Below are 57,390 nucleotides of genomic sequence, written 5' to 3'. Positions count from 1 at the left end.
AGCAGTTCGCCTATCTTTTCAAGCGCTTGATCGCCGGCCTTGTGGCCGAAAGTGTCGTTAAGTGCTTTGAATCCGTCAATGTCGACAAACAGCAGTGCGACGGTCTCTCCATTTCTCCTGGCATTGGCGATCATGGAGGAGCTTAGCTTTTTGAACAGCCTCATATTGGCGAGCCCTGTCAGCTCGTCATAAATGGACTCTTCATAGAAGATATCTTTTTGCTCATGCACCAACCCAATGAGCACTGTAGCGATGATCGACATGGCGAAGATCAACTGAACTTCCAGCATCCCGTAATAGGAGTAGCCAAATAAAACATAAAAGGAAAGCGTGAACAGGTTGCCGATAAACGCATACATCAACCCAATACCTAGCCCCCACTTTACGGAGGTCCAGATGATGGGGACCAGGATCAGGTAATAGTAGCTTGAGTAGTTTTCACTGTACTTGCCCAGAAACACTACGAAGAAAGAAAGCGAGATAATGATAAGAAACGCAGTTAGTTTGTCAGGCTTCAGAATCACATCGGTAATGGTCAGTTTTAAGCGCTTCCAGCCGTTGGATTTAACGTATAGGTAGAAGGTGAAAATCGGAAGTGCGGTCAAGGCGCCAGTCAGATTGCCGACAAAAAACAAAGGGACTTGATCCCGCCAGCGTGTACTCAAGGTGCTGTCTGTGTCAATTGCGACCATGACAAAAACCGCAGACGCTAGAAGTGCCGTTGCGATGATTATTAACATTAGGGTGTAGTAAAAGGTAGCGCTCAGTTTTTTCTTTTCGGGATTCAGCTTTGCCAGAATCAACCCCGCTGTGCCGTAAATGAAAAACATTCTCACGTCAGGGATCAGCATTTCGAGGTTGTAGTTGAAAACATCACGCTGTGGCAGGCCGCCAACGAGTATGGCAAAAAAGAATACGGGCAGGTACTTGGCTCCAAAAAGATAAATCAAAAGCATTGCAAACCCGGAGGGCGGGTAAAAGATGCTAACACCTTCGGCTACCTCAAAGAGATAGACTACCTGATTCAGAAGCCAAAACGACAGTACAAAAAATAGCGCATTCCGGAGGAACTGCCTTTGCCCTGTCATCCTGCTGGTAAGGTCTGTTCTCTCCGATGAAACAAACATGCTAGCTCCGCGTAGCGCTGTGTTCTAAATACTTTCCCTGCTGCGTAAGCGCAGCCGAAAAACACGCGAAGACGTGGCTTCAAGTTCTTTGAGAAGCATAAATGAATCCAGAGTCGAACGGTACGCCAAAGACTGATTTTTCATTCCGCCCTTCTTGATGAATGTGGTGGGAGTTCACCCAATGTGGCTCAGGGATGGGTGGAATGGTACCCAGTTTTCAAGGCGCTTAAGTGCAGTAGTTTTGCGGGCGTCTGTTTTGTATGTGTTTCTTTTAAATGGCCCACTATTTGCTATCTTCAATAAGTTATCGCAGCCCTACCGGGCTCCGTCGAGCACCCAACAAACAAAACGAATCAGGGAACAGTCTCTATGAAGAACCAAGCCATTATCGCGGCGGCATTCGCCTCTACTCTTGTTGTTGCCAGTCCCGTTGTTGCCCAGGATCGGGCCGGTTGGCCGGATAACTTTACTGTGGGTACGGCCAGTCAGGGCGGCACCTATTTCGCCTATGGTTCTGGCTGGGCTAACTTTGTTGCAGAAAGTCTGGGCGTTTCCGGTGGCGCCGAAATCACTGGCGGGCCTATGCAGAACATGGCTCTGGTGCACACTGGTGATCTCAAGTTCGGCCTTACTACGATGGGCCCGGCTCGTGAATCCATGGATGGCAACAGCCCGCTGGCGCCCGGCATGAAGATGGACAACGTATGCGCCATGTTCCCCATGTACGAGACGCCTTTTTCGGTAACGGCGCTGAGCAGTTCCGGAATCAAGTCTATTTCTGATATCCCCGACGGTGCCACCATCGGTTTCGGCCCCGCTGGCTCAACCTCCGATACTTATTTCCCGCGCATGATGGAAACCCTGGGGGTGAACTTCAAACGCCGTAATGGCAGTTGGTCGGATCTTGGTGGCCAGCTTCAGGATGGTCTGATTGATGTTGTTGCCTTTGCTGCAGGTATTCCTATTCCGGCTGTTAGTCAGTTGGAGGTTCAAACCAATGTAAACATTATTGGAATGACCGATGCAGAAGCCAAGAAGGTGACGGACAACTTCCCGGTATCTGAATTCATTATTCCGGCAAGCACTTATCAGTCTCTGAATGAGCCCTCGCGTGTGGTTTCCATGTGGAACTTTGCCATGGTGAATTGCGATGTTCCGGAAAGCTTTGTGTATGAAATTACCAAGCTGACCATGGAGCAGAACGAGCGGATGGTTTCTATCCACAAGGCAGCTCGTAATTCGATTCCCGAGAACTACAACAAGAACAACGTATTGCCTTGGCATTCCGGTGCAGCTCGTTGGTTCAACGAGAACGGTTACACCATCGAAGCCAGCGAGATCAAATAACGCTGTTGTTTTGAATGGCTGAATGAAAGGGGGCCGCAAGGCCCCTGAATAATAGCCGGCAGATTGCCGGCTCCGATTTGCCTTCAGGCAGGACACCCGATGACACTTGAACGACACCCCAAAGACTTTTCTGACATAGAGGTGGGCGAAGACCACGTGCTTGCCCATGATGTGGACAAGGAGCCTGTAGAGGCAAATCGCAGGCTGTTTGAAGGCGGCATGCTGAAGTTTGTGACATTGCTCGCGATTGCCTATTCCTCTTTCCATCTCTATTCGCTGAATATTGCGCCTTTGGAAACCTGGTCGTTCCGGATTGTGCATATTGCCGGTGCGCTTGTTATCGGGTTTGTTTTGTTCGCCGGTGCCCGTTTTGTTTCAGCCGAAGAGGGCTCTGCGCGCCACCGTTGGACAACGTGGATCAGCGCGGTAGCGCTAGTCCCTGCATTTTACGTGCTATACCAGACTTATTCGTTCTGGCAGATGGTTCAGAACGGCGCCATGCGAATTCCCGTTGACCTGGAAACCTGGCATTTTGGCTGGCCTTTATTGGCGGTAACGGGCGTAGGTATTGTGCTGAGTTGGTTCCATCAGCGTGAACGTTCGCGCTTTAGTTTGCCGGATCTGGTGCTGTGTGTGTGTTCAATTGCTGTCGCAGCATACTTTCTTGTGGCTTATAACAGCTCCATGCGCATGTCTACGGGCACCTCCTTTGCTCCGGTGGGGATATCCTTTGCCGCTGTGGCAGGCACGGCGTTGATTATGGAGCTGACTCGCCGGGTTGCCGGCCTGGCCCTGGTGATTATCGGGCTGGTGTTTCTTGTATATGTGTTTGCCGGGCCATACCTGCCGGGCTTTTTGGGCTATCCAGGGCTGTCTGTTCAGCGTTTCTTTAGCCAGGTATATACCGATGCCGGTATTCTTGGGCCCACCACCGCTGTGTCGTCTACCTACATTATTCTGTTCATTATTTTTGCCGCGTTTTTGCAGTCGTCCAAAGTGGGTGATTACTTTGTAAACTTTGCGTTTGCAGCCGCCGGGCGCTCGCGGGGTGGTCCTGCCAAGGTGTCTATTTTTGCCTCTGGCCTTATGGGTATGATCAACGGTACCAGTGCAGGTAACGTGGTATCCACAGGATCACTGACGATTCCGTTGATGAAGAAGGTGGGTTACAGCAAAAAATCGGCAGGCGCTGTGGAAGCCGCTGCATCTACCGGTGGCCAGATCATGCCACCGATTATGGGCGCAGGTGCCTTCATCATGGCCGAGATTACCGGTATCCCTTATACCGAAATCGCCATTGCCGCCATTATTCCCGCAATACTCTACTTCGCCTCTGTGTACTTTATGGTGGATTTTGAAGCCGCTAAAACCGGTATGCGTGGTATGCGGGAAGATGAGCTGCCAAAGCTGCGCACTATGGTTAAGCAGTGCTACCTGTTCTTGCCCATTATTATTCTCATAGTGGCCCTGTTTATGGGCTACTCGGTCATTCGTGCCGGTACTCTGGCGATGGTTTCTGCGGCCGTAGTCAGTTGGTTCTCGCCTAACAAAATGGGCATTCGGCAGATATTGCACGCACTGGAAACCGCTTCCTACATGGCCATACAGATCATTGTGGTGTGTGCCGCAGCGGGCGTTATTGTGGGTGTTATTTCCCTGACCGGTGTCGGTGCACGCTTTTCGGTATTGCTGCTCGATGTGGCGGAGGCAAGCCAGTTGCTGGCGCTGATTTTTGCCATGTTTATTTCCATTCTTCTGGGCATGGGAATGCCTACAACAGCGGCTTATGCAGTCGCTGCCTCAGTGGTTGCGCCAGGCCTTGTACAGCTGGGTATTGAGCCGCTGACGGCGCACTTCTTCGTGTTCTACTTTGCGGTGGTTTCGGCCATTACTCCGCCGGTTGCATTGGCGTCTTATGCGGCGGCAGGTATCTCTGGTGCCAATGCAATGGAAACCTCTGTGGCTTCTTTCAGAATTGGTATTGCAGCATTTATCGTGCCCTTCATGTTCTTCTACAACGGCGCGCTGTTGATGGAGGCAGGCTGGTTCGATATTGCACGGGCACTGGTTACAGCACTCTTTGGTGTGTATCTGCTTTCTGGAGGTGTGCTGGGCTGGTTCGGCAATGTCACTGCATCCTGGATCGTCCGTATATTGCTGATCGGTGCCGCCCTGATGATGATTGAAGGGGGATTGGTGTCCGATCTGGTGGGCGTTGCCCTTGCGGCGGCGGCGTTTTTGATGCAGCGCCAGCGCAAAGGTCGTCTCGCTGCTGCCTGAGTTTGACTCATCGCCCGGCCCTTGTTCCTCAGGGGACCGGGCGATACTCTGGCGTCCTCTAACGGTGTGGCGGGAGCCGGAATATGTCCTACCGGATAGGCGCATTTGTTGTATTTGTGATCACCCTTGCTGTGTCCTGGATGTTGGGCGGTTGGGCTGGTTACCAGCAGGTTGAGCGGGATAGCCTGGAAGAGTCGTTCCGCTACCGTCAACTTGTGGGTAATGAGCTTAACCGCTACCTGCCTATTCCGGAGTTGATGGCCGAGCATCCTTTGCTTGCGGCAGCCCTGAGCGCACCAGGCAATCCTGCCGTTGTTCATCAGGCCAATGAAGAAATGCAGCGTATGGCGACCATCGTTGGCAGCTCGGATGTGTACTTGATGGACACAACCGGGCTGACAATTGCTGCCAATAACTACCAGCAGGCCGGCAGTTTTGTTGGTCGCAATTTCAGTTTTCGCCCCTATTTCTATGAAGCTATAACATCCGGCAGGTCTGCCATCTATTTCGCACTGGGTTCCACCTCTCGGGTTCGGGGGCTGTATTTTTCTCATCCGGTGCGTGCTGAGCAAGGCCAGTTACTGGGTGTGGTGGTCGTGAAAGTTTTGGTACATGAGCTGGAATCCCAATGGCACAGGCCGGCTTCTGTGCGTGAGGCCGAAATGGTGGTGCTGGATGAAGCCGGTGTCAGTTTCCTGGCCAGTAAGCCGGAGTGGTTGTATCGCGACTTTACTGGCAGCGCTGAACAAGCACCTGGTGAGGCATCTCGCCAACGCTACCCGGATCGGGATCTCAGGCCTGTATCTCTGCAGTATCTGGGTAAGCCTTTCGGCTTGTCCGGGGCATCCGAGACCTTGCGCATTCGGGAAGATGGCCGTGCCCATGAATACCTGAGCGTTACAACACCGCTGCCGAGGCTGGACTGGACGTTGCGGGTAATGGTCAGTACGCGTTCGGTAGTATGGACCCGTCTCGGGTTCGTGCTGGGTGGCATAGCTATCTATTTTGGTGTTCTGCTGGCATGGCTGTATTTACGTGAGCGCTATCGTCGTGAGGCGGAATTGGCGCTGAGAGGGGAGCAGTTGGAGCTTAGCGTTGCCGAGCGAACGGCCGACCTGGAGCAATCCAATCGCAAACTCATGGACGAAATTCGAGAGCGTGAGCGCACCCAGAGTGAATTACGGGAAACCCAGCAGGAGCTGATTCAGGCCGCCAAGCTGGCGGTGTTGGGCCAGATGTCGGCTGGGCTTAATCACGAAATGAGCCAGCCACTTACTGCAATCCAGACTTACGCCAGAAACAGCCGACGGTTTCTGGAAAAAGGTGCCGCCGATATGGTGGATGAGAACCTTAGTGAAATTGTGCTTCTGTGCGACAAAATGGCCGAGTTGACCCGCCAGTTCAAGGTATTTGCCCGCAAATCTGAAGGGCCACCAACCATTGTGGATTTTCGCTTGTCCGTGGATGCCTCTCTGAAGATTATCGTGGCGCAGAAAAGCAGTGTGGGTATTGATATCCGGTGGAACCGCCCTGAGCAGCCTGTGCTATGTCACGGCGACCTGATCCGGATTGAGCAGGTTATGGTTAACTTGCTCGCCAATGCGGTTCAGGCTGTTGAAAGCCAGGAGCAGCCAGTTATTACAATTGATGTTGAGGAGCAGGGAGAGTGCTGGCGCTGCCTTGTGCGGGATAACGGAACCGGGCTGCCAGCAAATACCGAACAGATTTTTGAACCCTTCTTTACTACCAAGTCTGTTAAACAGGGGCTTGGGCTGGGATTGTCAATATCAAGGCAAATTGCGGATGCTTTGGGTGGCCGGCTTACGGGGCGCAATCGTAGCGACGCGCTGGGAGCGGAGTTTGAATTTACACTGCAAAAACGGGAGGCAACGGAATGACAGAACCCTCGGTAATTTTTGTTGATGATGATCCGCACATACGGAAATCAATTGCCCAAACGCTGACTCTGGAAGACTTGCCTGTACAATGTTTTGAAAGCGCCGAGGCAGGGCTTGAGGCCGTTACGCCGGATTACAGTGGTGTAGTGTTGTGCGATTACAACATGCCGGGAATGGATGGGCTGGAGATGCTAAGCGCCGTCCAGGCACTGGATAAAGCCATTCCGGTGATTATTCTGACCGGTCAGGGTGACATCAGCACGGCAGTTTCCGCCATGCAGCAAGGTGCCTACGATTTTATAGAAAAGCCCTTCAATCACGATGAACTGATTGAGCTTCTTCGGCACGCTCTGGAGAAACGCAATCTTGCGCTGGAAAACCGTCGGCTCAAGGCCCAGTTGCGCCATCTGGCCCGGCCAGGCCCCAGAATCCTTGGTGACACGCCAAGCATGCAAAAAGTGATGGATACCATCACGCCGATTCTCGATATTTCTGCCAACACCCTGCTGTTTGGCGAGACAGGTTCCGGTAAGGATGCCCTGGCTCGCTATATTCACGAGAACAGCCCGCGGGGCGCTCATAACTTTGTCGCGATCAACTGCGGAGCCGTGCCGGAAAACCTCATTGAAAGCGAGTTGTTCGGGCACGAGGCAGGCGCCTTTACCGGCGCAGACAAACGCCGCATAGGTAAGATCGAACACGCACATCGGGGCACTCTGTTTCTGGATGAAGTGGAAAGTATGCCCATGCCACTGCAGATCAAGCTGCTGCGTGTACTTGAAGAACAGAAGGTGGAGCGCTTGGGCAGCAATCAGGTGCAGGAGGTGGATGTGCGCATTATTGCCGCCACCAAAGCGGACCTGAAGGCGCTCAGTGATGAAGGGAGTTTTCGTGCCGACCTATACTATCGGTTGAACGTGGTGAAGGTGGATATTCCGCCCTTGCGGGAGCGCAAAGAAGATATTCCCATGCTGTTTCATCACTTTGTTCTGATTGCCGCAGCCCGTTACGACCGGGAGAGTATTCCTCTGGATGCGAGCCAGGCTGCGCGGCTTATGCATCACAGCTGGCCGGGAAATGTCCGTGAATTGCGTAACCTTGCCGAGCGGTATGTGCTGCTGGGTCCGGCGGCACTTGATGATAGTGAACCAGCGGCCAAGGCGGATGTGAGCGGGCGACGTACCCTGACAGAAATGATGGACAGCTTTGAGCATTCAGTGCTGACCAGTGCCTTGAATGCTTGTCAGGGGAGCATTAAAGACACCATGGTGCAGTTGGGAGTAGCCCGCAAAACCCTCTACGACAAAATGAAGAAGCACGGTCTGGACAAGGCGCAGTTTAAAGATTGAGCCCGGCGGCTGATACGCAGGCGCACGAATATTTACATGGGGGATACAAACTACGCAGTACCCTCAATGATAATTTTGATGGTTATTCTGTAGCATTCTGCCACCTTTAATAACGGGTTGAGTCTTCCGCCCATTCCTCCCAGCAGACACAAGACTTATTAGTTATGAAAAATCTGACCATTCAGACACGGGTGCTTTTATTGGCGCTTGTACCAGTGATTGTGCTCACAGCATTCCTGACGACTTACAATCTTAAACAGGCCCAAGGCATAGGCGATGAAGCGGTTGCGGGCTTTTCCGCGGATATGGAGGCAAGCAAGCGCCAAGAGCTTAAGAACTATATTGAGCTTGCCCGCACCTCGATAGCTCACCTTTATAAGCAGCCTGGCTCTGCCAATGACCCTGAAATTAAGGAGCAAGCCTGGAATATTCTGCGCCAGCTCAGGTTTGATGACTCCGGCAGCCCGGGCTACATGTTTGCCTACGACACCAGCGGTGTAAGTGTCATGCATGGCGTAAAGCCAGCCCTGGAAGGCAAGAACCTATGGGGCTTTAAAGACCCCACCGGAAAATTTCTGATTCGTGAGCTCGTTCAGGTGGCTCGTAACGGAGGAGGCTATGTCCCCTACGAGTGGGAAAACGAGAGCACCGGGCAGGTAGCCCCAAAACTGGGTTACGCCGAAATGATACCTGAGTGGAATATCATGATTGGCACGGGGTTTTGGATAGATGGTCTGGAGGCGCAGGTGGCTGCAATGGACAGCAATGTTGGTAATGCATTGAGCAACGCGGTTGTCGGCTCAATAACAACCTCCGTGATTGCGCTGGCGGTTATCGTTTTGCTGGCATTGATTGTTGTGCGCAGTATTATCCGGCCGCTGAAAACTGCAGTATCTGCAATGAACGACATCGCCAGCGGTGATGGAGATCTGACCCGCAGATTGGATGCAGGCAGCAAGGATGAGTTGGGGCAGTTGGCGACGGCATTCAATAGCTTTGCAGACCAGGTGCATGGTTTGGTTGAGCAGGTTCTCACTTCTACCCGCACCCTGAATGAGGCCTCTACAGAGTTGAGCGAAATAATGGATGAGGCTGAGCAAGGTGTGGAGCGCCAAAAATCCGAGAGTGACCAAGTGGCAACGGCCATGAATGAGATGACCGCGGCAGCTCAGGAAGTGGCGAATAATGCCAGTGAGGCCTCTGATGCAGCAGATCGCGCCAATGTTCAGGTATCTGATGCGCAGGGTTTGGTGCATGAGACCATTGAGGTGATCGGCGGCTTGTCTGAACAGGTTGAACAGGGCGTGAGTGTTATTGAGAAGCTCGGCTCAGACTCCCGCCAGATCGACTCGGTTCTGGAGGTGATCCGGGAGATCGCTGATCAGACTAACCTGCTTGCCCTGAATGCGGCTATCGAGGCTGCCCGGGCCGGGGAAGCGGGTCGAGGATTCGCGGTTGTGGCAGATGAAGTGCGGACGCTAGCGAGCAGGACTCAAAAGAGTACGCAGGAAATCCAGGAAACCATTGAACGGCTGCAATCCGGTGCAGGCAACGCAGTGAAGCTGATCGGCTCGATCAGTGAGCGAAGCGAGGCCACGGTTGCAGAGACGCGTAAGGTGAATGGTGCTCTGCAAAAGATTAATCAGGCAGTCAGTACTATTAATGATATGAACACCCAAATTGCCAGCGCCGCTGAAGAACAGACCAGTGTTTCCGAGACCATTAACCAGAATGTTCATGAGATTGTTGCAATCTCAGAGCAGACCGCTCAGGGGACGCATCGGGCAGGCATGGCTGCTCAGCGGCTAAAGGCTCTGGCCACTGATATGTCTGAACAGGTCAGTCGTTACCGGGTGTAAGTAATGAGGAGCCGACAACCGGGGTCATAAGACTGGCAAAGCGAGTGAGCGCCTCAAGCCCACTAACATCGTCTTCCATTAATGGCAGGCGCTTCTGTGGCAGATTCTTCAGCAAATCGTCGATTTCCTGCAGATGGCGGCTTTGGCGTTCAACACGGGCCTGCCAAAAGGGACTGTTTGCGGTATCCGGCATGATGCGGTTCACGATCACCCCGGCAACCGGGATGTTGGCACTGGCTAGTGCCTCTATGGCTCTGCCAGTTTCAAGAATAGGTAGCTTCTCCGGGGTCATAACGAACACGAATGCTGTGTGGTTGGTATCGTTAAGGCGGCGGCGAGTGCGTTGAAACAGCCGCTGGCGGCGTAGCAAGGTTTCGGTTAATTCCTGGCCTCGCTGGTCCATGCCTTCAACCGGGTTTTCCTCCGGGCTTTTCAGCGGGTTGTCGACACTGCGCCCTGGTGTGAGGTGCGCCAGCGCCTTGCCCAGTTTTTCAGATCGTTTGTTGTGCTTCAGTAGTCCGTCGGTCCAGGCAGCCATGATTTCCGGCAGGGTCAGCAGTCGCAAGGTATGGCCCGTGGGGGCTGTGTCGAAGATCAACAGATCGTAGTTGTTTTCGCTGTCTTCTATCAGCGTGGCCATGCGCTCCAGTATGGCCGCTTCCTGGGCGCCCGGGGATTGTGCCCCCAGCCTCAGTTGTCGCTGCAGTTCATTGATCTGGTCCGGGCCGGCAAACCGCCGCATCTGCTGCATAACCCTGTCGATGTAAGCTTCAGCCTCTGTATCCGGGTCCAGCTCCAGGGCATCCAGGTTGGGCGCCATGCGCGTTACCTGGCCTCCAATGGCCCGGTCAAAAGCATCTGCAAGGCTGTGGGCCGGGTCTGTGGAGATCAATAATACCCGACGCCCCTGATTAGCCGCAGCAACTGCAATAGCGGAGGCCGTGGTGGTTTTGCCTACCCCGCCTTTGCCACCCACCATGATAAGTTTGCGGCTGGTAATAAGTTCCAGAATATTCAGGTTGTGAGCTTGCGGCATTATTTCCTCAACAGCAGCGGAAGTTGTCGAGCGGTGAGCGCTCCATGCCCATACGGGTATGCCAGTCGTGGAACCGCTCGAGCATGAGTGGTTGCAGCTCCATGCAGTACCAGCCTGCGGGATTGGGGATGCCCATCATTTCACTGAACACCAGTAGCATGAAGAGGTCGTCTTCGTCCCGCCGGGCGCGGGCAATGGCCGCTCTGTAGGGTGCGTTGTAGTACTCGGCGCCAGCTTGACTGGCTTTTTGGTAAAGGTATTTCAAACGGGACAGTGTCTTTTTCATCAACGACTCCCGGGATATGAAACTGGCCAGGCCAGGCCTGGCCAGCTATTCACGCAGTGCTCAGTCGCCTGCCGATGACAGGCGCATTTCTGCCTTGGCCCGCTTCAGGGCGGCAATGCACTCCAGGGTGACAAAAATGGCAGCCACAAGAACCACCAGGTCCATGGTGAACAGGAACCAGTCTGCCTTGTCGTAGAAGCCTTTGAGCTGAATCAGCAAGGCAAAGAGCGACATGGCGAGTACAAACACCAATGGTGCCAGGGTGTAGAACGTGGGCGAACCTTTGCGCACCAGCATAACGGTGACAACCAGAAGGGTCAGGCCTGCCAGAAGCTGGTTGGTGGTGCCAAATAGCGGCCATATGAGTAGTCCGCCGGAGCCATCCGCGCCACCAGCGCCGAAAGCCAAAGCCAGGCAAGTACCCACAGACAGCAGTGTGGCCGGTAATGGCTTGGCCATCCACTTGATGTTATAGATCTCACCCCACTCCTGGAAAATATAGCGCTGCAAGCGCAGGCCGGTATCCATGGTGGTGCCTGCAAAGAGGGCAGCCATAACGGTCAGCATGGTGGCAGCAACAGCCATGTCGAGGCCGGTACCGGCGCTCAGGATGGTTGCACCGCCGTTTACAAATGCCAGCACGCCGCCTTGGCCAAAGGAGTGATACATGGCCTGCCAGTCCGCGAGGGAAGCAAAGCCGGCTGTGGCGGCAATAATGGCGGCCAACGCCAGTGCGCCTTCACCGGTTGCACCAAAGTAGCCCACAAAACGGGCGTCGGATTCCTTGGCCAGTTGTTTGGATGTGGTGCCGGAGGCAACCAGGCCGTGAAAGCCGGAAATAGCACCACAGGCAATGGTTACGAACAGTAGCGGAATCATTGAGGGTGTGCCTGCCGGTACATCAACGTTGATCATGGGCGCGACCACAGTGGGGTTTGCGATCAGTACGGCGGCGTAGAGTGCAGCCAGCCCTACGAACAACTGCAGGCCGTTAATGTAATCCCGGGGCTGGAGCAGTACCCACACAGGCAACAGCGATGCGATGGCTGCATACACAAACAGGATAATGATCCAGGCTGCACTGGGTGACAGCCCGGCAACGGATTCGGGGAGTGACACCGGCATGGAAGGGCCAATGTAAATCAGGAAATACAGCGCAATCACGCCAACAATTGAAACCAGTGCCAGGCTCATTTTTGCCCGGTAGATGGCCTGGCCAATCACCAGAGCCACGGCTATGGCGCCCCAAACAGGAACGACTGCGCCAGGGTTGTTGATCAGCAGTTTGGCGATAACAACGCCAAATACCGCGTTCACCATCAGCAGAACCAGGAAAATCACAATGGAGAAGATGGCCCTGGCACGGCCGCCAACCACTTCGCCAGTGAGGGTGCCTACTGACTTGGCCTTGTTTCGTACACTGGCCCAGATGGCGCCAAAATCGTGAACGCCTGCGAAGAAGATGGTGCCCAGGGTGACCCACAAAAAGGCGGGCAGCCAGCCCCAGATAACGGCAATTGCTGGCCCAACAATGGGTGCAGCGCCTGCTACGGATGTGAAGTGGTGGCCCCAGAGAACAAATTTATTGGTGGGGACAAAGTCGATGCCGTCTTCAAATTCTTCAGCCGGGGTTTTAAAGCTGTCGCTCAGTTTGAAAACAACGTGTGCGAGAAATTTCGAGTAAACGAAAAATCCCAGTGCCATGCCCCCAAGCCCGAGTACCATCAATATAATAGAGCTCATCGATGCCTACCTGCCTAATTTGTTTGAGTAGCGGTGTGTTTCGAAGTATAGACCATCGCGGATGGATGCAGTTTGAGTACATCCTGGATGGCGTGAGGGGCAGTGTATCTAATCTGTGCCGAAACGAGGCCATTCCGGCACAGATCTTGGACTAAAGGTGTAGGTAGGGAGGCGCTTACAGGTTGGCTTCTGCAAATTCTGCCAGCAGTGAGCGTGGCACTCCTTGCAAGTGAATGTGCCCACCGTGGCTGAAGGTTTTGAAGCGTTCGGTCATGTAGGTCAGGCCGGAGCTCAAAGCGCTCAGGTATGGTGTGTCAATCTGTGCCAGGTTGCCCAGGCAGATCACTTTGGAGCCATTACCTGCACGGGTAATGATGGTCTTGATCTGATGCGGAGTCAGGTTCTGGGACTCATCAATAATGATCAGGCTGTGCTGGAAACTGCGGCCACGAATGTAGTTCATGGATTTGAAGTGCAGAGGAACCTTGCTGAGAATGTAGTCCACACTGGCGGTCATGTTCTCATCGTCTTCGTGCAGCGCTTCCAGGTTGTCCACAATGGCGCCCAGCCAGGGCTCCATTTTTTCCGCTTCGGTACCGGGCAGGAAGCCAATGTCTTCATCCAGGCCTTGTGTTGAGCGGGTGGCAATAATCCGTTTATAAAGCTTGCTGGCCACCGTCATTTCGATGCAGGCGGCCAGCGCAAGAATGGTTTTACCGGAGCCGGCTGAACCGGTGAGGTTCACCAGGTGGATATCAGGATCGAGCAGCAGGTGCAGCGCCATGGCCTGATAAATATCCCGCGGCACCAGGCCCCAGACTTCTTCGTTCATCAAGTCGTGCTGGTGCAGATCCCGGATCACCACCTGGGTGTCGGTAATGTTGACCACCCGGCCTATAAACCCCTGCTCATCAAGAACGAACTCGTTGATGTTCAGCTTGGCCAGCTCACCTTCCCGCTTGAGGATGTGTTCGGTTAGCCCGTCTCGCTGCAATGTTTCTACTTTGGCAATGGTGTCCCAGAATGAGTTCGGAAACTCCATGTAGCCCTTTGGGAGCAGGTCGATGTCATCAACCAACTGGTCATTCTGGTAGTCCTGGGCTTCAACACCAAAGCCACGGGCCTTCAACCGCATGTTGATGTCTTTGCTGACGAGAATGATATCCCGGGACTTGTGCCGTTGCTGAAGCGCGGCAAGGGTGTTGATAATCTTGTTGTCGTTCAGGTGCTCGGGTAATGAGTGGCCACTGGCATGCTCGGTGCTCATCAGTATGGAGAGGGTGCCCAAGGGTTTAGCCATTTTGGCTCTTACAATGGGCACACCTTTTTCTATCTCTTTCGGGCTGGCATCCCCAAGCAGGCGGTCAATGGTGCGGATTGCCTGGCGACAGTCGGCAGCGACACTTTGTTTGCCGGATTTAAGGCCGTCGAGTTCTTCAAGAACGGTCATCGGGATGATGACATCGTGTTCTTCAAAATTGAGGAGGGCGTTGGGATCGTGGATCAGGACGTTGGTGTCGAGGACGTACATGGTTCTTCGGGCTTGCGGTGCACTTTCCGGTGTTCTGGGCATAGGGGGCGCTACCTCTGTGGTGGTTCAGCTGTTACTGGCACAGCGTTGCGTAAGCTCCTCATTCGAGACGATTTTCAGCATATCATAAGTGGTTACGATGCCGGTTATCCTGGCGTCTTTGGTGACAAAAATCCGGTGTAGATGCTCTTTCATCATGATATTGGCTATGTCGCGCACCGGTGTTGTTTCATCAACCGATAATACAATGGGGGTCATGATATCCCGCACTTCTACCGGCACTTTGCCCATCTCCTCAAAAAGCACCATGCGCAGGCGGCGGGCTTCCTGATGTTCTTCAGCGGTGAGTTTATCACTGGACTCAGACCGCTTGGCGTTCCAGCGAAACTCCGCAATGTCCTTTAAGGTGGCGATGCCAATAATTTCACCGGATTCATCCGTAACAGGGCTGCCCGTGATTTCATTGTCGGTCAGGAATCTGGCCAGGCGATCCATTGTCCAGGATTGTGGCACTGCCTTGATGCTAGGCGTCATTATTTCGTGTGCGAGCACTGTCATTGAGTGATCTCTGCTTTGTGAAGTCCTTTCACCAGAGCTTAGCGTTTCGCGCCCAGCCCGTCACCTTTTCAGTTGCCGCTGGTTTGCCTTACATCAACCAGTTGGCCGCTTTCGTCATAGATCAGGCTAAAGCCCTGATAGCGCTCTTTGCTTGCTACCCGCTCTAGCTCTTCCAGGGAACTTACCGGTATATCAACGAGGAGGGTGTTAACCAGCCAACCAGGCAGGGCGCCCTTTGGATCAGTATGTTGCAGCCAGATCATTCGGGTTTTACCGTTCTCGGGAATCAACCGGTACCGGGTGTTGGATAGATCAACCCTTACGCGATTACTAACCTCTGCACGCATCTCTGGCACAGCGCTCATTTGCATAACGATCTCACCAGAAGCTTTGCTCCCCTGTGTGTGAACGCTAAGGACATAGTCACGATCGGTTACCGGCCAAGGCAGGTCGTTTACTGAGTAGACGTAACGCTCATGAAAGTTACCTTTGCCCACAGCATAGGATTCCGTGCAGTTAAGCAACCACTCCATGCAGGATGCGGGGTTCTGCATCACGGCCATAATGGATTCGATCGGGGCATCAATCAGGGCTTCGGCTTTGAATGCCTGAAAGCTGGAATCGCTCTGGCGCATGGTGTAGATGTGGATGTCGCCGGATTCCTTGCGCAAGCTCCATACGTCGCTGTCTTCTCCCGGTAGCGCCGCGCTAACAGTAGTGGTCGCCATTGCAGAAACCAGCAGGGCAAAGATTGCACCGCTGATGACTGAGGCCCAGTCTTTAAAGCCGTGGGCTTCGGTCTTGTTCATAAGCTACACTTCCTTGAAAAAATTGGGCAGAGTCTATCACGAGGTGGCGGGCAGTATGGGCCCGAAGCAGGGGATTGTGAACCAGGTTACTGCCCGGTGAAGCAGTTCGATAAATTGGCCTGATCTGACGACAATTATGACGACAAAGAAACTGATTGATGCCAAGGGGCGCTTTGCACCCGGCATACTGAGCCAGCCAGTCGAAGAAATAAACTATCTGGATTACGACCTGCGCACGGTAATGGATAAACCTCGCTCCGGGTTCGCCCGGCGCTGGCGGTTTAACCAGTTCCAGTTTGTGAGTGTCACCGGTCCCGGGTGGGTGTTTGGTATGGCTCTGGTGGATTTGAAGCTGATGGGAAGCGGCTTTTTCTATCTCTATGATTTTGCATCCGGGCAGATGCTTGAGCACAGCTTTATGAACCCTCTGGCAGTGGGAACTCGAATTGAACCTTACCCGGAGCATGGCCAAGCCTCGTTCAGAAAAGGGAAGGTTTCCATGCGCATTCTGCCTTTCGCCGGCGGAAGGGCAATCTCCGTGTCGGCTCCTGGTGGCATTCGCGTGGAGTTGACGCTGAAAGAGGATAATGATCCTCTGCGGCTAGTGTGCCCTGCTGGCTACAATGGTTGGGTGTTCACCCGGAAATCGGCGGGTTTGCCGGTTGACGGCGAGATTCGCTGGGGGCATCAAATCTGGCGGTGTGATGACAGCACTCGTGGTGCTGTTGACTGGAGTTGCGGCTTTATGCGCCGTGAAACGGCCTGGAATTGGGCGAGCCTGTCTGGACAACTGCCCGATGGTCGCTCAATCGGGCTTAACCTGGCATCGGGCGTTAATGAAACCGGTATGACAGAGAACGCTCTGTGGCTGGATGGGCAGTGCCAGACTCTTGGGGCAGCCCGGTTTAGCTTCGATCGCTACAGTCCCGGGAATGATTGGCATGTAAACACGGTAGATGGCCGGGTAGATCTGCATTTTGTGCCGGCCACGGCTCGAAAGGAAAAGCTGAATGCACGGCTACTGGCCTCCAACTTCCGGCAGTATGTAGGCACCTTCAATGGAAGCCTTATTGATGAGGGTGGCAGCAGGGTTGAGGTTCAGGGTTTGCAAGGGTTCATGGAGGACCATTTTGCTCGGTGGTAAGGGCAGCGAGCGTTGGCCTGCAGGGCGCGGGCCAACGCTCGTTTGTATCACCGGGCGCTGAGGGGCTCAGCGTTCAGGCAGGGTGACATTCAGCTCCAGAACGGAGCAGCTACCATGCCGGTCTACTTCTACCTGAACCATGTCATCGCTGATCTGGACATATTTGCGAATAACCGCCAGTATTTCCTGCTGCATTTGCGGCAGGTAGTCGGGCTGATCGCGCTGCCCACGCTCGTGAGCCACAATAATCTGCAAACGCTCTTTTGCCACATTGGCGGAGCTTGATTTCTTGCCTCTGAAATAGTCGAGGAAACTCATCCGTTAGCCCCCCTTGAACATCCGTGAAAAGAAACCTTTTTTCTGGCTGGTCATGAAGCGGTGTTCGCGCTCCTCACCCAGAAGGCGTGCAACGGCGTCATCATATGCTTGGCCAGCATCGCTCTCAGTTTCGAGGATAACCGGCAACCCCTGGTTGGAGGAGTTGAGAACAACCTGGCTTTCCGGGATAACACCCAGCAAAGGGATGGCGAGAATTTCCTCAACATCTGCCACGGATAGCATTTCGCCCCGTTCGACCCGCTCCGGGTTGTAACGAGTCAGGAGCAGGTGCTCCTTAACCGGCTCTTCACCCATTTCCGCACGGCGGGATTTGCTTTGCAGAATGCCAAGAATGCGGTCGGAGTCCCGAACTGATGATACTTCCGGGTTGGTAACAACAATGGCCTCATCCGCATAGTACAGCGCCATCTGAGCCCCGTGCTCAATGCCGGCCGGGGAGTCGCAGATAATGTAGTCGAAGGTTTCGGCAAGTTCGTTAATGACCTTTTCAACACCCTCTTTGGTGAGCGCTTCTTTTTCCCGGGTTTGTGAGGTCGGGAGTATGTAGAGGGTATCAACCCGTTTGTCACGGATTAGCGCCTGATTGAGCGTTGCATCGCCTTGTATAACGTTTACAAAGTCATACACCACGCGGCGTTCGCAGTTCATGATCAGATCGAGGTTGCGCAGGCCCACATCAAAATCCACCACCACGGTTTTGTGGCCGCGTTTGGCAAGACCGGTGCTTATGGAGGCGCTGGTGGTGGTTTTACCAACGCCGCCCTTTCCTGAAGTTACGACAATAATTCTAGCCAAGGTTTGTTTCCTGTATCTCGTGGATTCGTCGTGTCAGCCGGTTGTATAGCCCGGTCAAATTATTCTGTTCGATTCCAGTATCAGGCCTTGTCCAGTGGTGCTACCACCAGCAAGTCGTCCCTGAGCTGAATTTGCACAGCGTTTTTCCAGCCGTTGTCCTGAAGATCTTCGGAGATTTTATAGTGTCCGGCGATGGACACAAGCTCTGCCTCAAGGGATTGGCAGAAAATTCTTGCGGACTCCGAGCCATGAATGCCTGCGAGCGCCCGGCCGCGCAGTGGGCCGTAGACATGAATGCTACCCGCAGCCAGCACTTCTGCGCCGGCCTGAACCGGCGCCAGAATAACCAGATCGCCATCGGGAGCGTGAACCTGTTGGCCGGAACGCACTGGCTGGTTGATGATTTTTGTGGGAGCGGCTTCTTTTATTGTCTGCGGCGCGGGCGCTGCAGGAGAATCAGCCGCTTGGGCTGTGGCTTGGTGATCCCTGTCTCTTTGCCCGCCTCCGGGCATCAGGGCCAGAGAGGCTCCGCGCGCCAAGCGGCGTTGATCGTCATTCCCGCCACGAACGCCGATAACATGAATGCTGTTGCGGCGGCAGGCACCAATTATCTTGAAGAAATCCAGCTCGCTGTCGAGGCCTTCGTATTTCTCCAGACTGATGATAAGAGGGATATCCCGAAAGAACCCGGGAGCCTGGCTGATTTTGTTCCTCAGCATCTCTTCAAATTCGTCGTTGTCGAAGTAATACAGCTCCAGTGCAGTCATGGAAACGCTGGCGCTTTTCAGCTGGAATACCTGCTGTACCCCTGATGTGGTGGTGTTGCTCATGAACGGGTGTCTTCCTTGATGGATGGCTCGGCAGGGCGGCGCAGGCGCAGGGGTGCATCTTCAAAGCGAATGCCAGACCAGCCGGTGCCCATGAATTGGCGAATGTTGCTGTGGCTTTCTCCAGCGGGGTCGTCTAGCACCTGCTGATAATGTTGAGCAAACAGTTTTAGCGTGTCTGCTTCATTGAGGGTGCAGTATAGGCCCAGGCCAAATACTCTGCATGAACCTGAGTTGTCACCTGCGGCGTTAAATAAAGGGCCGTTATGAAAGCCTGCCGGGCTGTAGTCGAAGTGCCGCTCTATCAGGGCCAGGGTGTCATCAAAATCGGCATGCCCGCCACCTATTGAAGCCAGATGAATGCGTACAGCCTCATTTACATTCATTACTTGTGATCCTGTTTGGGACCTGTTTGATGCAGGGCTTTCCACTCTTCGTACGGCATGCCGTAAATCTCTTCCCTGGCAGCCGGGTCTGATATCTCAAAACCGCGTTCACTGGCTTCTGCCCGATACCATTTGGAAAGACAGTTGCGGCAGAACCCGGCCAGATTCATGAGATCAATGTTCTGAACCTCGGGATTGTCTCCCAGGTGTTTAACCAGGCGGCGAAAAGCTGCAGCTTCAATTTCAGTACGCTTGGAGTCTGGAATAGAGTTCGACATGGTGCCTCAATATGCGATTTGATGGTTGGCTTGGGGTTCCTGACATTCTCAGCATCTTACTTTAAGATACAAGACTGTATAAATGTACAGAAAATTGACGCGAGCCCAATGATTATGCCTCAACGCAAGATCATCCACGTGGATTGTGACTGCTTTTATGCTGCAGTTGAAATGCGTGATGACCCAACACTGCGTGAAGTGCCGCTGGCGGTAGGCGGCGAAGGCGGTCGTGGTGTAGTAACTACCTGTAATTATAAAGCCCGGGCTTTCGGTGTGCGCTCGGCCATGCCGGGTGGTGAAGCCCGCCGGCTATGCCCGGGGCTGGTTACTGTGCCTCCTGATATGGCCCGTTATCGAGCGGCGTCACAGAAGGTGATGGGTATTCTGCGGGAGCTGACCGATATGGTTGAGCCTTTATCTCTGGATGAGGCTTTTCTGGATGTGTCTGATGTTACCGATCACAAGGGCAGCGCCACACTGATGGCCCGCTATCTGCGGGAACGGGTGGAAAAGGAAGTGGGCATTACTATTTCTGCCGGGGTCGCTCCCAATAAATTTCTTGCCAAAATTGCCAGTGATTGGCAAAAGCCTGATGGGTTGTTTGTGGTGAAGCCTGATGAGGTAGACGGGTTTGTCCGCGAACTTAAGGTTGAGAAACTGTTTGGCGTGGGGCAGGTAACGGCGGCTAAACTGCATGCGCTGGGCGTTAAAACATGTGGCGATTTGCAGGCGTTGGGCGTTGATGTATTGATCGAGCGTTTTGGTAAGCAGGGCTATCGTTTGCATGAAATGGCCCATGGCCGGGATGAGCGGCCAGTGGTGGTTTCCAGAATTGCCAAATCTGTGAGCGTGGAACGTACGTTTTCTCAGGATTTGCCAGATGTGACGGCTTGTGAAACTGTGCTGGCGTCACTGACTGCTGACCTTAATCTCCGCCTTGCCCGTAAGGGCCGGGACAAGCCGATACATAAGCTGTTTATAAAAATACGCTATAGCGATTTTTCTACCCACACCCTGGAGCGCGTGCGGGAGAATATTAAAGAGCCAGAGTTTGAGGACTACCTGCCACTACTTACAGAGCTGGTTTCAAATCGCGAGCGGCCGGTTCGCCTGCTGGGGCTTGGAGTGCGATTTCGCAATGATGATGCACCGGTCACCCAGCTGAGATTGTTTGATTGAGTTTAGCCTGGGCAGTAGTGCCAGGCCCGGGCCAGTAACACGCTCCAGTAAGGGGGTAGCCAAGATCAGTGCGTACCAAAACCACCCATCACCTAGCCGGCTTCCCAGTTGGCAATAGCGCATTTCTGGCCAAAACTCAGCAATTTTGTTTATGTGCTGGCAGAGGGCGTATTCACGCTGACCTGCGAGTTCAAATAAGCGGAATGCCTTGCTGCTTTCTGACACAGGGGGCGAGCCTTTAAGTTTGCGTGCACCCCGGCGTGCCTGAGCGGTTTTCATCATGACGTTCCCCCTGGTTTTTATTACTATGTCTCAACCATGGAGATTGCAGGCGACAAGCCCGCGACACTCTTGTGACATTCTTTTGACGCACCCAACAACCTGAATCGGAGACGCAATGCAAACCCGAAAGCTAGGCCGTACGGACATTGATGTCAGCCTTATATGCCTTGGCACCATGACCTGGGGTGAGCAGAACACGGAGCAGGAAGCTTTTGAGCAGCTGGACTATGCCACCTCTGAAGGTGTGAATTTTATTGATGCCGCAGAGATGTACCCGGTGCCGCCTCGGGCAGAGACCCAGGGCCTGACGGAGACTTATCTGGGCAACTGGCTGGCGCAGCGTGGTCGCCGGGACGATCTGGTGATCGCCTCTAAAGTGGCCGGGCCCGGTAATGGGCTCAGTTACCTGCGAAATGGCCCCCGCCTTACCCGAGATCACATTGTTGAGGCCTGTGAGGCAAGCTTGAAGCGCCTGCAGACAGACTATATTGATCTGTACCAGGTGCACTGGCCGGATCGCAGCACCAATTTTTTCGGCAAACTCGGCTATCAGCCTGACCCGAAGGAAAAGTCCACGCCAATTGAAGAGACCCTCGAAGCGCTCAACGAGTTAGTCAAGGCGGGAAAGGTCCGACACATCGGAATTTCCAACGAAACACCATGGGGTGCCATGGAATATCTCCGCCTGGCTGGAGAGAAAGGTTTGCCGCGAATTGCCAGTATCCAGAACCCTTACAATCTGCTGAACCGCTCTTTTGAGGTGGGACTGGCCGAAATAGCCCATCGGGAACAAACGGGCTTGCTGGCCTATTCGCCGCTGGCCTTCGGCATGCTGTCTGGTAAGTATATGGGTGGTAAGTGGCCGGAAAAGGCTCGACTCACCCTGTATGAGCGGTTCAGCCGCTATACCAGTGAAAGAGGGGTAGATGCGACTCGAGCCTATGCAGAACTCGCGAGACATATAGGTTTGTCTCCGGCCCAGATGGCACTGGCCTATGTAAACAGTCGCAGTTTTGTGACCAGTAACATCATCGGTGCGACCAGCATGGAGCAGCTCCGGGAAAACCTCGGCTCATGCAATGTGAACCTGAGCCAGGATACGTTGGAAGCTCTCGAAACGATTCATCATGAATTTACCTACCCTTGCCCTTAGCAAGAGTCAAAGACTTCCAGTTTCCCCTAAGTTTCTGACGCCAAAAGGAATTGGCAGCTTTGAGCGTGGAAGTCGTTACATTCTGAAATATAGGTGATCATATATTGACAAAATGTGTGCAGAAGCGTGACAAAAAAGAGGCGTGACTGCGCGCGATTTCACATCTTTTTGCCGCTGAGGGGTTAGACTTTAGTCAATGGGGTGAGTAAACTTCTAATCCGTTTAAAAGGTCGCTGTAAGTATCATGATTATCCGCATATTTGTCACATTGCTTGTTCTCAACGTCGCCGCGTTTGTGGTTCGTGCTGAGGCGTCGGAGCGCGCGTTTGAGGCGACTAGCGAAAGCATGACAGTAGAATATGTCTACGAGTTGCCCCAGCGGATGTCCCGCGATTTTGATGAAGACGATGCCGATGCGGTTGCTGTTGCCGAAATAGGCTCTCGTTTGTTAAGCCTTTCTTTGGTGCGCACGAACGATAACGGCAAGCACTACGCCTCCCAGCCGGCTCAGGCTGACCATGGTATCGCGCTGCTTAATGAAGGTGCCTGCCTGAATCTGAAATGGAATTTCTGAATCTGTAGTCTGCAATTCCTGATCACCTCCTTTGCTTAATATCTCTTGCACGCACCCCTGATCCGACCCTTCTTTGTAATATCTTTTTCTCGCAATACATTGGTTTAACGCCAGATTAATGATCTGGTGCATTGTCTGCCTGCATGTCTCATGTGATGATTCCCAGATAGTAGTTATATGTTGAATGATCAATGAGGATCTCTATATGGCGGTAAGCAGCAAACAGCGCTCAAATAACACGGAGCGTTGCGTGGATGACGTAATCCGCCGGGTGGGCAAGAACATTACCTTGGGGTTACCGCTGGGTCTTGGAAAGCCTGTCCGCTTCGTAAATGCGCTCTATCAGAGAGCGAAAGACGATCCTGAAATAAATCTGCATATTTTTACTGCCCTTTCGTTGCTGGCACCTTCCGGCAGCTCGTCGCTGGAAAAGCGCTTTATGGGACCGTTTGCAGAGCGCCTCTATGGCGGCATTCCGGTTCTTCAGTATGCGCAGGATGTTAACAAGAACAATCTGCCCCCCAATGTTCAGGTGTCGGAGTTTTTCTTCAAAGCGGGAAGTTACCTAAATAATCGCAGTCAGCAGCGCCATTACGTGTCGACCAACTATACCCATGCCGTTCGTGACCTTATGGACCTCGGGGTTAATGTGGTGGCGCAAATGGTGGCCCCAGGCGAGCTGCATGGGGCGCCGGGCATGGTAAGCCTGAGTTGCAACCCTGACCTGAGCCTCGACCTACTGCCTCTGCTGAGGGAACGGGAAACGGCTGGAACCCCGGTGGCTATTGTGGGTGAAATTAATCGTCAGATGCCTTGGTTTGGTCGCGACGCGGCTATTGCGGAAGATGAGTTTGACATGGTGTTTGAGCATCAGGCTTCCGAGTACCCGCTGTTCTCTGCGCCTCAGATGGCCATTAGTCCCGCAGACCACATGATCGGCTTTTACGCCAGCACACTGCTTAAAGATGGCGGCACGCTGCAGGTGGGTATTGGTTCTCTCGGGGCGGCGCTTGTGCACAGCACCATATTGCGTCACAAGAATAACGCCGCCTGGCGGGCTGTTTACGACAATTTTAATGTTGCGGAGCGGTTTCCGCTGGCGGAAAAGGAAGGTGGAACCGGCCCCTTTGATAAAGGGCTCTATGGTTGCAGCGAGATGATGGTCGATGGCTTTCTGTACCTTATGGAAGCAGGGGTTTTGCGGCGTGAAGTATATGATCATGCAGACCTGCAAATACTGATCAACAACGGCAACATTGAAGAGCGGGTTTCCCTCGATACCCTCGACGTACTGAGGCGGGAAGGGCTGATTGATTCACCCATGCGGGCCCGGGATGTAACCTGGCTGAAGCGTTACGGCATTCTCCGTGACGCGGTTGAATTTAAAGGTGGCCGGTTGCGGATAGGAGACCATTCACTCAACGCCGATCTGGATGATCCCGAGGCGAGAGAGGCAATGGCGTCTCTGGCGCTTGGTGAAAGGCTTACTGGCGGAGTTGCCATGCACGGAGGGTTCTATGTGGGCCCCCAGCAGTTCTACCAGTCACTGCGAGAGCTCTCCGATGAGGATCGCGATCGCATATGCATGACCAGTGTCAGCTATATCAATCATCTTTATGATCACCGTTTCGGTAATCAGCGTCTCAAGGCAGCTCAGCGCATCCACAGTCGGTTTATCAACACGGCAATGATGTATACCCTGGGCGGTGCAGCGGTTTCCGACGGGCTTGAGGATGGTCGGGTGATCAGCGGTGTGGGTGGCCAGTACAATTTTGTCTCTATGGCGCACGAGCTGCCTGGTGCCCGGTCGATTATTGCCTTGCGCAGCAGCCGAAACGCCAGGGGCAGGGCGGTGTCCAATATTGTGTTCAGTTATGGTCATTGTACGATTCCCCGTCATCTGCGGGATGTGGTGATTACGGAGTATGGTATGGCAGATCTGCGTGGCCAGCCGGATGAGCAGGTTTATCTGCGCCTGATCCGCATTGCAGATTCCCGTTTTCAGCAGGGCCTTCTGGAGCAGGCGCAAAAAGCAGGCAAGGTGGATGCGAAGTTCCGTTTGCCGGCCAGTTGGTTGAACAACACGCCAGATGCCATTGCCAGAACATTTGCTGAGGCTGGCGGTAAAGATTGGTTCCCTCCGTTTCCCTTTGGCCGGGACTTTACTGATCAGGAGTTGGTGCTTGGTAAAGCCCTCAAAAAACTCAAGGCCGAAACTTCGACCCGTCGTGGTAAACTGGCAACCCTCATGCAAGCTGTTCGGGCCAAAGATGAAGAGGGGCGTTATGCAGAATTACTGCAACGCATGGGCCTGCACCAGCCTTCGGGCCTGCGTGAAAAACTGGATCAGCGCCTGGTGATCCACGGCTTGCAGCTCACAGAAAACCCAACGGATACAGGAAAGTCGAAAGCCTGATGGAATCTCCTCAAGAAAAACCTGATGTTTTCACGGTTCACTATGTGCTCAAGAACAAGATTGGCGAGCTGGTTGACACCTCGGAGGGTGGTGAGCCCTTACACTTTCTATATGGCAGCCCGGATGTCATTGAGGGTATCCAGAAAGCGGTAAAAGAGCGCAATGTCGGCGACTGTCTGGAGGTTACGGTTCCCCCTTCAATGGCATACGGCGAACACCGTGATGACCTGGTTCGGAAGGTGCCCCGGTCAATGTTTGAGGGGGTAGAAAAGCTGCAGGTTGGCATGAAGTTTCAAACCAATACCGGTGAAAATGCCCAGATTGTTCAGGTTATGGGGTTTGACGGTAATCTTGTGCGGATTGATGCAAATCATCCGCTTGCGGGTTTCACCCTGTATTTTGATCTGGAAATCATTGGGCGCCGCGAAGCGACTGATGATGAAATCGCTCAGGGCCGGCCGCTGTTTGAGTGAATTAAGTGGTTGCATGCCGAATTTGGTAGAGCTCAATGGGTGTAACCAGGTGTAACCGCATGATCGTTCCATGTATATTTCTGAATAGCATGTATAATTGCTGTTACATCAGGTTGTCTGTATCGTCAGATGCAGACGAAATAATGGACCCGGAAAATAAAATAAGAGATGGACGCCTGTGGAACAGACGAACGAAAGTTGGCGAATTCTTATTGTCGAAGATGATGAGCGACTGGCTGAGCTAACCCGTGAATACCTTGAGAGTAACGGTTTGTCCGTGTCCCTCGAAACTCATGGTAGCCCTGCCGTAGAGCGAATCAGAAATGAGCAGCCGGATCTTGTTGTGTTGGATCTGATGTTGCCCGGGGAAGATGGGCTGTCCATCTGTCGCCGTGTACGGCCATTTTATTCCGGCCCTATCATCATGCTTACCGCACGGACTGACGACCTTGATCAGGTGCTGGGGCTTGAGATGGGAGCAGATGACTACATCAGCAAACCCGTCAAACCTCGTGTGCTTCTTGCAAGAATCCGAGCCTTGCTGCGCCGTGTTACGGAAAGTGCGCAAAACACCGCAGATGAGGCAAGCGCTGAAGAGCCAACGCGCCTGCAGTTCAACAACCTGGTTGTAGATCGCTCCATGCGTGAAGCCTGGCTTAGCGACGAAAGTATTGACCTGACCAGCGCTGAGTTCGATCTGTTGTGGCTACTGGCGAGCAACGCCGGCCGCGTGTTGAGCCGGGAAGAAATCTTCACTGCGTTGCGGGGCATAGAATACGACGGTCAGGACAGGTCAATTGACGTTCGGGTCTCCCGGATTCGCCCGAAAATCGGCGATGACCCTGTTCACCCCCGCAGAATCAAGACCGTTCGAAGCAAAGGCTACCTGTTTGTGAAGGAAGTCTGACGATTCAGTCTTTGGCGTCGGCACGGGTATTCCGGCCGGCGTTTCCCTGCCAGGGTTTGTTGACATGCCCCTGAAGTTTTTCCTGAAACTATATTCCCGCCTTGCCGGCCTCACAGCGCTGGTGATACTGCTCTGTATTGTTTTGTTTGTCGGCATGAATTCTGTGCGCTCACAATTCTGGCATGAACGCTTTTCTGATCCGTTAATGCGCTGGCTGGCGTCCTCGCCTGCTCCCGAGCAGCAGTACCACTGGCTGGCTTCCCGGTACGACTTTCGGGTGGCCAGCGCTGAAGAGCTGTCGGGCTATCCCATCGTTCGCGAGCGCCTGGGTTATGGACAGGTGGTGGCGATCGAAAGCAGTTTGGGTTATCGCTTTCTGGTGAACGGGCTTCATGGTGAACCGCTGCAATTCAGAGCCTCCCAGCCCTATCGTGATATTGCTGTCGCGTCTGCTCAAATTCTGCGGGTTCATCTTGATGCGGTTGGCCCGGAGGAGCGCGAGGCAGCCGTCAGGCAGCTGGCAGACGGCTTGAATCTTGGGGTTCTGAGGATTCAGGGGTCTGCTGCACTACCAGATGAAGAGGTTCTTGAACGGGTAGCCAGCCAGGGCTCGGCATTTTATGACAGCAATGGGCTGGGGCGGGTGCTTGTTCAGCTGTCTGATGGTGAGCTGATTCAGGTTAGTTTTGCCAAGCCTTTCAATCCGTGGGCATGGCCTGTCATTTTGTTGATGGTGGTGATTTCCGGAAGCGTCTTAGCTCTGGCACTATTGTTTGTACTCCGGAATCTGGATAGCAATCTGCGTAAAGTGGAATCTGTGGCTGTGCGCATTGCACGGGGTGAAATGGGTGCCCGTGTAGAGACTGGGGAAGGCACCGTTGTCTCCCGTTTAGCTGCAGCGTTCAACGGTATGGCAGAACACATTCAGCGCCTTGTGAATGTTCAGCGTGAAATGATCCACGCAGTCTCCCACGAATTGAGAACTCCCGTTGCCCGTATCCGTTTTGGTGTGCAGATGATCGAAGACTGCCAAAGCGAGGAGGCCCGGCAAAGGCAGTTGGATGGTATTGATGGTGATATTCAGGAGTTGGATGAGTTAATTGATGAGATTCTCACCTACGCGCGCCTGGAACAGGGTGGGCCTGTTTTTACCCTTGAAGAGGCCTCGGTAACCGATATTGTCAGGCAGGTTGTCGCCGAACAGAGAATTTTACGCCCGGCTCTCAGTATCGAAGGCGAGATTGATGAAGAAACAGAGCTCCTGGCGATGGCCGATGTTGAGCCGCGTTATATCCATCGGGCTGTCCAGAATCTCGTGGGTAATGCAGGGCGCTACGCGGCGGGGAAGGTGCTCGTTCGCTGCCATATTGATGAGGAGCATTGTCGGGTTGATGTAGAAGACGACGGCCCGGGCATTCCAGAAGATGAGTGGGAAAAGGTCTTCACAGCCTTCTCACGGCTTGATGACAGCCGCACTCGCACCTCTGGTGGGTACGGGCTTGGCCTCTCTATCGTGCGACGTATTCTCTACTGGCACAACGGGCAGGCTTTCGTGAGCCGGAGTGACAGTCTGGGCGGCGCGCGCTTCAGCCTGGTTTGGCCCCGAAGAAAGCCATTGGAGCAGAGCGAGTGAAGAGGTTCGAGAGCCCGCCCCGGGGCTCTCACCAGATGTTACAAAGCGACTACACAAGTACTACTGAATGCTCAGCCGGCTGCAGCAATAATTTAAAGCGTAAGGGATGACTTTTGAGGTTGTGGTTCTTACGAACTTTCCTTGTTTCATTCGTCATTTGAGGGTCGGTTTTCCGGCCCTTTTTTTTGCATTTTTTTTGACGAGTTCAGTGCTTTCCTCTGCGGCCCAGTAGGTCAGATTCCACGCTCAAATGCTATCAGGTGGTCGGCTTCTACCCGCACAGGTACAGTTTCGCCCAGGTGGAAATCCAGATGGCTGCGGAACAGCGCCTCAAATTCAGTATCTTCGGAGCAGCGGAAGCGATAAAGCGTGGAGGTGCCTGCGAAAGTTTTCTCTACAACTTTCGGGCGCAGATTGGATTCTGCATCGTAGACTATGTCATCGGGTCGGATAAGCACATCCACCAAAGTGCCGGAAGGCCATTTGTAGGCCCGGTTTCCGTGAATGATGCCAAGCTCGGACTCTATTATGTCTGGTCCCACGGCTTTTCCCGGTATGAACCCGCCTTGTCCCACAAAGCTCGCTACAAAGCGATTCACTGGCTCGTGGTAGAGGTTGTACGGGACATCCCACTGCTGGATTTTTCCGCTTTGCAGCACAGCTACCTGATCGCACATGGCGAAGGCTTCTTGCTGGTCGTGAGTTACCAGAATGGCGCTGATCCCAAGGGTTTTCAGAATCTCACGAACGTCGAGGCTTAGCCTGCGGCGTAGATCTGTGTCCAGGTTGGAGAAAGGCTCATCGAGCAGAATCAGTGTTGGCTCAGGCGCGAGGGCCCGAGCCAGAGCCACCCGCTGTTGCTGGCCGCCTGACAGCTCGTGAGGATAGTTGTCTGCCAGGTCCTGCAGGTGAACCACGTGCAGTAGCTCCATTACTCTGTTCCGCTTCTCGGCTTTATCCAGCCCGCGCAAACCGAAACCTACGTTGTCGGCAATGCTCAAGTGGGGAAACAGGGCGTAATCCTGAAAAACCATGCCAATACGGCGTTTCTCAGGCGCGAGCGTGCGACCAGGAAGGCTGATAGGTTGGGATTGTAACCGTATCTCGCCGCTGGTTAGAGGAAGAAAACCGGCCAGCGCTCGTAAAATTGTGCTTTTCCCGCAACCGCTAGGCCCGAGCAGGCAGCCGATATCGCCATGGCTTAGCGCGAAGCTGACATCTTTTACAACAGCATCTCCCCCATAACCACAGGTCAGATTGTCTACTTCAAGCAACCAGGTGTCAGCAGTCGTTTTCGGCGCGCTCATAAATCTTAGTCCAGACGGTTCAGGATCAGGAATTCCAGCAGGGCTTTCTGAGCGTGGAGCCGGTTTTCGGCTTCGTCCCAGATAACGGAGCCCGGGTGCTCAATCATATCGGCTGCAATTTCCTCGCCGCGATGAGCCGGCAGACAGTGCATTAGGAGCGCGTCTTTCGCGGCTATATCCATTAGTGCCTTGTTGATCTGGTATTTTCTGAAAGCCTTCTCACGGGCTTTCTGCTCGTCTTCCTGACCCATGGATGCCCACACATCGGTGACCAGAAGGTTCGCGTTACGTGCAGCCTCCTCTGGTTCACGCATCAGCGTGATGCGAGAACTGTGGGCCTTCACCAGTTCCGGGTCCGGCTCGTAACCCTCGGGGGTAGCCACGTTCAGGTGAAAGTCGAACTGCGTGGCGGCATTGATGTAAGAGTGGCACATGTTGTTGCCATCCCCGATCCAGGCCACAGTAGCGCCCCGGATGCTACCGCGATGCTCGCGATAGGTTTGCATGTCAGCCAGCAGTTGGCAGGGGTGGAAGTCATCAGTAAGTGCGTTGATGACCGGCGCCCGCGATGCCCGGGCAAACTTTTCAACCGTTTCATGGGCGAATGTGCGGATCATCACCGCGTCAACCATGCTGGAGATAACAATCGCAGAGTCTTCTATGGGCTCGCCGCGACCGAGCTGAGTATCTCGCGGCGATAGAAACATCGCTGATCCACCCAGTTGGGTCATGCCTGCCTCAAACGAAACCCGTGTGCGGGTTGAAGATTTTTCAAAAATCATCGCCAAAACACGGTTTTTGAGTGAGTCCCTGACCTTGCCCTGGCGCCATTCGTTCCGGAGTCTGGTGCCATGATCCACCAGGTTTTCCAGTTCGGTTGTGGACATGTCATTCAGTGTCAGAAAATGCCTTACTGCCATGGGGTGGCCCTTACCTAGATGAAGCCCTGGATGAGTATAAATACTGGTGAAAAAAACGGGGGAACAAGTCTAGCCCTTCACGCGTTTGATGACAACGCTGCGGGTGTCAGGCTTGCTCTGTATCAAATCACACGGTTTGTTGAGTAGCCTGCCCGACGTGTACAATAGGCGCCAGTCAAGGCAGGAGCAATAGCGCAAACCGGCGCGGCAGACTGTTCTGTTTTCAACCAGAGGTGAATGTTCATGGATATTAACGAAACCATTAAAAATCAGCTCGCAGAGAATCCGATCATTCTTTACATGAAAGGGTCTCCCCAGGCTCCGCAGTGTGGCTTTTCTGCTAAAACATCGCAGGCCCTGATGGCGTGTGGCGAGCGTTTTGCATTTGTGAATATTCTTGACAATCAGGAGCTGCGCGAAGGCCTGAAAGTCTACTCCAGCTGGCCTACATACCCCCAGCTGTATGTAAACGGCGAGCTGGTTGGCGGCTGTGACATCATTATGGAAATGTCAGAAAACGGCGAACTGGCCGCTTTGGTAAAAGAGGCTGCCAAACAGGCCGAGGCCTGATCTTTACCTGCCTGGAGTGCAGGTCCGCCAATTAAAGCCGCGACGGAGAAAACACCAGTTTTACTTCGAAGCGGCTTTTGCTTTTCTGATCAGGTGGCGGCTCCGGGTAAGGACTCGCTGACAGCGCGGCCTGGTAGGCTGCAAGATCTATTTGTTGAATACCTGTCGATTTGACCACCCTGGCCCGTGTTAATGCCCCATTGCTCAGTAGCTGAAGCTCCAGTTCCATGGTGCTTGTATCAGTCAGCTGCCTGATAGCGGGTATCCTCAGTGTTTCAAGCTTCGTTGCCAAGTGCGTTGCCAGCTTTATCAAGTAAGGATCCTGTTCGCTGGGTGACAGAGTTATTTTTGTGACATCTTCTGTCGTTTGCTTGTCCGCAACCTGAGTGCGGACCCCGGAATTGGATTGTGCGCCCGAGGTAGATGGGGTTGCCGTTGTTTGCGTGGCGTCGGCTTTATTGTTTGGCGTTGTAGCTTGTACCTTGCTGCCGACAGAAATTTTTTGTTGAGAGTTGGTTGTTGTAACTTCTGGCGTTGTCAGCCCGGGGGTGTTTTGGGGCGGTACCTCAAAGGGCGGGTTGCGGGGTTCGGGCGTATCGTTTGGCCGTTGCGGATTTGCAGATGCGGGTATTCCCTGGCTGCTATCTACTGCTACCAACTCCAGGTTTAGCTGGTGCCTGTGCCGGATGGGTAAATCCGGAAGAATGGCAGGAAACCCGGATAATAGCAGCGTATGAATCAGGAAGGCGGTTGATAAGGCTAGGGCGATCCGATGCTTCGCCGGAAGGCTGTTGTTGCTGCCGTGCTCCAGCATTTAACTCAGGTATCTCCTTTACTGCCAAGTGTTCACTGCGCCAGACGCTGGGCCCGCAAGGTGATTGCAGGCCCAGGCCAGGTCAAGCAGTTTTACTACGTAGGGAACCAACAACGGCATCCAGTGCCCGGTCGATGAGGGCCCCTTGCTCAAGCCGTGTCATTCTTCCTCGTCGCATTTCATGGGCAAGGTCGGTGCGGGTCTTTTCGATGACTTTAAGCCCCATGCGATTTACAAAGACAAAACAGTCCGCTTCCTCAATGATTGCGGACAGCTTGCAGCGGAAGCTTGCACCATTAACCAGCCTGAACTCAACCCAGTGGCCAATTTCCAGGCTATCAACCTGAGCCATGAACTCGGCGATCACTGCATCTTCGGGCTCAGCCTGGCTCTTGGCTTCATCCTTTGGCTCTTCCTGAGCGGGTGGCTCTTCCGCGACCTCCATACTGGAACTTGCGCGGAACGCTTCTGCCAGCTCATGTTTGAGTAAGCTCATGGTGTCATCAAGCTTGGTGGCGTTATATGAAACCTCTTCCAGGCCCGCTCTGAGCGACTTGAGAAGGCCAGGTACAACGCGTACCCACTGGTCCCTTTCAGTGTCTTCCTGATGCGGGTGAAGACACCAGATCAGATCGTCAACGACTTTGACGCTTTCTTGCCAGCGATGCTCCACATCGTCCCGCAGGTATGCAAGGAACATAAACCGGCTCCAGCCATTAATAAGGATATTATGGACAGGTTCGGGGAGGCGGTAGCGCGCTATTCGTTCTTTTATTACCCGGTCGACCATTTCCTGGGCCTTCTGGGATTTGATGCGGCCACGCTCAGATTCACGAGTGCGCTGCTCTACAAGAGACGATTTCCGGTTTTCTCTGGCAAGAAACTCTTCAAACTCTTCATTCAGGGTTTCGAAAAGAGTTATATCACCATCAAATTCACTAAGGATTCGCTGCACAATGCTGTGAATTTTTTCATACAGCTTATCTCGCGCTTTTTCGTCGCTGTTGCTCCAACCAATACCTGCGCGGGCAAGAGCATTAAGCAGTTTGCGCGCGGGATGGGCAGTCTTGCTGAAAAAGCTTTTGTCTTTGATAACAACTTTAAGGATGGGTATCTGCAGCCGACTGATCAAAACCTGAACCGGTGCTGACAAGTTGTAATCGTCAAGGATGAACTCAAATAACATGGATACGAGGTTGATCAGATCCTCATCCATCTCCTTCAGCGCAGGCTTCTTGCCGTCGTTTGTTTGGGCCTGGGCCAGAATCTGTTGTACGACGCTGAGGAGATCGATAGTAAGCGGATCGCCCTCGCTGAGGTTAAGTTGGGCGTCTGGCTGGGTATTTAAAGGCAGCGCAGCCAGCAGGCTGACCAATTCGTTGCCGCCGATAACGCGTATGTCTGAGCTGTATTGACGCGATGGTATGCCGGCATTGGCCCTCTGGCGAGCCAGCAGCTGATGTATCTGTTCGAAGACGGCGTTGCTGCCCTGGTCACCACTTGACTGGCTTTCATGAGCGGCGGAGCTTTCGGAAGATTCCTGGCTCTCCGTAGCGCTGCTGTGCTGCGTCCCGGTTTTCCCGTGATAGCGGAAGTTGGGAATAACTCCTGCTTGAACGAGAATCCTGTTGGCTTCATCCAGAAGCATGCCCAGATTGGAAACAACATAACGATCAAACTGCTTGAGCAGAATCAATCGTTCCCGGATTTGAATTTCCAGAGCCTGAATCGCTTCGGTGAACGCGCTGCAAAGATGCTCCGGCGCCATAGGGTTGACCGGTGACTCCTCAGAGGCACCATCATAGACATGGCTAAAGCGAGTTTGAAGCTGAATGAGCGGCCCCTGGAAATGCGCTTTAGCTTTGGTGATCATGGCATTAAGAGCTACTTGCTCTTCAAGATCATCGTTGCCAACGAGTGCCAGGTTGTCTGCGTTTGCTTGCCGCCCCAAGGTGTCTTCGTGCAGTTGAACCGTATGGGGGGGATTTGCAAAAAATTGTGCAACGGTATTCTGGAAGTGGCGCTCCACGCCTTTGCGCTTGATGCGGATTTCCCGCATGGCTTCAAAATAGCGGTTCTGCTCGTTGTTGCTGCGGGCATTGTTTGCCAGTTCGAACAGCGAATCATCAACGGCATCAAACGCGCCCTGCAATAGATCTCCGAGCCCGGCGACGACTGTGTCGCGGATGCGGGTGACCTCCACAGGAACCGGCTCGCTGCTTCCCGCTTCCCTGTGCTCACGGAGGTAATGTATGCCGGACTGCTTGTTCATGGCCGACTCCTGTTTACGGCTCAACCGGGTACATGACCGAGTTAGACTTTCTGTTTTTTAGTTATAGGCTAAATTTACCGCATTTTCTGCCGGGATAACATGAATAAAATCTAACCAGTGCTCTTATCCGCAAAAAAGGGTGACCCAGCGGAGCACCCTTGATTGATTTAATGGTGTGAAGGTGTAGTGGCTGGGGTTGCCTCCTAGCTTACATAGACCGGGCCAATTCCAACGCTCCAGATAACGACACTGATAGCAAGAAGTGCGACAAACATGATCAACCCAACTGTCAGCACCGCTGTGGCAAACATGAATCCTCGCTCCTCGGGGATTTTCATGAGGATGGGGAGGCCTTCATAAAGAAGATACACCGCATACGCAATGGCAATGAGCCCTGCCAGCATGTTTACCCATATATTAGGGTAGGCTGCGATAACTCCGATAAGGAACATGGGTGTGGCGGTATAGGCCGCCATTGCTACGCCCCTGGGCGCGTTGTCTACCGCATCGTAGGTTGCTGCAAAGAAATCAATGAATTTACCAAGAATGAAAATGCCTGCCAGCATGGCAGCATAGAACAGCACGGACAGGCTTAACGCGCTGTTTACGGAAAGGCGTGTGACTTGTCCGTCACCAATCTGCCAGCCTACCTGGGTGGTTCCGAAGAAACCGGCCAGGGCGGGGATAAGAGCGAGAAGCAGTACGTGTCCAAGATAGAGTTGGGTGGTGGACTCGGAATCTTTCCGAATGGCTTTCCATTGCTGATCAGGGTGGGTCAGAAGACCAAAAGTGTGCGACAAGCTCATGGATAAACTCCTTAGCATTATTGTTTTTCAGTGTTCCCATTGAGTGTTGGCGGTAGATTGATATGCGTCAAGGAGCTGGTTACATTTTGATCTTTCAAGAAAGGGCTTCGCTATAACTGGAACGTCTATAGCGAAGTGAGGACAGGATGGCTTAAACGATGGAGAGTGCGCGTTTTTTGCGCTTCTTGGGGTGCACAATTGCGGCTTTCACAACGTTGTCTTTGATTTGGAGTACCTCTACCCGGTGCCCATCGACCCTCAGGCATACGTTGGTGTCCGGTATATTCTCAAGGGTTTCGGTGATTAAGCCGTTGAGGGTCTTGGGGCCGTCTGTGGGCAGTTTCCAACCAAGGGATTTGTTGATTGAGCGCACGGATGCGGTGCCATCAACAATAAACGTACCGTCTTCCTGGGGGATGATGTCGGGGCTGGCTGCAGCGTAGTCTGTTGTGAATTCGCCAACGATCTCTTCCAGAATATCCTCAAGAGTTGCGAGCCCAAGTACATCGCCATACTCATCCACGACAATACCAAACCGGCGTTTTCCCTTCTGGAAGTTAATGAGTTGCGTGTTCAGTGGTGTGCTTTCGGGAACGAAGTAGGGCTCCTGGCATAGCTGCATGATCATGGGCTTGCTTATCTCATCTTGCTGCAGCAGTTTTGTTGCGCTACGCAGGTGCAGGATGCCCTGAATGTTATTGATGTCACCTTTGAATACCGGCAGGCGAGTGTGCTGGCTATTTCTTAATTGGCGCAAAATGGTGTCAGTGTCGTCGTCCAGATCGATGCCGGAAACCTCATTGCGGGGCACCATGATGTCGTTAACGGTGACCTTTTCGAGATCGAGGATACTGACCAGCATATCCTTGTGTTTGGTCGGGATCAGGGCGCCTGCCTCGTTTACCAGAGTCCTCAGCTCTTCGCGGCTCAGATGGTCGCTGGCTGAGTCATTTGGAGAAATCCGGAGGACCCAGAGAATGGCGCCGGTAAACAGGTTGACCGCCCATACAATCGGATAAAGGATTTTCAGCAGGGGCCCAAGAATATAGCTTGCTGGAAAAGCAATTTTTTCAGGGAACAGGGCGGCCAGAGTCTTGGGGGTGACCTCCGCAAAAATCAGGATGACGATGGTCAGCAGCAGCGTGGCGATGGCGATACCGGCGTCGCCCCAAAGCCTTATTGCTATAACAGTGGCTATAGATGATGCCAGAATGTTGACGAAGTTGTTGCCGATCAGAATGATGCCGATGAGCTGATCGGTGCGTTTCAGCAGCCCCTGTGCCCGTTTGGCGCCTTTATGGCCGGTCTTGGCCATATGTTTGAGGCGATACCGGTTAAGAGACATCATTCCGGTTTCAGAGCTGGAAAAGAATGCCGACAGCATGATCAGCCCGACGAGAATAATCGACAGCGCAGTAAGCGATGTACCGTCCAAACCAGAGGTGTCCTTATGTTGCTGACAAGTAGCGAAAATAGGTTGTGATTGTGCCTGGTGTCAAGAGATTGTGGGCCAGATATCAGCCGCCCCTCTGGAATACCAGTTCAAGTGCGAATTTGCTGCCGTAAAAGGCCACCATGAGAAGGGCGCAGCCGGCCAGTGTCCAGCGGCTTGCCGTCATGCCTCGCCAGCCCTTGGTATAGCGGCCCACAAGCAGGGCTATAAAGACCAGCAGCGACAGTATGGAAAATACGGTTTTATGGGCCAGATTCTGGGCGAAAAGATTTTCTATGAATACAGCGCCGGTAATGATGGCCAGGGTTAACATGACAACGCCAGCCCAGACCATTTCGAAGAGCAGTGATTCCATGGTTTGGAGCGGCGGCAAATTACGTATCAGCGGGCTGTTATAATTTTGTTTGAGCTGCCGGTTCTGAAAATAAAGCAGGATTGCTTGTATAGCCGCAAGAGAGAACAGGCTGTAGGCTGTGACAGACAGTGCGATGTGAGACAGTACTCCATAGCTTTCGTCAGATACCAGTCGCGATGGCGTATGAGTAATCAGTGTCATTATGATGGTCAGCGCTGCAAGCGGGTAAACGCCGAGGAACAGGCTTTGAACCGGTTTTCTCAGGTTCAGGCCCAGCAGTAAAAACACGATTAACCAGGAGATCAGAACCGAGCTTTTGAAAAAACCCAGATCGACACCTCCATCGTGGTAGATGGTCTGCGAGATCAAAAGCCCGTGAGACGTGAGCGCCAGCATGCCGATAAGGGTGGTTATCGCGATATTGCTGTGCACGCGACCACGGAAGTGGAGCGCCTGCAAAGCGGTGCCGACGCTGTACAGAAAAAGAGAGGTGACCGCGAGAATCAGCGTTCCCATAACTTCCTTTATTAACCACTGTGCTGGCTGGAGATCGACAGATATAGCTGTCGATTTGACCGGGTTGGTCGTTTCAGGACGATAGTCTGGTTATAATGTCGTGATTATGCAACAGGAATCAAGGAGCCGAAGCTGGCTCTGAGGTTTGTGCACTCAATTTACCCGGGGAACGGAAGAGCAACATGTTTGAGAATCTCCAAGACCGACTTTCCGGTAGCCTGCGCAAGATTTCCGGTCAGGCGCGGCTCACCGAAGATAATATAAAGGACACTCTCCGGGAAGTGCGCATGGCACTGCTGGAGGCGGACGTCGCCCTACCAGTGGTGAAAGACTTTGTAGAGGGTGTCCGTCAGCGCGCTATCGGGCAGGAAGTTCAGCGCAGCCTTTCCCCGGGCCAGGTCTTTATCAAGGTTGTTCAGCAGGAGCTGGAACGGGTCATGGGTGAGGGGAATGAAACCCTCAATCTTGCCGTTCAGCCTCCCGCCGTAATCATGATGGCAGGTCTTCAGGGTGCGGGTAAAACCACCACGGTTGCGAAGTTGTCGCGTTTTCTCAAGGAGCGGCACAAGAAATCAGTAATGGTCGTGAGTGCCGATGTTTATCGGCCGGCTGCGATCAAGCAGTTGGAGACTTTGGCAGGCGAGGTGGGTGTTGAGTTTTTTCCCAGTACCGCTGATCAGGATCCTGTTGTCATCGCGGAAGGTGCTGTAGCTGCTGCCCGCAAGAAGCATATCGATGTGGTTATCCTCGATACCGCCGGTCGCTTGCATGTCGATGAGCAGATGATGGGCGAGATTGGTCGGTTGCATAAGGCGGTCAATCCGATAGAAACCCTGTTCGTGGTTGATGCCATGACCGGGCAGGATGCTGCCAATACTGCCAAGGCATTCAACGATGCCTTGCCGCTGACCGGTGTGATTTTAACGAAAACTGACGGCGATGCCCGCGGTGGTGCTGCGCTTTCGGTCAGGCATGTTACGGGTAAGCCCATCAAGTTTCTGGGTGTTGGCGAGAAGTCGGATGCCCTGGAACCGTTCCACCCGGATCGGGTTGCTTCCCGGATATTGGGTATGGGCGATGTTCTGTCCCTTATCGAGGAAGCCGAGCGCAAGCTGGACCAGAAGAAGGCTCAGAAACTCACCAAAAAAATCAAAAAAGGCAAAAGCTTTGATCTGGAAGATTTCCGCGACCAGCTTCAGCAAATGAAGAATATGGGCGGTATCGGTGGCTTGATGGATAAGCTTCCCGGAATGGGGCAGATGGCTCAGGCGGCGCAGCAGCAGGTTAACGATAAGTCGATGGGGCAATTGGAGGCGATCATTTGTTCGATGACGCCAAAAGAGCGTCGCTACCCGGATGTAATCAATAATTCCCGTAAGCGCCGCATTGCCGCAGGTTCCGGAACGCAGATACAAGATGTGAATCGTCTGCTCAAGCAGCATAAGCAGATGCAAAAAATGATGAAAAAGTTTAGCAAAAAAGGTGGAATGGCGAATATGATGCGCGGTCTTGGTGGTATGATGCCGCCGGGCGGTGGCGGCGGTGGAATGCCTCCATTTGGCCGTATGTAAAAAGCCTTACATGGAAAACCTGCAAACAGTTAGTTTGCCTGTTTTCTTTGGCGCTCATTTAGCATAGAATAGCGCCCCTTTCGAGTATGGGTCTCCGCGTCAGTCACTATAGTGGCAGGCGTGAAACGTACAAAGTTCGTATAACAGAACAGGATATTGGTTAAATGGTAACAATCCGTTTGGCTCGCGGCGGCTCCAAGAAGCGCCCGTTCTATCATCTGACAGTCACTGACAGCCGCAATGCACGTGACGGCGCTTTCATTGAGCGCGTAGGCTTTTTCAACCCGATCGCACGCGGTCAGGAAGAGCGTCTCCGTATTGATCGCGACCGTGTGAATTACTGGGTTGGCCAGGGTGCACAGACCAGCGATCGCGTTGCGCAGCTGCTCAAGGCTGCTGAGTAAGCTTTTACTGACTACCGAGGTTGTTGTATGACGCAGAATTCGCAGGAAACTGTGATCGGTCGGATTACCTCGGTGTTTGGGGTTAAGGGGTGGTTAAAGGTTTATTCCTTCACCGACCCCATTGACGGAATACTTGGCTATACCAACTGGGTTCTCGATCTGGACGGTAAGCGTATTCCGGCAAAGCTTGAAGAGGGTCGCCGGCAAGGCAAGGCGATCGTTGTAAGGCTTAAAGGTATTAATGATCGTGATCAGGCCCGGACATACTGTGGTGCCGAGGTCAGGGTGCCCACTTCTGAGCTGCCTGAACTTCCTGAAGGGGAATTTTATTGGCGTCAGTTGCAGGGGCTTGATGTGTTCACGGTTGAGGGCGAATGCCTTGGGCGAGTGGATCACCTCATAGAAACCGGCTCTAATGATGTTCTGGTGGTGCATGCAACTGCGGGCTCCATCGATCAACGTGAGCGCCTGATTCCATACCTTCCTGAGCAAGTTGTTCGGGAAGTGAATCTGGCAGAGCACAAACTGATCGCAGACTGGGATCCGGAGTTCTGACGGGTGTGGATTGGCGCAGTCAGTCTGTTTCCGGAGATGTTCCAGGCGGTAACGGAATACGGGGTAACGAGCAGGGCAGTGCGCGATGGTCTGTTGACCTTCGAGAGCTGGAATCCTCGCGACTTTACCCAGGATCGTCACCGCACCGTTGATGACCGTCCCTACGGGGGTGGCCCCGGGATGCTGATGAAAATTCAGCCGCTCAGGGATGCCATTCACGCAGCGCGGAAAGCGGCGCCAGGCAAGGCCTGTGTGGTTTATCTTTCACCTCAGGGTGAAACACTGAACCAGGCGGTTGTTGAGTCACTTGCTGCAGAAGAGCGGTTGATTCTGGTAGCGGGGCGTTATGAAGGTGTTGATGAGCGCCTGCTAGCGACAGAAGTCGACCGGGAAATATCACTGGGAGATTTTGTACTCTCTGGTGGTGAACTGGCAGCGATGACTGTTATTGATGCGGTTACACGCCTCATCCCCGGAGCGCTGGGTCATGCGCAGTCAGCAGAGCAGGATTCTTTTGCTGACGGTTTGCTGGATTGTCCGCACTACACCCGGCCCGAAGTATACGAAGGTCAGGCGGTGCCGGATATTTTGTTGGGCGGTCACCATGATCAGATCCGGCGTTGGCGACTTAAACAGTCGCTGAGGCGAACCCGGGAACGACGCCCCGACCTGCTTGAAAAGCGGGTGCTTACGGATGAAGAGCGTGAGTTGCTGGGTGAGATTTTAAACGAACCGTGTGCCTCTGAATAATCAGGGCATTAAAAGATTGGGTATCAGGAGCATTACGATGAGCGGCAAGAACAACATCATCAATCAACTTGAAACAGAACAGATGACCAAGGAAGTACCCGCGTTTGCGCCGGGTGATACCGTGGTTGTTCAGGTTCGTGTAACTGAAGGCAACCGTGAGCGTCTGCAGGCGTTTGAGGGCGTTGTTATCGGTAAGCGTAACCGTGGCATGAACTCGTCATTCACCGTACGGAAGATTTCCTACGGCGTAGGCGTTGAGCGTACTTTCCAGACTTTCTCCAAGCTGATCGACAGTGTTGCTGTGAAGCGTCGTGGTGAAGTACGTCAAGCCAAGCTTTACTACCTGCGCGAGCTTTCGGGCAAGGCAGCACGTATCAAGGAAAAGCTGGGCTGATCAGCTTTTTGCTGAGCAACCTTGCAGTGAAAAAAGGCAGCCTGAGGGCTGCCTTTTTCGTTTCTGGCAAGCCAGAATGCTCATTGTACCTGGCGAGGCTGTTAGGGGTTGGGGTATGAGACCAGAAAATGAAGCGGCAATTGCCCGGTTTGTTGATGCAGTCTGGCTGGAAGACGGGCTGGGCGAGCAAACCCGCGAAGCCTACCGCAGCGATTTGCAGCGTCTGGCCGCGTGGCTGGAGGAGCAGCCGGGGCGGTTATTGCTAACTGAGGTGCGGCGAACGGATTTGCTTGCGTGGATGGCCAGCGGATTCACCCGGGGTCTAAAAACGTCTACCGCTGCTCGTCGCCTCTCGGGTATTCGTCGGTTTTACCGCTTTCTTCTTCGCGAGCAGCTGATCTCTGAAGACCCCACCTTGCGCATCGACAGCCCCCGTTTGCCGCGTCGCCTGCCGGACTCGTTGACAGAAGATGAAGTGGACGCGCTTTTGGCTGAGCCAGATCCGGGTTTGCCCATTGAGCAGCGTGATAAGGCCATGCTGGAGATACTGTATGGCTGTGGTCTGCGAGTATCTGAACTCACCGGCCTGCGGGTGGATCAGGTAAACCTGCGGCAGGGGGTCATACGTGTGACCGGAAAGGGCGACAAAGAGCGCCTGGTTCCGCTGGGTGAGGAGGCGATAGATTGGCTTGTCCTGTATATGAAAGAAGGTCGCCCGGAGCTTCTGAAGGGGCGGGCCTGTGATGCGCTTTTTCCGGGAAATCGCGCTGCGGCCATGACGCGCCAAACTTTCTGGTACAGGGTTCGCCACTACGCCACCCGAACAGGTATTCGTAAGCACTTGTCGCCCCACACGCTCCGTCATGCCTTTGCAACACATCTGCTTAATCATGGTGCAGATTTGCGTGTGGTTCAGATGCTGTTGGGGCACTCTGACCTTTCCACGACCCAGATATACACCCATGTCGCGCGCCAGCGTTTACAATCGTTGCATAAGGCTCATCACCCCCGTGGCTGATATTGCGGTTTTTAGGTAAGGTGGCGCTCTGAACTTTCTTTACAAGCTGCTGTCGCACGGTTTTGGCTAAAAGAACCATTTCATGGTTTGTGAACACAGTTTCGCAAGCCCCTTAATTACTCTGCTGAATAGGTGTGTTTTCCAGAATGAATGTAAAACAGTGGTTTATGTTGGTGCTAATGGCGGTCGGGGTTCTGGGATCAGCCTTCAGCGTTGCTGGTGATGTTGAAGACAAAATTAGTGAGCGCCTATCCAGTGCCATACCCGGGCTGGAAATAGTGTCGGTTCGCGAATCTGAGGCGAAGGGGCTCTATGAGATTCAGAGTGGGGGTGGTGAGACCGTGTATGCCACCCAGGATGGCCAGTACCTGTTTACCGGTGATTTGTTGAAGGTTACCAGTATGGGCATTGCCAACGTCACCAAAGAGACCAAAGCAAATGCGCGGCACAAGGCTATGACCGACTTTGGAAGGGACGGCCTTATCAGTTACAAGGCCAGTGATGAAAAGGCGGTGATTGATGTGTTCACCGACATTGATTGCCCGTATTGCCGCAAGCTCCATGACGAGGTTCCAAAACTCAATGACTACGGTATCACGGTGAATTATTACGCTTACCCGCGCTCCAAGCCCGGTTCGCCATCTTTTGTAAAATACGTTTCTGTTTGGTGCGCTGAAGACCAGCAGTCTGCAATGAATGCAGCTAAAGCTGGTCATACTGTTCCTGCGGCAACCTGTGATAATCCAGTGTTGGAGCAGTATGAGCTTGGGCAGCGTGTTGGCGTAACGGGCACTCCGGCGATTGTGCTGGAAGACGGTAATATCGTGCCTGGTTTTGTGCCGGCCAGAAACCTTGCCGAGGGGCTGGGGCTGCTTTAAATCCTTTACAGGCCACTGCTTCCTCCGGGTGGGCCTAGTTATGTGACAGGCTTTTGGTTCAGGGCTTATTCAACCGGCCCTGAACCGGTATACTATGCGACCTTTTAGTGTCGCGGAATCATTATGCTGCACTATTACAATACATCAGGACCCCTTCGGGATCAGAGGTGAGAGCTTGAAAGACGTCAGTGTCGGAATCTGCGGATTGGGAACCGTTGGCGGCGGTACATTCAATGTATTGACTCGCAACGCCGCACTTATTGCGGGCCGTGCAGGCTGTAACATCCGGATTACCCGGGTCGCCAGCCGGCGCAATCGTGATGATATAGATCTTGGTGGCGTTGCCTTCAGTACCGAAATTTTTGACGTGGTGAATGATCCCGCGGTTGATGTGGTGGTTGAACTGATTGGTGGGTACGACACTGCGCGGGAGCTTGTGCTGACGGCTATCGCTAATGGCAAGCACGTGGTTACAGCCAATAAGGCCCTGATTGCGGTGCACGGAAACGAAATTTTTGCTGCAGCAGAAAAGGCGGGTGTTGTTGTTGCCTACGAAGCGGGTGTAGCAGGTGGTATCCCTGTAATGAAGGCTATTCGCGAAGGTTTGGCGGGGAACCGTATCGACTGGATTGCCGGCATCATCAACGGCACGGGTAACTACATTCTTACCGAAATGCGCGCTGGCCGTGCGTTTGCCGATGTGCTCAAAGAGGCCCAGGATCTTGGTTACGCAGAAGCCGACCCCACGTTCGATGTGGAAGGCATTGATGCAGCTCACAAACTGACCATTCTGGCTTCCGCTGGCTTTGGCGTTCCGCTTCAGTTCGAAAAAGCTTTCACCGAAGGCATCTCTTCGATCACGCCCTACGATATCGCCCACGCCGAGCAGCTAGGCTATCGCATCAAGCATCTGGGCATTGCCCGTCGCCGTGATGAAGGCATTGAACTTCGCGTGCATCCGACCCTGGTTCCTCAAAGTCACCTGATTGCTCAGGTAGATGGCGTGCTGAACGCTGTTCTTGTGGATGGTGATGCTGTTGGTCAGACCATGTATTACGGGCCAGGTGCCGGCGACGAAGCAACGGCTTCCGCTGTGATTGCAGATATTGTGGACGTTGCCCGGATTGTGGCGAGCGGAAGCTCGCTTCGCGTGCCCCATCTCGGGTTTGCTCCGGATGCCCTGGAAAAGCTTGATGTGCTGTCCATGGAAGACATCCAGTCTGCTTATTACCTGCGCATAACGGCTCTTGATCGCCCGGGTGTTTTGGCCAAGATTGCGTCGATTCTGAGTGAGCATGGCATTAACATCGAGTCGATCATGCAGAAAGAATCTGAGGTACAGGATGGTCGCATACCGGTCATTATCCTGACCCATACGGTGCAGGAGCGACAGGTAAACCGCGCTATTGCAGAACTGGAAGCCCTGGCTGATACAGATGGCCCGGTTGTCCGTATTCGCGCTGAAAACTTTAACTGAGAACACCCTAACCAACAGGTACTCACGTGAGATACATCAGTACGCGGGGAGAAGCACCCGCACTGGGCTTTGAAGATGTCCTGCTAACAGGATTGGCTCCCGATGGCGGGCTGTACGTGCCGGAATCACTTCCGCACTTTAGTCTGGAAGAAATCCGTAGTTGGCGGGGGCTTCCCTACACCCAGCTCGCATTCAACATTATGTATCCGTTTGTGGAAGAGGCCATTCCTGAGGCCGATTTCCGACACATGTTGGATGAAACCTACGCGGCGTTTGCCCATAAGGCGGTTGCCCCGCTGGTGCAGCTTGATACCAACGAGTGGGTAATGGAGTTGTTCCGCGGGCCAACCTTGGCATTCAAGGATTTCGCACTTCAATTGCTGGGCCGCTTGCTGGACTACGTACTGGAAAAGCGTCAGGAACACGCCGTGATTATGGGCGCGACCTCCGGCGATACCGGGTCTGCCGCTATTGAAGGTTGCCGCCACTGCGAGCACGTGGATATCTTTATCCTGCACCCATACCAGCGAGTGTCGGAAGTGCAGCGCCGTCAGATGACAACGGTCCTGGGTGACAACGTTCACAATATTGCCATCAAGGGCAATTTTGATGACTGTCAGCGCATGGTGAAAGAGAGCTTCGGCGACCAGTCTTTCCTTGGTGGCAAGGCCAGGTTGGCCGCGGTTAACTCTATCAACTGGGCCCGGATCATGGCTCAGATTGTCTATTACTTCCATGCATCCCTGGCCCTTGGTGGTCCGGATCGCAGCATGGCGTTTTCTGTGCCTACCGGAAACTTCGGCGATATCTTCGCCGGCTATCTTGCGAAGAAAATGGGCCTGCCGATTTCGCAGTTGGTTATTGCTACCAACCGAAATGACATTCTCCATCGCTTCATGAGTGGCAATAAATACGAACAGCACCAGCTTGAGCACACGCTGTCGCCAAGTATGGATATTATGGTGTCCAGCAACTTTGAGCGCTTGCTGTTTGATCTTCATGGTCGCGATGGGTTGGCAGTGAAAGAGCTGCTGGAAAACGCATCCAAAGGCCCTGTCAGCATCGAAGACTACCGCTGGAAGCAGGCTCGCAAGCTGTTCGATAGCGCCGCGGTTGATGATAAGGCTACGTGCGCCACCATTCGTGAAGTGTACGAACAGAATGAATATCTTCTGGACCCACACACCGCCATTGGCGTACGCGCAGCCAGAACCTGTCGTCGGGATGTTGAGATACCAATGATTACCCTTGGTACTGCCCACCCGGCCAAGTTCCCGGATGCCATTACTGAATCCGGTCTAACGGTTAAGCCTGAACTGCCTGCCCATATGGCCGATCTGTTTGAGCGGGAAGAGCGCTACACGGTGCTTGATAATGACCGCGCTGGCGTGCAGGATTTCATAGCAAAACACTGGAAGAATGCCTGATACGGTATGACACCAAAAAAGATCCTGCGTCGCCCCCAGCCGGACAATACTCCAGGCTGGGGGCAAGATCTCCCTCCCATACTCCGCCGTTTGTACTCTGCCCGGGGTGTAACCTCCGATGCGCAGCTAAGCTATACCCTTAAACATCTGGCCTCACCTTTTGAGTTGCGTGGTATTGATCGAGCAGTTGAACTGTTGGCAGATGCCATTGCGCAGAACCAGCGAGTACTTGTGCTCGGGGATTTTGATGCCGACGGCGCCACCAGCACTGCTGTCGCCATGCTTGGCCTTTCCATGCTTGGACTACAGAGCATAGATTTCCGGGTGCCCAGTCGCTTTTCCGACGGTTACGGCCTGACTCCGGGGATTATTGAGCGACTAAGGGAAGAAGGCGAGCTGCCAGATCTTCTGGTGACGGTCGATAACGGAATCTCTGCTGTTGAAGGGGTAAGTGCGGCCAGGAGACTGGGCATCAAGGTGGTGGTTACGGATCACCACCTTGCAGGTGAAACGCTTCCGGATGCAGACGCTATTGTTAACCCCAACCAGCCTGGATGTGCTTTTCTGAGTAAAAACGCTGCTGGTGTGGGCGTGATGTTCTACGTTCTCACTGCTCTGCGCAAAAAACTTCGGGATGCTGGCCGCTTGCCGCAGCCTGAACCCAATCTGGGTTCTTTGTTGGATTTGGTTGCCTTGGGCACTGTGGCCGACGTTGTGCCGTTGGATCATAACAACCGTATCTTTGTAGAGCAGGGTTTGCGCCGAATCCGTCAGGGTGAAGCTCGTCCGGGAATTCTTGCCTTGCTGGAAGTAGCAGGCCGTGAGCACGGGAACATCAGTTCAACCGATTTGGGATTTGTAGTTGGCCCGCGTTTGAATGCTGCGGGCCGGCTGGATGATATGAGCGTTGGCATAGCTTGCCTGTTGGCTGACAACCCGGATGAAGCACGGCGACTTGCCCGTGAGCTGGACACCTTCAACCGGGAAAGGCGCACCATTGAAAAGGATATGAAGACTCAGGCGCAGGACCTGCTTGCCTCCATGTCGCTGGATCTGGAAGGACTACCCTGGGGACTGGCGCTGTTTGATCAGGACTGGCATCAGGGTGTGATAGGCATTCTTGCTGCAAGGATTCGGGAGCAGACTCACCGACCGACGATTGCCTTCGCTCCGGACGAAAATGGCGTGGATATAAAGGGTTCTGCCCGTTCAATCCCGGGGCTGCATATCCGTGATGTGCTGGCGGTAGTGGATGCCCGCCATCCCGGAGTGATGCACAAGTACGGCGGCCACGCTATGGCAGCGGGCATGACTCTGGCTCGACGCGATCTGGATGCGTTTTCTGAGGCCTTTGACCGGGCTGTGCGGGATACCTTGACTGCAGCAGATCTTGAAGCGGCCATTACTACTGATGGGCCATTGAGTGCTGATGAGTTATCGCTTGAAACCGCAGCCCTGCTGAAGCGCGCCGGCCCTTGGGGGCAGCATTTCCCGGAGCCTTTGTTTGATGGTGAATTCCGGGTGGTTAGCCAGCGTATTGTTGGCGAAAATCATTTGAAGCTGGTTTTGCAGCCGGTGGACGGCAGCGGGATTATTGACGGTATTGCGTTCAATACCGGGCCGGAGGTGCCTGATTACACTCGCACCGGGGCTCGGGTGGTTTATAAGCCGGATTCGAATACGTTTCGTGGGCGGACTAATTTGCAGCTTTTGGTGGATTATCTGGAGCCGCTTTCTTAGCTTTGCCTGGCTTCTGGTGGCTGGTCACGGGGCGGGTACGCTTTTCTTCTGGAAAAACAACTCGCTGCGCTCAGACATCTTTTTCCGGCAGAAAAGCGTACCCGCCCCCTGACCGATCAGACTTTAAAGATATCTCGGTTGCTTGCTCAGGTTGGGCGAATTTAATCGACTAACTAGTAGGGTTGAGGCTGTATTTGCAGCAGACTTACTCCAAACAACGGGCGCTGGTCGGGAACGGCTTGCCGGGAGTGTCGAAAACATGGATGTTTTCGTCAAGCGTACAGGGACGTATTAACAGCGCCTCCCGGCAAGCCGTTCCTGATCAGCGCAGCCACCAGAGTATAGGCAACGGCTGATTTACCGCTGGAATTCCGGTAGAATCCCGCGTCTGTTTTACGCATCATTTTCCAACATTGAGTATTGGTCTTATGGAAGTTAATCCCATTGTGACGAAGATTAAAGAGCTTCGTGAGCGTACTGAGACGCTCAGGGGGTATCTTTGACTACGATCAGCGTAGTGAGCGGCTGGTCGAAGTAGAACGTGAATTGGAAATGCCCACGGTGTGGGATGATCCTGAGCGCGCCCAGGCGTTGGGCAAGGAGCGTTCTGATCTTGATTTGATTGTTAGCACCATCGATAACCTCACATCCGGCCTTTCTGATGCAGAAGGCCTGCTGGAAATGGCTGTTGAGGAAGATGATGCCGACACGGTCGATGAGATTGTGTCGGATCTTGAAGCTCTGGAAGCCGAGCTTGAGAAGCTTGAATTCCGCCGGATGTTTTCCGGTGAGATGGACCCAAACAACGCCTATCTGGAAATTCAGGCAGGGTCGGGCGGAACTGAGGCTCAGGACTGGGCTAATATGCTTCTGCGCATGTACCTGCGCTGGGCTGAGAGCCGGGGGTTCAAGACAGAAATTGTGGAGCTTCAGGAAGGTGAAGTAGCGGGCGTGAAGAGTGCCACGGTTCATATTCAAGGTGAGTATGCCTTTGGTTGGGCCCGAACAGAAACTGGTGTTCACCGCCTGGTTCGCAAGTCGCCTTTTGACTCTGGTAACCGTCGCCATACATCGTTTTCATCGGTGGTTGTTACCCCCGAAGTGGATGACAGTTTCGAGATTGAGATCAACCCGGCAGATCTGCGGGTAGATGTTTACCGTGCCTCTGGCGCAGGTGGTCAGCACGTTAACCGCACAGAATCTGCGGTACGTTTGACCCACAACCCGACCGGTATTGTTGTTGCCTGTCAGGCCGGCCGAAGCCAGCATCAGAACAAAGATCAGGCGATGAAACAGCTCAAAGCCAAGCTGTATGAGCATGAGATGCAGGCGCGTAACGCTGAGAAACAGAAAGCTGAAGATGCCAAATCCGATATTGGATGGGGCAGCCAGATTCGTTCCTACGTGCTGGACGACGGCCGCATCAAGGATTTGCGTACCAAAATTGAAACCAGCAACACCCAGTCGGTGTTGGATGGTGATATTGATAAGTTCATTGAAGCCAGCCTGAAGATGGCGCTGTAATCAGCGCCATTGCCAAGCCAACTCCGGACACCCCTGATTTTCTAGTGAGCCAACATGACTGAACACGCCAAGAATGCACCCCAAGAGGACAACAAGCTGATTGCTGAGCGTCGCGCCAAGTTGGCCGAACTGCGTGAAAGTGGCAATCCGTTCCCTAACGACTTCCGTCGTGATGCCACCGCTGCTGAGTTGCAGGCTAAATACGGTGATCATGGCAAGGAAGAGCTTGAGTCACTGGATATCAAGGTTGCGATTGCAGGCCGCATGATGCTGGACCGCAAGGCATTCAAGGTGGTTCAGGACATGACTGGTCGTATCCAGATCTACGCCACCAAGGATGTGCAGAAAGACACCAAGCATTGGGACCTGGGGGATATTGTCGGTGTGCGGGGAACCTTGTGTAAATCAGGTAAAGGCGATCTCTATGTGGCTATGGATGAGTATGTATTGCTCACCAAGTCTCTGCGTCCGCTGCCCGAGAAACATAAAGGGCTGACCGATACTGAATCACGCTACCGCCACCGTTATGTGGATTTGATGGTTAACGAAGACAGTCGCCGGGTGTTCCTGGCGCGCTCGAAAATCATCACTTCCATGCGCCAGTTTTTCGCAGATCGGGATTTCATTGAAGTTGAAACGCCCATGCTGCAGGTGATTCCCGGTGGGGCAACTGCGCGCCCGTTCGTTACCCATCACAACGCACTGGGTATGGATATGTATCTGCGCATTGCGCCGGAGCTGTACCTTAAACGCCTGGTTGTAGGCGGATTTGAGCGGGTATTCGAGATCAACCGAAACTTTCGGAACGAAGGGCTTTCTACCCGCCATAACCCCGAATTTACCATGGTCGAGTTCTATCAGGCGTATGCGGATTACAACGATCTGATGGATCTTACCGAGGACATGCTACGCACGATCGCGCAGAATGTTTTGGGTACCACCACTGTCGTGAATACACGCATGTTGGCCGACGGCACCGAAGAGCGTATCGAGTACGATTTTGGTAAGTCCTTTGAGCGTCTGACCGTAGTTGATGCAATCCTGCGTTATGCGCCTGATGTAACTGCCGAGCAGTTGGCGGATGAGACGTCTGCTCGTCAGGTGGCAAAAGATCTGGGCATCCATGTGAAATCCGGCTGGGGCCTGGGCAGGATTCAAATCGAAATTTTTGAAGCAACGGCAGAGCATCGCCTGATGCAACCAACGTTCATTACCGAGTACCCGAAGGAAGTGTCACCGCTGGCCCGCAGCAAGGATAGTAATCCATTTGTGACCGAGCGCTTCGAGTTCTTTGTGGGTGGACGTGAAATTGCCAATGGTTTCTCCGAGCTTAACGATGCGGAAGACCAGGCTGAGCGCTTCAGGGCGCAGGTTGCCGAGAAAGATGCCGGCGACGATGAGGCCATGTTCTACGATGAAGATTACGTGATGGCACTGGAGTACGGCCTGCCGCCAACAGCGGGCGAGGGCATTGGCATTGACCGCCTGGCCATGCTGCTGACCAATTCGCCGTCCATTCGCGACGTAATCCTGTTCCCGGCCATGCGCCCTGAGCACAAGGCCGAGAACTCGAAAGACGAGGAGTAATCATGCACCCGGTTGAGGCACTGGCAAACACTCTCAGGCCCGACCGGGGCTGGAAAGAACATCTCTCAGGTGAATTCTGCCAGCCCTACATGAAGGCGCTGGCAGAATTTCTCGCCGAAGAAGAAAGTGCCGGAAAGGTCCTCTTCCCGGACAGCAAACACTGTTTTAATGCCCTTAACAGCACGCCTCTGGGTAATGTGCGTGTTGTGATTCTTGGGCAAGACCCCTACCACGGCCCCGGCCAGGCGCACGGCCTGTGCTTTTCTGTAAGGCCAGACGTTCCGCCGCCGCCCTCACTTGTTAACATTTTTAAGGAAATCGAGAGTGATTTGGGCATTGTTCCGCCTGATCACGGCTGTCTGCAGCCATGGGCAGAACAGGGCGTATTGCTGCTGAACAGCGTGCTCACAGTCGTGCAAGGCCAGGCAGGCGCCCATCAAGGCAAAGGTTGGGAGACGTTTACTGATCGTGTGATCGAAACGGTGAATCGTAAAGGCGATGGGGTCGTGTTTTTGCTCTGGGGTAACTATGCCAGAAAGAAAGGGCGGCACATTGATCGTAGTCGGCATTTGGTGCTTGAAGGGCCGCACCCGTCACCACTCAGTTCGTATCGTGGATTCTTTGGTTGCAAGCATTTCTCCCGGGCCAATGAATGGCTCCGGGAGCAAGGACATGCGCCAGTATGTTGGGCGCTACCTTCGAAAGCAGATCTGGATGCCGATTATTGAAGCAGCGCCATTGCGGCTTCCATTTGAGCATTAAGATCTTCTTCTTCGTTCATATCAATGTTCGGGTCAAGGCCGAGGCGGTCAAATGCTGAAATGGCAGTCCAGTCCATCTGTGCCCAAGGGTGCTCTGTCCCTGAAATCAGCTGCAAGTTAGCGATCATAACCAGATCGGCGTAGTCGGCTGAGGGGACCTCCCTCTTGAATTTGGCGAATTCCAGAGGAACGTTCAACAGGTCCTTGGGGAAGTCCCACTTTTTCAGGATGGCAGTGCCGATTCTGGGGTGCAGTTCTTCAATAACGCTGTCGAGCATGGCGCCGCTGATTTGTATGTCTTCATCTTCCACGTAACGCAAGATAGGTAACACGCCAATCAGGTGAACCAGGCCTGCCAACGTTGCCTGATCCGGTTTCAGTTTGGTGTAGTGCTGGGCCAGTACGTGGCAAATGCCTGCTACTTCGGTACTCGCTTGCCAGGTTGCGCGCAAGCGCTTGTCGATCATCTCTGAGGTTGCCTGGAACATTTGCTGCATCGCCAAGCCCATGGCCAGGCTGCTGGTGTAAGCCATGCCCAGACGGCTAACAGCCATGTTCAGGTTCTCTATAGCTCGATTGCCCCGGAAGAGAGGGCTGTTACACACACGGATGATGCGTGCAGACAGAGCAGTGTCGTTGCTGATGACCTTTACCAGATCTGCGATGGCGGAGTCTTCAGACTCGGCAATATCCCTTACCTGAAGTGCGGCTTCCGGTAATGTTGGGAGTAGGAGTTTGTCTTCTTCGATCGCGGTTATAAGATCCGCTTTGATGGTTTCGGCAATGTTCGACATGATTTCGTATGGATCCGCTTGTCAGTTCAGGTCGCCCATTATCCTGTGAGATGAGCAATCTGAAGGCCAGAAGTATAGTCCCTATTTATAGCAAATTCTGACAGCCTTGCCTGTCAACTTATGTATCCTTTGGTTCACTTCCCTCACGCTCGGTAACCGAGTAGGGCAGTGGCTGCTGCTCCAGCACTGCCTGTGGCAAACCTTCTGCTAACAGGACTGCGTTAGCGGCGTCATGCCGAATAACCGCAAGTAGTTCGCAAGAGCCGTCAGTGAAGCCCACTGCGTTGACGATTTCCCCTACTGACCGATCGCCCGCCATGATTGAGGCTCCCGGCACAGGTAGCGAGTTGGCATCCGCAATACGAAAGCGGAACAGGCTTTTTTTAAGTTGTCCGAGAAAGTGCATTCTGGCGATAATTTCCTGGCCGGTATAACAGCCTTTCTTGAAATGCACGCCACCCAGATGCTGCCAGTTAAGCATCTGCGGCACGTAGGCGTCGCTGGATGCCTTGCTCAGCATGGGCACGCCTGCTGCAATCTCCGAGGCTTGCCAGTCAGAGAGGTTTTTTTCAGGAATGTCGCCCAGTTGCACATCACTTGCACTGGCTTGCCACAGTTCAAAACGAGGTAGGCCGTCTGCTGTGTTTTCTGTGCGAATCAGAAACCCACAATCCAGCATAAGGGTATCCCCGGCAGTCTCAAGGCTGTTCAGCTCATCTCTTGCAAGGCCTGATGCTGCCTCAATGCCCAGTAGCCCGATGATCCTTCCGTCAGTGAGCGCGGTCATGGTGGTTCCACGAAACAGCATCATGTATTTTTTCAGGTGAGTCATGATTGCTTCTGCCAGCTCGGAAGGCAGGTCCATGAGCACGTCATCACCATCGCGCACCAGACGGGTCAGGCAGTATGCCCGGCCCTTGGGTGTGGCGCCTGCAGCGCGGGGTGAAGTACCGGTTTTGACGTCATCAAGGTTCTGGCTTAACTGGCCCTGCAAGAACTTGTCAGTGCCTGGACCGGAGATGCGAACCAGGACTCGGTTGGTCAGCTGGATGTGGCCCGACGTTGGAAGTGGGCGTTCGGCAGAAGCATAAACAGGCGTGGCTGAAACAGGTGTTTCTGTACCAGTCATGGAAAAACTCCGGGCAGAATGCTAATCAAAGGATTGTTGAGTGCGGCCCAGTCTGAGCCACAGTCTCAGGCGTCGAAATTGTTCTTCGGGCAGATTACCGGAAACCCGTTGGCCCGAGAGTATCACAACCGGATATGAAGTAGATCTGGAGGCGACAGCGTGCAGTTTCAAGAGCGCCATCCGGGAGTTCAGGCGGCTAGAACGGCAGGCGCTAACAGCTGCGGTTTGCCCGTTGCCGAGTCGTGCGTAGAGCGTGTTTTTTTCCAGGTACAACCCGAGAACTGCAGAAGGACCAATAAGCAGCCCGTTGAGTCGGTATTGGAAGAGGGCACCCGCAAGGGTAAGTGGCGCTAGCGCGTACAGCCAGCTTTTACCGGCAGCAGCGGCAATGAGTACGAAAGCGCTGGCTGTTAGCCATGGCGTGGCGGCCAGGCAACCAACCGCCACACTGGGTGACAGCGTCAGGTCAATCCGGCTGGACACGGGCGAGAATGATGTCAACGATACGCTGCAGATCTGCGTCATCTGGGCGGCTGCGTTGCATAAACCACTCAAACATGTCCGCGTCTTCGCAGCTCAGGAGCTTTTTGTAGCGCTCCTGGTCTTCCGCGTCCAGGCCAAGGTAGGCTTCTTCCAGGAACGGGATAAGCAGGACATCCAGTTCCAGCATGCCACGGCGGCTATGCCACCAGAGACGTTTGAAATCCGGGTTTTCTGCTTGGGTGTCTTGCATAATTGCTCTCTTGGTCGCTGCCCTTACGGCGAAGGGGTTCTGTAAGTGGTTGGTACGAGTACGGTATCACGGGCTTCGTGTAGTAGTCCCGGGTAATCCAGCGTGTAGTGCAGGCCTCGGCTCTCTTTGCGTTGCAACGCTGAGCAGATAATCAGATCGGACACGGTTACCAGGTTCCTCAATTCCAGAAGGTCGTTGGTTACCCGGTAGTTGCTGTAGAACTCGCTGATTTCTGCAGAAAGAAGATCAACCCGGTGTTTTGCCCGCTGCAGGCGTTTGCTGGTGCGCACAATGCCAACGTAGTCCCACATGAAGTGCCGCAGTTCGTCCCAGTTGTGGGAGATAACAACGTCTTCGTCGGAATCGCGTACCTGGCTTTCGTCCCATGCCGGGGCGTCCGGTGGGGGCGGAATATCTGCCTCCCTGCGCGCAATATCGGCTGCGGCAGCTCGCCCATAGACCAGACATTCCAGCAACGAGTTACTGGCCATACGGTTGGCGCCATGAAGTCCGGTAAACCCGGCTTCACCCACCACATAAAGCTGGTTGATATCGGTTCTTGCCCGCACATCACTGACAATACCGCCACAGGTGTAATGTGCTGCTGGCACCACTGGGATTGGATCGCGTGTGATGTCGATACCAAATTCAAGGCACTTCTCGTAGATAGTCGGGAAGTGATGCCGGATGAAGTCGTCAGGCTTGTGGCTTATGTCGAGATACAGGTGGTCGGCACCCAGTCGCTTCATTTCATGGTCAATGGCGCGGGCCACTATGTCTCGGGGCGCCAGCTCTCCACGCTTGTCGAAGCGATCCATAAAGCGGGAGCCGTCAGGCAGTTTCAGTAATCCACCTTCGCCTCTCACGGCTTCGGTAATCAGGAATGACTTGGCGTGAGGATGGTACAGGCAGGTCGGGTGGAACTGGTTAAACTCCATGTTCGCGACACGACAGCCTGCACGCCAGGCCATGGCAATGCCATCCCCGGAGGCGCCGTCAGGGTTGGTGGTGTATCGGTACGCCTTGGATGCGCCGCCGGTTGCGATCACCGTGAAGCGCGCCCGGAACAGTTCCACGTGGTTGTCTTCAAGGTTCAGTATGTAGGCGCCAACACAGCGGTTGCCGGGTAGGGCCAGCTTGCGATTGGTAATCAGATCTACCGCAACACGTCCGGACTTCAGCTCAATGTTGGATCGGGCCTGTGCCTGGGAGGTCAAAGTTGTCGATACCGCGTACCCAGTGGCATCGGCAGCATGGATTATGCGCCTGTGGCTATGCCCGCCTTCCCGGGTGAGGTGGAGTTGGGCGTCTGTATCCCGTGTGAAATCAACCCCGGTGCCAATAAGCCAATCTATGCTTTCTTTGCTGTTATCAACCGTAAAGCGCACGGCATCTTCGTTACAAAGACCTCCGCCGGCCACGAGTGTGTCCTGCACATGGTTTTCGGTACAGTCCTGGTCGTCCAGAACGGCGGCAATGCCGCCCTGGGCCCAGAGGGTGGCGCCGCTGCTGATGTCTGCCTTGCTCACAACACACACCTTCAGGTGTTCCGGCAGATTTAAGGCAACGGTCAGGCCGGCAGCGCCGCTGCCAATAATAAGAACATCGTATTCGTGGGACTGTGGCATCGGGTCGTTGTCGCGGGCCATAATGTAGACGTGTATTGAACTAAACTTTACGCTTGCTGTCTATTTGGCCTAACGGATAACAGGCTTAGCAGGCAGGGTTGTCCTTTTCTTGAAACGGGCGCCGGATAGAGCGTATGAATCACCAGAAACTCGTATCGGCCGAAATACTGGCCATGAAACCGGAGCGTACCGGCACATCGACCATGGCCCAAAATGATCAAAAACAGGCTGAGCCGTCAGATCGCCAGACCGATTTGCAACTTGTTCGCAAAGTTCGGGGCGGGGATCGTGCAGCCTTTGACTTGTTGGTAGTTAAATACCAGTCAAGGGTGGCTTCTATCATCAGCCGTTATGTATACGACAGCCAAGAGGTCATGGACCTTACCCAAGAGGCGTTCATCAAGGCCTACCGTGCCATTGACCGTTTCCGTGGCGACAGTGCTTTTTATACCTGGCTGTATCGTATTGCGGTGAACACCGCGAAAAACCATCTTGAATCTCGTAATCGAAGGCCTCAGGGCAGCGCTGACTCAGCGGAAGCCGAGAACTTTGATGATGGACGGCGGTTGCGTGACATCGCTTCGCCCGAGCGCTTGCTTCAGCGAGAGCAGTTGCAGAAAGAGCTGAGTAACGCCATAGCCAATCTGCCAGAGGAGCTGCGATCAGCGTTCCTGTTGCGGGAGTATGACGGTCTCAGTTATGAAGACATCGCGGGGATTCTGGAGTGCCCTATCGGGACTGTGCGCTCGCGTATTTTTCGGGCCAGGGATGCTGTTGACAAGCATTTGGGGCCTATGCTCAATCATTCGGTGACGTAATTGAAGGTGCATCCTATGGATGATCGTCTCAGAGAAACGCTGTCGGCCATGATGGACGATGAAGCCGATGAACTGTCGGTTCGGCGTCTGTTGTCCCATGAAAATCAGGCCGATGTTCGCGCCCAGTGGCAGCGGTGGCAGGGTGTGCATGATCTGATGCACCGGGGGCGCTCCCCGGCTGAGGGCGTTGATGTCAGTGCTGCAGTGCGTGAAGCGCTCGATGGGCGTGCCAGGCCGCAAAATCCTGCCGCAGCGCGGCACCGAGAGCCGCAGCGATTCTGGCAGTGGCCAGCAGCCGCGGCCATGGTTGCCGCTGCTTTGCTGGTTGGTTTTGGTGCGGGCACAGGCTGGGACTCCGATGCGGTTTCTTCCGGTACGCTGGCGTCTGCCCCTGCCACGGAAGCATCTGCAAATGAATCGCCCGCCAATGCCGGGCCAGTTCAGGAGGTTGCCTTGCAGGGGCTTGATGAGAAACAGTGGGAGCACATGAGTCGCTATCTGTTGGAGCACGCCCAGCACAATAGTGTAGGTGCAGGGCAGGGCTCAGTGGGCTATGCCCGCCTTGTCAGCGCAAGTGGCGGCTATTGATAGCAAGTGATGAAGGTGTCCATGAGCAAAGCCCGTTATTTTGGCCTGAGTTTAACTGATCTGACAGCGCAGAGCCTCCTCGCCCTTGTCTTGGCAGTGATGATGCCGGCGTACTCATTTGCCGGGGATAAAACGGCGGCTGACTGGCTTGAACAGTTGGGGCCCGCCCTCAATATGACTTCTTACCGCGGTGTGTTTGTGTATGCCCGGGGTGCCAACGTCCATTCCATGCAGATTGCCCACCGTTATCACAATGGCATTGTGGAGGAACGGCTGGTTTTGCAGGATGGAGGCACTGGTGAAATCGTGCGCCGGGATATGAAAGTCGTCTGTGTACTCCCGGAACAGGGTAAGGTGCAACTGGATCAGATCATACCTTCCGGCCCTTTTGC

General features: G+C 53.8%; 54 protein-coding genes (2 of these 54 only partly in view). 30 read left to right on the top strand and 24 right to left on the bottom strand.

The window, feature by feature from the left end:
• Positions 1-1,127, bottom strand: the 5' portion of a protein-coding gene (locus tag RKA07_RS17250) for a diguanylate cyclase domain-containing protein (RefSeq protein ID WP_310966918.1). 328 nt of this gene lie to the left of the window's left edge; 1,127 of the gene's 1,455 nt are visible here — the first part of the coding sequence; its start codon is at positions 1,125-1,127; the stop codon falls past the left edge of the window.
• Positions 1,128-1,496: 369 nt separating this feature from the next.
• Between RKA07_RS17250 and RKA07_RS17245 the strand changes: the two genes are divergently transcribed.
• The 5 genes from RKA07_RS17245 (at position 1,497) to RKA07_RS17225 (ending at position 9,860) form a co-directional block, all read left to right on the top strand.
• Entirely contained in the window at positions 1,497-2,474 is a 978-nt protein-coding gene (locus RKA07_RS17245; RefSeq protein WP_310966917.1) for a TAXI family TRAP transporter solute-binding subunit, read from the top strand.
• Positions 2,475-2,573: 99 nt separating this feature from the next.
• Entirely contained in the window at positions 2,574-4,754 is a 2,181-nt protein-coding gene (locus RKA07_RS17240; protein WP_200201960.1) for a TRAP transporter permease, read from the top strand.
• 83 nt (positions 4,755-4,837) lie between these two features.
• Positions 4,838-6,652: a sensor histidine kinase gene (locus RKA07_RS17235; RefSeq protein ID WP_310966916.1), complete on the top strand. Its 1,815-nt coding sequence runs from the start codon at positions 4,838-4,840 to the stop codon at positions 6,650-6,652.
• Complete coding sequence (locus RKA07_RS17230; protein ID WP_200201953.1) at positions 6,649-8,001, top strand: sigma-54-dependent transcriptional regulator; 1,353 nt, start codon at positions 6,649-6,651, stop codon at positions 7,999-8,001. Before RKA07_RS17235 ends, RKA07_RS17230 begins: the two co-directional genes overlap by 4 nt.
• Positions 8,002-8,165: 164 nt before the next feature.
• The gene (locus tag RKA07_RS17225) at positions 8,166-9,860 is read left to right on the top strand and encodes a methyl-accepting chemotaxis protein (RefSeq protein WP_310966915.1); all 1,695 of its coding nucleotides are present in this window, start codon (positions 8,166-8,168) and stop codon (positions 9,858-9,860) included.
• On the opposite strand, the gene RKA07_RS17220 is transcribed toward RKA07_RS17225, so the two are convergent.
• From RKA07_RS17220 to RKA07_RS17195, 6 genes are all read right to left on the bottom strand, one after another.
• Complete coding sequence (locus RKA07_RS17220) at positions 9,841-10,896, bottom strand: ArsA family ATPase (RefSeq protein ID WP_310966914.1); 1,056 nt, start codon at positions 10,894-10,896, stop codon at positions 9,841-9,843. The two genes, RKA07_RS17225 and RKA07_RS17220, sit on opposite strands and share 20 nt — an antisense overlap.
• Positions 10,897-10,903: 7 nt before the next feature.
• Positions 10,904-11,182, bottom strand: coding sequence for a cory-CC-star protein (locus tag RKA07_RS17215; RefSeq protein WP_200201948.1), 279 nt, complete (start codon positions 11,180-11,182; stop codon positions 10,904-10,906).
• A gap of 60 nt (positions 11,183-11,242) precedes the next feature.
• Positions 11,243-12,925, bottom strand: a complete 1,683-nt coding sequence (locus RKA07_RS17210; protein ID WP_310966913.1) for a carbon starvation CstA family protein — start codon at positions 12,923-12,925, stop codon at positions 11,243-11,245.
• Between the two features lie 175 nt (positions 12,926-13,100).
• Positions 13,101-14,456, bottom strand: a complete 1,356-nt coding sequence (locus RKA07_RS17205) for a PhoH family protein (RefSeq protein WP_200202115.1) — start codon at positions 14,454-14,456, stop codon at positions 13,101-13,103.
• 66 nt (positions 14,457-14,522) lie between these two features.
• Entirely contained in the window at positions 14,523-15,014 is a 492-nt protein-coding gene (locus tag RKA07_RS17200) for a CBS domain-containing protein (protein WP_310966912.1), read from the bottom strand.
• Between the two features lie 68 nt (positions 15,015-15,082).
• Positions 15,083-15,823 (bottom strand): START domain-containing protein, encoded by a 741-nt coding sequence (locus tag RKA07_RS17195; RefSeq protein ID WP_200201945.1) that lies wholly within the window; start codon positions 15,821-15,823, stop codon positions 15,083-15,085.
• Positions 15,824-15,959: 136 nt separating this feature from the next.
• Between RKA07_RS17195 and RKA07_RS17190 the strand changes: the two genes are divergently transcribed.
• Positions 15,960-16,967 carry a DUF2804 domain-containing protein gene (locus RKA07_RS17190; protein ID WP_310966911.1) on the top strand — a complete coding sequence of 336 codons (1,008 nt, stop codon included), beginning with the start codon at positions 15,960-15,962 and terminating at the stop codon, positions 16,965-16,967.
• Between the two features lie 66 nt (positions 16,968-17,033).
• Here RKA07_RS17190 and minE read toward each other — a convergent pair whose 3' ends face one another.
• The 5 genes from minE to RKA07_RS17165 form a co-directional block, all read right to left on the bottom strand.
• Positions 17,034-17,285 (bottom strand): cell division topological specificity factor MinE, encoded by a 252-nt coding sequence (minE, locus tag RKA07_RS17185; RefSeq protein WP_200201943.1) that lies wholly within the window; start codon positions 17,283-17,285, stop codon positions 17,034-17,036.
• A 3-nt stretch (positions 17,286-17,288) separates the two neighbouring features.
• The gene (gene minD / locus RKA07_RS17180; protein WP_200201942.1) at positions 17,289-18,101 is read right to left on the bottom strand and encodes a septum site-determining protein MinD; all 813 of its coding nucleotides are present in this window, start codon (positions 18,099-18,101) and stop codon (positions 17,289-17,291) included.
• 80 nt (positions 18,102-18,181) lie between these two features.
• Positions 18,182-18,931, bottom strand: coding sequence for a septum site-determining protein MinC (gene minC / locus RKA07_RS17175; protein ID WP_200201941.1), 750 nt, complete (start codon positions 18,929-18,931; stop codon positions 18,182-18,184).
• Positions 18,928-19,314, bottom strand: coding sequence for a HopJ type III effector protein (locus RKA07_RS17170; RefSeq protein WP_200201940.1), 387 nt, complete (start codon positions 19,312-19,314; stop codon positions 18,928-18,930). The genes minC and RKA07_RS17170 overlap by 4 nt, the downstream gene beginning before the upstream one ends.
• The gene (locus tag RKA07_RS17165; protein ID WP_200201939.1) at positions 19,314-19,592 is read right to left on the bottom strand and encodes a DUF1244 domain-containing protein; all 279 of its coding nucleotides are present in this window, start codon (positions 19,590-19,592) and stop codon (positions 19,314-19,316) included. The genes RKA07_RS17170 and RKA07_RS17165 overlap by 1 nt, the downstream gene beginning before the upstream one ends.
• A gap of 114 nt (positions 19,593-19,706) precedes the next feature.
• Here RKA07_RS17165 and dinB point away from each other — a divergent pair, with 114 nt between their 5' ends.
• The 7 genes from dinB (at position 19,707) to RKA07_RS17130 (ending at position 28,209) form a co-directional block, all read left to right on the top strand.
• The gene (gene dinB, locus RKA07_RS17160; RefSeq protein WP_200201938.1) at positions 19,707-20,771 is read left to right on the top strand and encodes a DNA polymerase IV; all 1,065 of its coding nucleotides are present in this window, start codon (positions 19,707-19,709) and stop codon (positions 20,769-20,771) included.
• A gap of 397 nt (positions 20,772-21,168) precedes the next feature.
• Complete coding sequence (locus tag RKA07_RS17155) at positions 21,169-22,206, top strand: NADP(H)-dependent aldo-keto reductase (protein ID WP_200201937.1); 1,038 nt, start codon at positions 21,169-21,171, stop codon at positions 22,204-22,206.
• 244 nt (positions 22,207-22,450) lie between these two features.
• The gene (locus RKA07_RS17150) at positions 22,451-22,780 is read left to right on the top strand and encodes a hypothetical protein (RefSeq protein WP_200201936.1); all 330 of its coding nucleotides are present in this window, start codon (positions 22,451-22,453) and stop codon (positions 22,778-22,780) included.
• Positions 22,781-22,985: 205 nt separating this feature from the next.
• Positions 22,986-25,196, top strand: a complete 2,211-nt coding sequence (locus RKA07_RS17145; protein ID WP_200201935.1) for an acetyl-CoA hydrolase/transferase C-terminal domain-containing protein — start codon at positions 22,986-22,988, stop codon at positions 25,194-25,196.
• Entirely contained in the window at positions 25,196-25,669 is a 474-nt protein-coding gene (locus RKA07_RS17140) for an FKBP-type peptidyl-prolyl cis-trans isomerase (protein WP_200201934.1), read from the top strand. Before RKA07_RS17145 ends, RKA07_RS17140 begins: the two co-directional genes overlap by 1 nt.
• Before the next feature lie 178 nt (positions 25,670-25,847).
• Entirely contained in the window at positions 25,848-26,576 is a 729-nt protein-coding gene (locus RKA07_RS17135) for a response regulator (RefSeq protein WP_200201933.1), read from the top strand.
• A gap of 64 nt (positions 26,577-26,640) precedes the next feature.
• The gene (locus RKA07_RS17130; RefSeq protein ID WP_200201932.1) at positions 26,641-28,209 is read left to right on the top strand and encodes an ATP-binding protein; all 1,569 of its coding nucleotides are present in this window, start codon (positions 26,641-26,643) and stop codon (positions 28,207-28,209) included.
• Between the two features lie 233 nt (positions 28,210-28,442).
• Here RKA07_RS17130 and RKA07_RS17125 read toward each other — a convergent pair whose 3' ends face one another.
• Entirely contained in the window at positions 28,443-29,516 is a 1,074-nt protein-coding gene (locus tag RKA07_RS17125) for an ABC transporter ATP-binding protein (RefSeq protein WP_200201931.1), read from the bottom strand.
• Between the two features lie 5 nt (positions 29,517-29,521).
• Positions 29,522-30,436: an ornithine carbamoyltransferase gene (gene argF / locus RKA07_RS17120; RefSeq protein ID WP_200201930.1), complete on the bottom strand. Its 915-nt coding sequence runs from the start codon at positions 30,434-30,436 to the stop codon at positions 29,522-29,524.
• 243 nt (positions 30,437-30,679) lie between these two features.
• Between argF and grxD the strand changes: the two genes are divergently transcribed.
• Positions 30,680-31,006: a Grx4 family monothiol glutaredoxin gene (gene grxD, locus RKA07_RS17115; RefSeq protein WP_200201929.1), complete on the top strand. Its 327-nt coding sequence runs from the start codon at positions 30,680-30,682 to the stop codon at positions 31,004-31,006.
• Between the two features lie 31 nt (positions 31,007-31,037).
• Here the strand turns inward: grxD and RKA07_RS17110 are convergent, their stop codons facing one another.
• The 5 genes from RKA07_RS17110 to RKA07_RS17090 form a co-directional block, all read right to left on the bottom strand.
• On the bottom strand, positions 31,038-31,820 hold the full coding sequence (locus RKA07_RS17110) for an energy transducer TonB family protein (RefSeq protein WP_200201928.1): 783 nt from the start codon (positions 31,818-31,820) through the stop codon (positions 31,038-31,040).
• 82 nt (positions 31,821-31,902) lie between these two features.
• The gene (locus tag RKA07_RS17105) at positions 31,903-34,092 is read right to left on the bottom strand and encodes a DUF1631 domain-containing protein (RefSeq protein WP_310966909.1); all 2,190 of its coding nucleotides are present in this window, start codon (positions 34,090-34,092) and stop codon (positions 31,903-31,905) included.
• 203 nt (positions 34,093-34,295) lie between these two features.
• Positions 34,296-34,898 (bottom strand): Yip1 family protein, encoded by a 603-nt coding sequence (locus RKA07_RS17100; RefSeq protein ID WP_200201926.1) that lies wholly within the window; start codon positions 34,896-34,898, stop codon positions 34,296-34,298.
• 151 nt (positions 34,899-35,049) lie between these two features.
• Positions 35,050-36,333, bottom strand: a complete 1,284-nt coding sequence (locus RKA07_RS17095; RefSeq protein WP_200201925.1) for an HlyC/CorC family transporter — start codon at positions 36,331-36,333, stop codon at positions 35,050-35,052.
• Between the two features lie 82 nt (positions 36,334-36,415).
• Positions 36,416-37,222 (bottom strand): cytochrome C assembly family protein, encoded by an 807-nt coding sequence (locus tag RKA07_RS17090; protein WP_200201924.1) that lies wholly within the window; start codon positions 37,220-37,222, stop codon positions 36,416-36,418.
• 182 nt (positions 37,223-37,404) lie between these two features.
• Between RKA07_RS17090 and ffh the strand changes: the two genes are divergently transcribed.
• The 13 genes from ffh (at position 37,405) to ung (ending at position 51,275) form a co-directional block, all read left to right on the top strand.
• Positions 37,405-38,793 (top strand): signal recognition particle protein, encoded by a 1,389-nt coding sequence (gene ffh / locus RKA07_RS17085; protein WP_310966908.1) that lies wholly within the window; start codon positions 37,405-37,407, stop codon positions 38,791-38,793.
• 164 nt (positions 38,794-38,957) lie between these two features.
• Positions 38,958-39,197: a 30S ribosomal protein S16 gene (rpsP, locus tag RKA07_RS17080; protein ID WP_200201922.1), complete on the top strand. Its 240-nt coding sequence runs from the start codon at positions 38,958-38,960 to the stop codon at positions 39,195-39,197.
• A 27-nt stretch (positions 39,198-39,224) separates the two neighbouring features.
• Positions 39,225-39,752, top strand: coding sequence for a ribosome maturation factor RimM (gene rimM / locus RKA07_RS17075; RefSeq protein ID WP_200201921.1), 528 nt, complete (start codon positions 39,225-39,227; stop codon positions 39,750-39,752).
• Between the two features lie 3 nt (positions 39,753-39,755).
• Complete coding sequence (gene trmD / locus RKA07_RS17070; protein ID WP_200201920.1) at positions 39,756-40,502, top strand: tRNA (guanosine(37)-N1)-methyltransferase TrmD; 747 nt, start codon at positions 39,756-39,758, stop codon at positions 40,500-40,502.
• Between the two features lie 37 nt (positions 40,503-40,539).
• Entirely contained in the window at positions 40,540-40,896 is a 357-nt protein-coding gene (rplS, locus tag RKA07_RS17065; protein WP_200201919.1) for a 50S ribosomal protein L19, read from the top strand.
• A 115-nt stretch (positions 40,897-41,011) separates the two neighbouring features.
• A complete protein-coding gene (xerD, locus tag RKA07_RS17060; RefSeq protein ID WP_310966907.1) occupies positions 41,012-41,914 on the top strand; it encodes a site-specific tyrosine recombinase XerD in 903 nt (300 codons plus the stop codon).
• Positions 41,915-42,060: 146 nt separating this feature from the next.
• Complete coding sequence (locus tag RKA07_RS17055; protein WP_200370144.1) at positions 42,061-42,792, top strand: DsbC family protein; 732 nt, start codon at positions 42,061-42,063, stop codon at positions 42,790-42,792.
• A gap of 175 nt (positions 42,793-42,967) precedes the next feature.
• On the top strand, positions 42,968-44,269 hold the full coding sequence (locus RKA07_RS17050; RefSeq protein ID WP_200201916.1) for a homoserine dehydrogenase: 1,302 nt from the start codon (positions 42,968-42,970) through the stop codon (positions 44,267-44,269).
• Positions 44,270-44,295: 26 nt separating this feature from the next.
• Positions 44,296-45,696, top strand: a complete 1,401-nt coding sequence (thrC, locus tag RKA07_RS17045; RefSeq protein WP_200201915.1) for a threonine synthase — start codon at positions 44,296-44,298, stop codon at positions 45,694-45,696.
• 6 nt (positions 45,697-45,702) lie between these two features.
• The gene (gene recJ, locus RKA07_RS17040; RefSeq protein WP_200201914.1) at positions 45,703-47,436 is read left to right on the top strand and encodes a single-stranded-DNA-specific exonuclease RecJ; all 1,734 of its coding nucleotides are present in this window, start codon (positions 45,703-45,705) and stop codon (positions 47,434-47,436) included.
• A gap of 428 nt (positions 47,437-47,864) precedes the next feature.
• A protein-coding gene (gene prfB / locus RKA07_RS17035) for a peptide chain release factor 2 (protein ID WP_200201913.1) occupies positions 47,865-48,960 on the top strand; the annotation gives its coding sequence in 2 pieces (ribosomal slippage) (positions 47,865-47,936 and positions 47,938-48,960; 1,095 coding nt in all).
• Positions 48,961-49,014: 54 nt separating this feature from the next.
• The gene (gene lysS / locus RKA07_RS17030) at positions 49,015-50,547 is read left to right on the top strand and encodes a lysine--tRNA ligase (RefSeq protein WP_200201912.1); all 1,533 of its coding nucleotides are present in this window, start codon (positions 49,015-49,017) and stop codon (positions 50,545-50,547) included.
• Between the two features lie 2 nt (positions 50,548-50,549).
• The gene (gene ung / locus RKA07_RS17025) at positions 50,550-51,275 is read left to right on the top strand and encodes a uracil-DNA glycosylase (protein WP_310966906.1); all 726 of its coding nucleotides are present in this window, start codon (positions 50,550-50,552) and stop codon (positions 51,273-51,275) included.
• Here ung and RKA07_RS17020 read toward each other — a convergent pair.
• The 5 genes from RKA07_RS17020 to nadB all read right to left on the bottom strand — a co-directional run bounded on the left by RKA07_RS17020 (position 51,269) and on the right by nadB (position 55,592).
• Complete coding sequence (locus tag RKA07_RS17020; protein ID WP_200201910.1) at positions 51,269-52,102, bottom strand: HDOD domain-containing protein; 834 nt, start codon at positions 52,100-52,102, stop codon at positions 51,269-51,271. The two genes, ung and RKA07_RS17020, sit on opposite strands and share 7 nt — an antisense overlap.
• A gap of 118 nt (positions 52,103-52,220) precedes the next feature.
• Positions 52,221-53,231, bottom strand: a complete 1,011-nt coding sequence (ygfZ, locus tag RKA07_RS17015; RefSeq protein ID WP_200370142.1) for a CAF17-like 4Fe-4S cluster assembly/insertion protein YgfZ — start codon at positions 53,229-53,231, stop codon at positions 52,221-52,223.
• 21 nt (positions 53,232-53,252) lie between these two features.
• Positions 53,253-53,732 carry a hypothetical protein gene (locus tag RKA07_RS17010; protein ID WP_227714808.1) on the bottom strand — a complete coding sequence of 160 codons (480 nt, stop codon included), beginning with the start codon at positions 53,730-53,732 and terminating at the stop codon, positions 53,253-53,255.
• On the bottom strand, positions 53,698-53,964 hold the full coding sequence (locus RKA07_RS17005) for an FAD assembly factor SdhE (protein ID WP_200201908.1): 267 nt from the start codon (positions 53,962-53,964) through the stop codon (positions 53,698-53,700). Before RKA07_RS17005 ends, RKA07_RS17010 begins: the two co-directional genes overlap by 35 nt.
• A 23-nt stretch (positions 53,965-53,987) precedes the next feature.
• A complete protein-coding gene (nadB, locus tag RKA07_RS17000; protein WP_200202113.1) occupies positions 53,988-55,592 on the bottom strand; it encodes an L-aspartate oxidase in 1,605 nt (534 codons plus the stop codon).
• Between the two features lie 203 nt (positions 55,593-55,795).
• Here nadB and rpoE point away from each other — a divergent pair, with 203 nt between their 5' ends.
• The 3 genes in view from rpoE to RKA07_RS16985 are tightly spaced (at most 21 nt apart) and all read left to right on the top strand, a layout consistent with a single transcriptional unit that may run on beyond the window.
• Positions 55,796-56,410 (top strand): RNA polymerase sigma factor RpoE, encoded by a 615-nt coding sequence (gene rpoE / locus RKA07_RS16995; protein ID WP_227714839.1) that lies wholly within the window; start codon positions 55,796-55,798, stop codon positions 56,408-56,410.
• A gap of 15 nt (positions 56,411-56,425) precedes the next feature.
• Positions 56,426-56,998, top strand: a complete 573-nt coding sequence (locus RKA07_RS16990) for a sigma-E factor negative regulatory protein (RefSeq protein ID WP_200201906.1) — start codon at positions 56,426-56,428, stop codon at positions 56,996-56,998.
• A gap of 21 nt (positions 56,999-57,019) precedes the next feature.
• A protein-coding gene (locus RKA07_RS16985; protein ID WP_200201905.1) for a MucB/RseB C-terminal domain-containing protein crosses the window boundary here: on the top strand, positions 57,020-57,390 show its 5' portion. 661 nt of this gene lie beyond the right edge of the window; 371 of the gene's 1,032 nt are visible here — the first part of the coding sequence; the start codon lies at positions 57,020-57,022; its stop codon lies beyond the right edge, outside the window.

It is taken from the genome of Marinobacter xiaoshiensis (assembly GCF_031631795.1).
GTDB classification, from domain to species: domain Bacteria; phylum Pseudomonadota; class Gammaproteobacteria; order Pseudomonadales; family Oleiphilaceae; genus Marinobacter; species Marinobacter xiaoshiensis.
Note: the sequence above shows the minus strand (reverse complement) of the source record. Positions and strands in the feature narration are given on the sequence as shown.

What these genes read in the sequence shown, in the direction of transcription:
- RKA07_RS17090 (WP_200201924.1), bottom strand. Translation starts at nt 37,222, where the DNA reads ATGGGAACGCTGATTCTCGCGGTCACCTCTCTTTTTCTGTACAGCGTC.
- RKA07_RS17225 (WP_310966915.1), top strand. Translation starts at nt 8,166, where the DNA reads ATGAAAAATCTGACCATTCAGACACGGGTGCTTTTATTGGCGCTTGTA.
- xerD (WP_310966907.1), top strand. Translation starts at nt 41,012, where the DNA reads ATGAGACCAGAAAATGAAGCGGCAATTGCCCGGTTTGTTGATGCAGTC.
- RKA07_RS17240 (WP_200201960.1), top strand. Translation starts at nt 2,574, where the DNA reads ATGACACTTGAACGACACCCCAAAGACTTTTCTGACATAGAGGTGGGC.
- ygfZ (WP_200370142.1), bottom strand. Translation starts at nt 53,231, where the DNA reads ATGACTGGTACAGAAACACCTGTTTCAGCCACGCCTGTTTATGCTTCT.
- RKA07_RS17170 (WP_200201940.1), bottom strand. Translation starts at nt 19,314, where the DNA reads ATGAATGTAAATGAGGCTGTACGCATTCATCTGGCTTCAATAGGTGGC.
- rimM (WP_200201921.1), top strand. Translation starts at nt 39,225, where the DNA reads ATGACGCAGAATTCGCAGGAAACTGTGATCGGTCGGATTACCTCGGTG.
- dinB (WP_200201938.1), top strand. Translation starts at nt 19,707, where the DNA reads ATGCCTCAACGCAAGATCATCCACGTGGATTGTGACTGCTTTTATGCT.
- RKA07_RS17245 (WP_310966917.1), top strand. Translation starts at nt 1,497, where the DNA reads ATGAAGAACCAAGCCATTATCGCGGCGGCATTCGCCTCTACTCTTGTT.
- grxD (WP_200201929.1), top strand. Translation starts at nt 30,680, where the DNA reads ATGGATATTAACGAAACCATTAAAAATCAGCTCGCAGAGAATCCGATC.
- rpoE (WP_227714839.1), top strand. Translation starts at nt 55,796, where the DNA reads ATGGCCCAAAATGATCAAAAACAGGCTGAGCCGTCAGATCGCCAGACC.
- argF (WP_200201930.1), bottom strand. Translation starts at nt 30,436, where the DNA reads ATGGCAGTAAGGCATTTTCTGACACTGAATGACATGTCCACAACCGAA.
- RKA07_RS17165 (WP_200201939.1), bottom strand. Translation starts at nt 19,592, where the DNA reads ATGTCGAACTCTATTCCAGACTCCAAGCGTACTGAAATTGAAGCTGCA.
- RKA07_RS17150 (WP_200201936.1), top strand. Translation starts at nt 22,451, where the DNA reads ATGATTATCCGCATATTTGTCACATTGCTTGTTCTCAACGTCGCCGCG.
- RKA07_RS17205 (WP_200202115.1), bottom strand. Translation starts at nt 14,456, where the DNA reads ATGTACGTCCTCGACACCAACGTCCTGATCCACGATCCCAACGCCCTC.
- RKA07_RS17190 (WP_310966911.1), top strand. Translation starts at nt 15,960, where the DNA reads ATGACGACAAAGAAACTGATTGATGCCAAGGGGCGCTTTGCACCCGGC.
- RKA07_RS17140 (WP_200201934.1), top strand. Translation starts at nt 25,196, where the DNA reads ATGGAATCTCCTCAAGAAAAACCTGATGTTTTCACGGTTCACTATGTG.
- RKA07_RS17100 (WP_200201926.1), bottom strand. Translation starts at nt 34,898, where the DNA reads ATGAGCTTGTCGCACACTTTTGGTCTTCTGACCCACCCTGATCAGCAA.
- RKA07_RS17145 (WP_200201935.1), top strand. Translation starts at nt 22,986, where the DNA reads ATGGCGGTAAGCAGCAAACAGCGCTCAAATAACACGGAGCGTTGCGTG.
- nadB (WP_200202113.1), bottom strand. Translation starts at nt 55,592, where the DNA reads ATGCCACAGTCCCACGAATACGATGTTCTTATTATTGGCAGCGGCGCT.
- RKA07_RS17215 (WP_200201948.1), bottom strand. Translation starts at nt 11,182, where the DNA reads ATGAAAAAGACACTGTCCCGTTTGAAATACCTTTACCAAAAAGCCAGT.
- RKA07_RS17195 (WP_200201945.1), bottom strand. Translation starts at nt 15,823, where the DNA reads ATGAACAAGACCGAAGCCCACGGCTTTAAAGACTGGGCCTCAGTCATC.
- lysS (WP_200201912.1), top strand. Translation starts at nt 49,015, where the DNA reads ATGACTGAACACGCCAAGAATGCACCCCAAGAGGACAACAAGCTGATT.
- ffh (WP_310966908.1), top strand. Translation starts at nt 37,405, where the DNA reads ATGTTTGAGAATCTCCAAGACCGACTTTCCGGTAGCCTGCGCAAGATT.
- RKA07_RS17105 (WP_310966909.1), bottom strand. Translation starts at nt 34,092, where the DNA reads ATGAACAAGCAGTCCGGCATACATTACCTCCGTGAGCACAGGGAAGCG.
- RKA07_RS17005 (WP_200201908.1), bottom strand. Translation starts at nt 53,964, where the DNA reads ATGCAAGACACCCAAGCAGAAAACCCGGATTTCAAACGTCTCTGGTGG.
- RKA07_RS17230 (WP_200201953.1), top strand. Translation starts at nt 6,649, where the DNA reads ATGACAGAACCCTCGGTAATTTTTGTTGATGATGATCCGCACATACGG.
- rplS (WP_200201919.1), top strand. Translation starts at nt 40,540, where the DNA reads ATGAGCGGCAAGAACAACATCATCAATCAACTTGAAACAGAACAGATG.
- RKA07_RS17155 (WP_200201937.1), top strand. Translation starts at nt 21,169, where the DNA reads ATGCAAACCCGAAAGCTAGGCCGTACGGACATTGATGTCAGCCTTATA.
- RKA07_RS17125 (WP_200201931.1), bottom strand. Translation starts at nt 29,516, where the DNA reads ATGAGCGCGCCGAAAACGACTGCTGACACCTGGTTGCTTGAAGTAGAC.
- minE (WP_200201943.1), bottom strand. Translation starts at nt 17,285, where the DNA reads ATGAGTTTCCTCGACTATTTCAGAGGCAAGAAATCAAGCTCCGCCAAT.
- recJ (WP_200201914.1), top strand. Translation starts at nt 45,703, where the DNA reads ATGACACCAAAAAAGATCCTGCGTCGCCCCCAGCCGGACAATACTCCA.
- RKA07_RS17110 (WP_200201928.1), bottom strand. Translation starts at nt 31,820, where the DNA reads ATGCTGGAGCACGGCAGCAACAACAGCCTTCCGGCGAAGCATCGGATC.
- RKA07_RS17130 (WP_200201932.1), top strand. Translation starts at nt 26,641, where the DNA reads ATGCCCCTGAAGTTTTTCCTGAAACTATATTCCCGCCTTGCCGGCCTC.
- minC (WP_200201941.1), bottom strand. Translation starts at nt 18,931, where the DNA reads ATGAGCAACACCACCACATCAGGGGTACAGCAGGTATTCCAGCTGAAA.
- RKA07_RS17020 (WP_200201910.1), bottom strand. Translation starts at nt 52,102, where the DNA reads ATGTCGAACATTGCCGAAACCATCAAAGCGGATCTTATAACCGCGATC.
- rpsP (WP_200201922.1), top strand. Translation starts at nt 38,958, where the DNA reads ATGGTAACAATCCGTTTGGCTCGCGGCGGCTCCAAGAAGCGCCCGTTC.
- RKA07_RS16990 (WP_200201906.1), top strand. Translation starts at nt 56,426, where the DNA reads ATGGATGATCGTCTCAGAGAAACGCTGTCGGCCATGATGGACGATGAA.
- RKA07_RS17055 (WP_200370144.1), top strand. Translation starts at nt 42,061, where the DNA reads ATGAATGTAAAACAGTGGTTTATGTTGGTGCTAATGGCGGTCGGGGTT.
- RKA07_RS17210 (WP_310966913.1), bottom strand. Translation starts at nt 12,925, where the DNA reads ATGAGCTCTATTATATTGATGGTACTCGGGCTTGGGGGCATGGCACTG.
- RKA07_RS17200 (WP_310966912.1), bottom strand. Translation starts at nt 15,014, where the DNA reads ATGACAGTGCTCGCACACGAAATAATGACGCCTAGCATCAAGGCAGTG.
- ung (WP_310966906.1), top strand. Translation starts at nt 50,550, where the DNA reads ATGCACCCGGTTGAGGCACTGGCAAACACTCTCAGGCCCGACCGGGGC.
- RKA07_RS17220 (WP_310966914.1), bottom strand. Translation starts at nt 10,896, where the DNA reads ATGCCGCAAGCTCACAACCTGAATATTCTGGAACTTATTACCAGCCGC.
- RKA07_RS17235 (WP_310966916.1), top strand. Translation starts at nt 4,838, where the DNA reads ATGTCCTACCGGATAGGCGCATTTGTTGTATTTGTGATCACCCTTGCT.